Annotated in this window: 43 protein-coding genes, 1 tRNA gene and 1 other annotated feature (1 of these 45 cut by a window edge); of the genes, 32 read left to right on the forward strand and 12 right to left on the reverse strand. The window is 54.1% G+C overall.

What is annotated here, in order from left to right:
• The 4 genes from BN348_RS12815 to BN348_RS01410 all read left to right on the forward strand — a co-directional run.
• Positions 1–4,386 carry the 3' portion of a carbohydrate-binding protein gene (locus BN348_RS12815; protein ID WP_052446607.1) on the forward strand. 1,026 nt of this gene lie to the left of the window's left edge, so the window shows 4,386 of its 5,412 coding nt (coding positions 1,027–5,412); its start codon lies off the left edge, out of view; it ends in the stop codon at positions 4,384–4,386.
• A 106-nt stretch (positions 4,387–4,492) separates the two neighbouring features.
• Positions 4,493–4,711: a hypothetical protein gene (locus BN348_RS01400; protein ID WP_040195736.1), complete on the forward strand. Its 219-nt coding sequence runs from the start codon at positions 4,493–4,495 to the stop codon at positions 4,709–4,711.
• A 525-nt stretch (positions 4,712–5,236) separates the two neighbouring features.
• Positions 5,237–5,617 (forward strand): DUF11 domain-containing protein, encoded by a 381-nt coding sequence (locus BN348_RS01405; RefSeq protein ID WP_040195737.1) that lies wholly within the window; start codon positions 5,237–5,239, stop codon positions 5,615–5,617.
• Positions 5,607–5,804, forward strand: coding sequence for a hypothetical protein (locus BN348_RS01410; RefSeq protein WP_040195739.1), 198 nt, complete (start codon positions 5,607–5,609; stop codon positions 5,802–5,804). Before BN348_RS01405 ends, BN348_RS01410 begins: the two co-directional genes overlap by 11 nt.
• 148 nt (positions 5,805–5,952) lie before the next feature.
• Here BN348_RS01410 and BN348_RS01415 read toward each other — a convergent pair whose 3' ends face one another.
• The 6 genes from BN348_RS01415 to BN348_RS01440 all read right to left on the reverse strand — a co-directional run bounded on the left by BN348_RS01415 (position 5,953) and on the right by BN348_RS01440 (position 13,740).
• Positions 5,953–6,705, reverse strand: a complete 753-nt coding sequence (locus BN348_RS01415; RefSeq protein ID WP_040195740.1) for a glycoside hydrolase family 25 protein — start codon at positions 6,703–6,705, stop codon at positions 5,953–5,955.
• A 98-nt stretch (positions 6,706–6,803) separates the two neighbouring features.
• Positions 6,804–7,883 carry a tetratricopeptide repeat protein gene (locus BN348_RS01420; protein ID WP_040195741.1) on the reverse strand — a complete coding sequence of 360 codons (1,080 nt, stop codon included), beginning with the start codon at positions 7,881–7,883 and terminating at the stop codon, positions 6,804–6,806.
• A 109-nt stretch (positions 7,884–7,992) separates the two neighbouring features.
• A tRNA-Pro gene (locus BN348_RS01425) sits at positions 7,993–8,070 on the reverse strand.
• A gap of 112 nt (positions 8,071–8,182) precedes the next feature.
• On the reverse strand, positions 8,183–9,202 hold the full coding sequence (locus tag BN348_RS01430; protein WP_040195742.1) for a sugar-transfer associated ATP-grasp domain-containing protein: 1,020 nt from the start codon (positions 9,200–9,202) through the stop codon (positions 8,183–8,185).
• 349 nt (positions 9,203–9,551) lie between these two features.
• Entirely contained in the window at positions 9,552–11,942 is a 2,391-nt protein-coding gene (locus tag BN348_RS12820; protein WP_052446608.1) for an Ig-like domain-containing protein, read from the reverse strand.
• Between the two features lie 661 nt (positions 11,943–12,603).
• Positions 12,604–13,740 carry a peptidylprolyl isomerase gene (locus BN348_RS01440; protein ID WP_040195744.1) on the reverse strand — a complete coding sequence of 379 codons (1,137 nt, stop codon included), beginning with the start codon at positions 13,738–13,740 and terminating at the stop codon, positions 12,604–12,606.
• Positions 13,741–14,391: 651 nt separating this feature from the next.
• Here BN348_RS01440 and BN348_RS01445 point away from each other — a divergent pair.
• From BN348_RS01445 to BN348_RS01470, 6 genes are all read left to right on the forward strand, one after another.
• A complete protein-coding gene (locus BN348_RS01445; RefSeq protein ID WP_040195745.1) occupies positions 14,392–15,645 on the forward strand; it encodes a serine hydroxymethyltransferase in 1,254 nt (417 codons plus the stop codon).
• 308 nt (positions 15,646–15,953) lie between these two features.
• On the forward strand, positions 15,954–17,234 hold the full coding sequence (locus BN348_RS01450) for a replication-associated recombination protein A (protein WP_040195746.1): 1,281 nt from the start codon (positions 15,954–15,956) through the stop codon (positions 17,232–17,234).
• Between the two features lie 27 nt (positions 17,235–17,261).
• Entirely contained in the window at positions 17,262–17,603 is a 342-nt protein-coding gene (locus BN348_RS01455) for a hypothetical protein (RefSeq protein ID WP_040195747.1), read from the forward strand.
• Between the two features lie 142 nt (positions 17,604–17,745).
• Entirely contained in the window at positions 17,746–18,309 is a 564-nt protein-coding gene (locus tag BN348_RS01460) for an RNA polymerase sigma factor (protein ID WP_052446609.1), read from the forward strand.
• Between the two features lie 112 nt (positions 18,310–18,421).
• Entirely contained in the window at positions 18,422–19,654 is a 1,233-nt protein-coding gene (locus tag BN348_RS14020) for an anti-sigma-I factor RsgI family protein (protein WP_197068252.1), read from the forward strand.
• 61 nt (positions 19,655–19,715) lie between these two features.
• Positions 19,716–19,980 (forward strand) — a binding site (T-box leader).
• A 56-nt stretch (positions 19,981–20,036) separates the two neighbouring features.
• The gene (locus tag BN348_RS01470; RefSeq protein ID WP_040195750.1) at positions 20,037–21,713 is read left to right on the forward strand and encodes a 2-isopropylmalate synthase; all 1,677 of its coding nucleotides are present in this window, start codon (positions 20,037–20,039) and stop codon (positions 21,711–21,713) included.
• Positions 21,714–21,776: 63 nt separating this feature from the next.
• Here BN348_RS01470 and BN348_RS01475 read toward each other — a convergent pair whose 3' ends face one another.
• Both BN348_RS01475 and BN348_RS01480 read right to left on the reverse strand, forming a co-directional pair.
• Positions 21,777–22,136, reverse strand: a complete 360-nt coding sequence (locus BN348_RS01475) for a hypothetical protein (protein WP_040195752.1) — start codon at positions 22,134–22,136, stop codon at positions 21,777–21,779.
• 242 nt (positions 22,137–22,378) lie between these two features.
• On the reverse strand, positions 22,379–23,329 hold the full coding sequence (locus BN348_RS01480; protein ID WP_040195753.1) for a S1 RNA-binding domain-containing protein: 951 nt from the start codon (positions 23,327–23,329) through the stop codon (positions 22,379–22,381).
• Between the two features lie 455 nt (positions 23,330–23,784).
• Between BN348_RS01480 and BN348_RS01485 the strand changes: the two genes are divergently transcribed.
• The 16 genes from BN348_RS01485 to BN348_RS01560 all read left to right on the forward strand — a co-directional run bounded on the left by BN348_RS01485 (position 23,785) and on the right by BN348_RS01560 (position 43,403).
• Positions 23,785–23,979 (forward strand): DUF951 domain-containing protein, encoded by a 195-nt coding sequence (locus BN348_RS01485; protein ID WP_040195784.1) that lies wholly within the window; start codon positions 23,785–23,787, stop codon positions 23,977–23,979.
• Positions 23,980–23,985: 6 nt separating this feature from the next.
• Positions 23,986–25,065 carry a peptide chain release factor 1 gene (prfA, locus tag BN348_RS01490; protein WP_040195756.1) on the forward strand — a complete coding sequence of 360 codons (1,080 nt, stop codon included), beginning with the start codon at positions 23,986–23,988 and terminating at the stop codon, positions 25,063–25,065.
• A 241-nt stretch (positions 25,066–25,306) separates the two neighbouring features.
• Positions 25,307–26,323 carry an L-threonylcarbamoyladenylate synthase gene (locus BN348_RS01495; protein WP_040195758.1) on the forward strand — a complete coding sequence of 339 codons (1,017 nt, stop codon included), beginning with the start codon at positions 25,307–25,309 and terminating at the stop codon, positions 26,321–26,323.
• Positions 26,324–26,884: 561 nt separating this feature from the next.
• Positions 26,885–27,472 carry a dephospho-CoA kinase gene (coaE, locus tag BN348_RS01500; RefSeq protein WP_040195759.1) on the forward strand — a complete coding sequence of 196 codons (588 nt, stop codon included), beginning with the start codon at positions 26,885–26,887 and terminating at the stop codon, positions 27,470–27,472.
• A 54-nt stretch (positions 27,473–27,526) separates the two neighbouring features.
• Positions 27,527–28,114 carry a lytic transglycosylase domain-containing protein gene (locus BN348_RS01505; RefSeq protein WP_040195760.1) on the forward strand — a complete coding sequence of 196 codons (588 nt, stop codon included), beginning with the start codon at positions 27,527–27,529 and terminating at the stop codon, positions 28,112–28,114.
• A 65-nt stretch (positions 28,115–28,179) separates the two neighbouring features.
• Positions 28,180–29,586 carry an aminopeptidase gene (locus BN348_RS01510; protein WP_156136369.1) on the forward strand — a complete coding sequence of 469 codons (1,407 nt, stop codon included), beginning with the start codon at positions 28,180–28,182 and terminating at the stop codon, positions 29,584–29,586.
• Between the two features lie 804 nt (positions 29,587–30,390).
• Positions 30,391–30,675: a LysO family transporter gene (locus BN348_RS01515; RefSeq protein WP_052446612.1), complete on the forward strand. Its 285-nt coding sequence runs from the start codon at positions 30,391–30,393 to the stop codon at positions 30,673–30,675.
• Complete coding sequence (locus tag BN348_RS01520) at positions 30,675–31,280, forward strand: LysO family transporter (protein WP_040195763.1); 606 nt, start codon at positions 30,675–30,677, stop codon at positions 31,278–31,280. The genes BN348_RS01515 and BN348_RS01520 overlap by 1 nt, the downstream gene beginning before the upstream one ends.
• A 491-nt stretch (positions 31,281–31,771) precedes the next feature.
• Positions 31,772–33,334, forward strand: a complete 1,563-nt coding sequence (gene rny / locus BN348_RS01525) for a ribonuclease Y (protein WP_040195764.1) — start codon at positions 31,772–31,774, stop codon at positions 33,332–33,334.
• A gap of 472 nt (positions 33,335–33,806) precedes the next feature.
• Positions 33,807–36,461: a DNA polymerase I gene (polA, locus tag BN348_RS01530; RefSeq protein ID WP_040195765.1), complete on the forward strand. Its 2,655-nt coding sequence runs from the start codon at positions 33,807–33,809 to the stop codon at positions 36,459–36,461.
• A 521-nt stretch (positions 36,462–36,982) separates the two neighbouring features.
• Positions 36,983–37,222, forward strand: coding sequence for a hypothetical protein (locus BN348_RS01535; RefSeq protein ID WP_040195766.1), 240 nt, complete (start codon positions 36,983–36,985; stop codon positions 37,220–37,222).
• A gap of 279 nt (positions 37,223–37,501) precedes the next feature.
• On the forward strand, positions 37,502–37,951 hold the full coding sequence (gene rimI, locus BN348_RS01540) for a ribosomal protein S18-alanine N-acetyltransferase (RefSeq protein WP_040195767.1): 450 nt from the start codon (positions 37,502–37,504) through the stop codon (positions 37,949–37,951).
• Between the two features lie 55 nt (positions 37,952–38,006).
• Positions 38,007–39,035: a tRNA (adenosine(37)-N6)-threonylcarbamoyltransferase complex transferase subunit TsaD gene (tsaD, locus tag BN348_RS01545; protein WP_040195768.1), complete on the forward strand. Its 1,029-nt coding sequence runs from the start codon at positions 38,007–38,009 to the stop codon at positions 39,033–39,035.
• A 230-nt stretch (positions 39,036–39,265) separates the two neighbouring features.
• Positions 39,266–41,032 (forward strand): phosphoenolpyruvate carboxykinase (GTP), encoded by a 1,767-nt coding sequence (locus BN348_RS01550; RefSeq protein WP_040195786.1) that lies wholly within the window; start codon positions 39,266–39,268, stop codon positions 41,030–41,032.
• 485 nt (positions 41,033–41,517) lie between these two features.
• Positions 41,518–42,684, forward strand: a complete 1,167-nt coding sequence (locus BN348_RS01555) for a glycosyltransferase (protein WP_197068254.1) — start codon at positions 41,518–41,520, stop codon at positions 42,682–42,684.
• Positions 42,681–43,403, forward strand: a complete 723-nt coding sequence (locus BN348_RS01560) for a lysophospholipid acyltransferase family protein (RefSeq protein WP_040195769.1) — start codon at positions 42,681–42,683, stop codon at positions 43,401–43,403. The genes BN348_RS01555 and BN348_RS01560 overlap by 4 nt, the downstream gene beginning before the upstream one ends.
• A 147-nt stretch (positions 43,404–43,550) precedes the next feature.
• Here the strand turns inward: BN348_RS01560 and yfbR are convergent, their stop codons facing one another.
• From yfbR to BN348_RS01575, 3 genes are all read right to left on the reverse strand, one after another.
• A complete protein-coding gene (gene yfbR, locus BN348_RS01565) occupies positions 43,551–44,141 on the reverse strand; it encodes a 5'-deoxynucleotidase (RefSeq protein ID WP_040195770.1) in 591 nt (196 codons plus the stop codon).
• A gap of 436 nt (positions 44,142–44,577) precedes the next feature.
• On the reverse strand, positions 44,578–45,093 hold the full coding sequence (locus BN348_RS01570; protein ID WP_040195772.1) for a TIGR04002 family protein: 516 nt from the start codon (positions 45,091–45,093) through the stop codon (positions 44,578–44,580).
• Positions 45,094–45,106: 13 nt separating this feature from the next.
• Positions 45,107–45,934, reverse strand: a complete 828-nt coding sequence (locus BN348_RS01575; RefSeq protein ID WP_040195773.1) for a pyridoxamine kinase — start codon at positions 45,932–45,934, stop codon at positions 45,107–45,109.
• A gap of 399 nt (positions 45,935–46,333) precedes the next feature.
• Between BN348_RS01575 and BN348_RS01580 the strand changes: the two genes are divergently transcribed.
• From BN348_RS01580 to pstB, 4 genes are all read left to right on the forward strand, one after another.
• Positions 46,334–47,203, forward strand: coding sequence for a phosphate ABC transporter substrate-binding protein (locus BN348_RS01580; protein WP_040195774.1), 870 nt, complete (start codon positions 46,334–46,336; stop codon positions 47,201–47,203).
• A 1,419-nt stretch (positions 47,204–48,622) separates the two neighbouring features.
• Positions 48,623–49,519, forward strand: coding sequence for a phosphate ABC transporter permease subunit PstC (gene pstC / locus BN348_RS01585; protein ID WP_420885249.1), 897 nt, complete (start codon positions 48,623–48,625; stop codon positions 49,517–49,519).
• Complete coding sequence (gene pstA / locus BN348_RS01590; RefSeq protein ID WP_040195775.1) at positions 49,512–50,402, forward strand: phosphate ABC transporter permease PstA; 891 nt, start codon at positions 49,512–49,514, stop codon at positions 50,400–50,402. Before pstC ends, pstA begins: the two co-directional genes overlap by 8 nt.
• A gap of 89 nt (positions 50,403–50,491) precedes the next feature.
• Positions 50,492–51,358: a phosphate ABC transporter ATP-binding protein PstB gene (gene pstB, locus BN348_RS01595; RefSeq protein WP_082020729.1), complete on the forward strand. Its 867-nt coding sequence runs from the start codon at positions 50,492–50,494 to the stop codon at positions 51,356–51,358.
• Positions 51,359–51,366: 8 nt separating this feature from the next.
• Here the strand turns inward: pstB and BN348_RS14355 are convergent, their stop codons facing one another.
• On the reverse strand, positions 51,367–51,708 hold the full coding sequence (locus tag BN348_RS14355; protein ID WP_040195776.1) for a helix-turn-helix domain-containing protein: 342 nt from the start codon (positions 51,706–51,708) through the stop codon (positions 51,367–51,369).
• 423 nt (positions 51,709–52,131) lie between these two features.
• On the opposite strand from BN348_RS14355, the gene phoU reads away from it, so the two are divergent.
• Both phoU and BN348_RS01610 read left to right on the forward strand, forming a co-directional pair.
• Positions 52,132–52,794: a phosphate signaling complex protein PhoU gene (gene phoU, locus BN348_RS01605; RefSeq protein WP_040195777.1), complete on the forward strand. Its 663-nt coding sequence runs from the start codon at positions 52,132–52,134 to the stop codon at positions 52,792–52,794.
• A gap of 51 nt (positions 52,795–52,845) precedes the next feature.
• Positions 52,846–53,556: a response regulator transcription factor gene (locus BN348_RS01610; protein ID WP_040195778.1), complete on the forward strand. Its 711-nt coding sequence runs from the start codon at positions 52,846–52,848 to the stop codon at positions 53,554–53,556.
• Positions 53,557–53,874: the final 318 nt, after the last annotated feature.

The following is a 53,874-nucleotide window of genomic DNA, read 5'->3' on the forward strand; positions in this document are numbered from 1 at the left end:
CCGACCTTCCAGGACTATAAAAACAACGGCTATAAGCCGGGCGGTTTCACCTTCAGCCGCCGTCCGGACAGCGAGACGAACGCGCAGATTTCGCGCGAGGCGGCTTCGCAGGGCATGGTGCTTCTGAAGAATGACGCATCCGCGCTGCCGCTGAAGATGGAAGAAGGCAAGAACGTCGCGCTCTACGGACGCAACCAGACCAGTCCGGTCAAGGGCGGCACCGGAAGCGGAAACGTCAACGTCCGGCGCATCGTCAGCCTGCGCGAGGGCTTTGCCAACGCGGGCATCGCGCTGAACCAGGACGTCGTCAAGATGTACGACTCGAACAGCGGCGAATTCACGGTCAGCTATGAGGACGCGGCGAAGCAGGCCGCAGACCCGAAGACCGGGAACGCGGTCATCGCGATCGGCAGGAATTCCGGCGAGGGCGGCGACCGTCAGGTCGACGAGGGAGACTACTATCTGACCTCGGATGAGAAAAATGTCATCAAGAACGTCTCCAGGGCGTACCACGACGCAGGCAAGACCGTCACGGTGGTGCTGAACGTCGCGGGCGTCATCGAGATGCAGAGCTGGCAGGACGACGTCGACGCGATCCTGCTCGCGTGGCAGCCGGGACAGGAGGTCGGCGACGCGATTGTCGACGTGCTCTCCGGCAAGGTCAACCCGTCCGGCAAGCTCGCGCAGACCATTGCGAAGAGCTATGAGGACTACCCGTCCGCGGACGATTTCCCAGGCCTCAACCTCGAAGCTTACTACAACGAGGACATCTATGTCGGATACCGCTACTTCTCCACCTTTGACAAGGAAGTGGCCTATCCGTTCGGATACGGACTCTCCTATACCACCTTTGCATACAGCGACGTCAAAGCGGACAGGAACGTCTTTGACGGTTCGGTCACCATCACGGCAAAGGTCACCAACACCGGCGACGTGCCGGGACGCGAAGCGGTCCAGCTCTACCTGAGCGAACCGCAGGTCAAGCTGGAGAAGCCGGCCATCCAGCTCAGGAGCTTTGCGAAGACAAGCCTGCTGCGGCCGGGCGAATCCGAAGAGGTCTCGATGACCCTGACCGCCGAGGACTTCAAGAGCTACGATGAATCGGCCGCGCAGTGGATTGTTGAGCCGGGCAGCTACCGCGCCTATGTGGCGGCGTCCTCCGCGGATCTCAGGGGCAAAGCGGATTTCACGGTTCCTGAAGAGATCGTGGTCCAGCAGGTGGAGAACAAAATGCAGCCTGAAAAGGAGCTTGACAGGCTGACCTCCAGCCAGTCCGCCACCATCATCACCGAGGTGACCGCCGGCGGCCAGAAGGTCACGGCGCTTGCCATCCGTTACCCGGAGCAGGTGTTCCATCAGACCATCGGCAGTTCGACCTATCAGGTAAATGCGGCGGTCAACGGCGAAACCGCGCCGCGCACCGTCAAAAGGGTGTACACCAACAGCGAAGCGGGACTTTCCGACACGCCGAAGGCGGGACGGTATGTCATCATCGAGCTGGATGAGGCGGATAAGAACGCCGCGACCTGCTACTATGACGGCAGCCGCACGCAGGTGTCCAGCTACAGCTATGACGTCAAACAGAGCGGCGGCCTGCTCTCGATCACCGGCAAGAACATGGGCCTGCCGGATTTGAGCGGCGGATTTGTAACGAAGAACCTCGTCGCGGATGATTTCTCGGCGAAATCCATCCAGAACGGCGATTTCACGATGAATTACCGTTTCTACCGGCCGAAGAATATGATGAGCCGCAAAAAATATCCGCTGGTCATCGCGCTGCACGGCTCGGGTGAACGCGGGGACAACAACGTCACGCAGATTGCCGCGAACAAGCTGGCGGTGGCGTTCGCACAGCCATCCCAGCAGGAGAAGAACAAGGCGTATGTCGTCGCGCCGCAGGTGCCGGGCGATCTGCGCTGGAATTCCCCGGAGGTCGAACAGGCGCTCCTGAAGCTGATCGACGAGCTCATTGCGGGCTATAACATCGATGCGGACGCGGTCTACATCACCGGCCTGTCGATGGGCGGACAGGGCACCTGGAACATGATCACCAAGTATCCCGAGAGGTTCGCTGCGGCCATGCCGCTGTGCGGACGGCTCGACGACACAATCCGTGACAACCTGAAAAACGCGGTCAGTCTGCCAATCAGCATCTTCCATGTAAACGGCGACCCGTCGGTCCCGGTCGAAAACAGCCGGGAGGCCTACAGCACCCTGCTGGAACTCGGCAGCCAGAACGTCACCTACACCGAATATGAATCCGACCATCCGGGGCTCGTTTCGGGCAATGCGCATCACGCGTGGGAGATCGCCTATGACGATACCGACGTGCTGGACTGGATGTTCGGCTATTCCAACAAGTATCTCGACAGCTCCAACAAGGTCGTCAAGATCGAGGGCGAGGACTATCTTGCGATGTCCGGCATCCAGCTGCAGAAGTGCAGCGACGTCGGCGGCGGCATGAATGTCTGCTACATCGACGCGGGCGATTGGATGGACTATGAAATCAATGTCAGCGAAGCGGGCAGCTACAACTTCAAATTCCGCGTATCCAGCAGTGCCGGCAAGGCCTCGGCCATCAAGCTGATCATCGATGATCAGGAGATTGCGAATATGGATGTGCCGAATACCACCGATTACCAGAAGTACATCAATGTGCCGGTGAACGGCGTCCAGCTCAGCGAGGGCGTGCACCGTGTGCGCATCTATGCGAATACCAGCGGCTGGAACCTGAATTACTTCACGGTTGGTTCGGTCAACGCGGGCAACTATGTCCAGCTCAGCGAAACCGATCCGGTACAGTTCGAAGCGGAGAACTACGACGACATGTTCGGCCTTGGAACCGAAGCCTGCTCGGACGCGGGCGGCGGGCTTAACCTGAGCAGCTTCAATGCGAACGACTGGGTCGAGTATAAAATCGACGTCCCGGCGGACGGCATGTATAACCTGAAGCTGCGCTATGCGGCCAACGGCAACAAGAACCCGGCTCTCAGCGTTGAAACGGCGGCGAACTACCGGTTCACCACCAATCTGGCGACCACCGGCGGCTATCAGGTCTGGAAGGATTTCGAGATCACGAACATCCCGTTGAAGGCCGGCAAGCAGGTATTTCGGCTCAACGGCCTCAACTCCGGCTTCAACCTCAACTACATGTCCTTCACACCGGTTGAACGGGACAGCGAAGGCTATCATGAAATTAATCTTTCTGAGCCTGTCAAAATGGAGGCGGAGGAATTCTCCAGAATGTACGGCATCAACACCGAGGCGTGCAAGGATGAAGGCGGAACCCTCAACATCGGCGGCTTCCATGTCAACGACTTTGTCGAGTACAAGCTCGATGTGAAGGAAGCGGGCGACTATGACATCATCATCCGCTATGCGTCCAAGAACGGCTCCTCGACCGGCTTCACGCTGACCACCGAGGACGGCTACAGGACGTCGGTCTATCCGCCGGCGACAAACGACTATCAGGTCTATCAGGATATCCGCGTCAAGAGCGTGCCGCTCAAAGCGGGCAGACAGGTGCTGCAGCTTTACTCCTACGGCACCGGAACCAACATCAACTACTTCACGTTCCAGAAAGCAGTCAGCGTGGACTTCGAGCATCCGGTCGGTTCCGGCACAACGGTCATCGAGGCCGAGGACTGCAACGTGCTGCAGAACGCGATTCTTGCCACCGCCGATACGGCCAGCGGCTATTATCTGGCCTATACCAGCGAGGCGACCCGTCTGGACTACAAGCTGGATGTCGAGCGCGCAGGTGTCTATGACATCAACCTGAAAGCGGCCTGCGGCAACACCGCCGGCAAGATCGACGCCGTGGTGCTGCAGACAGCCGACGGTTCCCAGTACATGACCAGCATCCCGTACACCGGCGGCTGGTACGATTTTAAAGATGTCACGATCAAGAATGTGGCGCTTTCCGCCGGACCGCAGGCATTCAGGATCATCTTCAAGGTTGGAAGCTGGAACTTCGATGCGCTGTCATTTGACCTGAAGGTCTCCGACGTTGTGGACGGCGTGGCTGTCGTCGCTCCCCAAACCACAGTCGATACATACCTCGCGTCGCTGGAGCTTTCCAATGGCGACGTGGTTATGATCCAGAACAAGGATGGCGAACTGCTCACCGGCGGCGATTATCTTGGAACCGGCAGCATCGTCCGCTTTATGAACGGCGAGATTGCCGAATACAGCTATAGGATCGGCGTGAAGGGCGATGCGAACGGCGACGGCTTCATCAGCGTCATTGATCTGGTGCTTGCCAAGGCCATGATTCTGCGGGCCAGCCCGGACGACATCTATAAAGATATGGCGGACTTCAACAGCGACGGCGAGACCAACATCTTCGACCTGGTCCTGATGAAGCTCGCAATTCTGAAAGGATAACATCTCTCCTGACATACAAAGAGAATGGGGCCGCGGCGGTTATCGCCGCGGCCCCATTCTTTGCTGTGTACAGGTGAGAGCGCACCCTTCCAAAAGGGAGGATATCATGCAACTCTTTTTCATGGTTCGGCAGGCAGGGGACATACCGTTTCAGGGGATGCCCTCCTGCCTGCCGAAATGCACGGCTGTTCGTCTTTATCTTTATAATTTTCAGTTTAATATGTGTGCATCGCTGTTTCGCAGTGTTTTTCTTGTGTTTGCCAAGAACCACTTGACAAACAAAGCAAGACCGCTGCGCTGCGGTCCTTTAACAACAGCCGGTTGAAAAAGGTTGGATAAACAATAGTATACCATTATTACTTAACGCTTTTGATAGACTGAAGCCTGTGCACGAACGCACAGGCTTTTCACGTTTTTATAAGTTAAGAATTGTCCTCCGGATCAAGCCCCCGAAAGTTTACGCATATCCTGCTCTTACGCAGCGAAATTCCAACCTTGGAAAGGGACAGTGCCCGGCTGCCGCTTTTATATACTTTTCATGCGGCGTGACATAATGGCAACAGTCCCTATAGTATTTCTCTTGTTATATATGATTCATAAGGAACACCGCCACTGTAATTTTATCACGGTTAAGAGGATAATCCTATGTTCGATAAAACGACTATATAAGTCCTATGTAATAATACGATATAAAGGCAAAGGCCACCGTGGTCTTTGCCTTTATATCGTCATGGCGGCTGTCAAAACAGTCCGCTCCAAACCGGACGAACTGTAAACACTTTCATCCTTCAGGTCATATAATGATAGCGGCATCTATGCTGAAATTCTATACAGATAAGAAGGTAACTTCATGGCTATTATTAATAAACTGAGCAACCAGGCCAGCGTCACATACGGCGGAGCACCCATCAACAGCAATACCGTAGAAACCGTGCTGCTGCTTGCGCCTACTGTTGTAAAAGCTGTTGACAAACTGACAGCCAGCATCGACGATATCCTGACCTATACTGTTACGGTCACGAACCTCGGCTTAAACGAACTCACCAGTCTTCCATTCACCGATGTCATTCCAACTGGAGGCGAATATGTCGCCGATTCCTTTAAGGTAAACGGCACTGCGGCAACTCCGACCGTCACAACAAATACCCTGACCTATACGATTGCGAACATTGCCGCATTGGGCACCGCCAGCATCGAATTTCAGGTGAAGGTGGTCGGCGGTGATCAGTGATAATCCGGCGCCATTCAAGAAGCCTCTGCTGATTCCCTGCCGGTGCGTCTGCAGCTGTCCCTACTATATTGGCTTTGCATATGATCTGGTGTCCTATTCCTGCATCCAGTACGGCGGAAAATGCCATATCAGTGAACCAATCAAGACAACGGTATACTTCTGCTGCCCCCGTCAGCCCGGCGGGTGAGGAAGCGTTCAGAAATCATCTTTCAATCCTAAACATCGTTTGTTTAGGCCGAACACAAATCCATTCCTGCTTGATTCTGGCCGTAAACATGAAAAAGGCACTGCGCCAAGCAGTGCCTTTTTCATGTTCTAATACCTCATAAAACCGCTTACTTTATACTGCGATTTTCATACATAAACCGCTCAAAGCTATCCTGCGTACCATTCCAAACATTCATATCAATATAGGGTTCTGCTCCGTCATATCCCTCGAGACGCATTCGATTGGAATACTGCCAAAAGCTCCAATCACGGCTATCCGACAGTTTTGGAAAGCCGAATACATCCCGTATCCAGATCGGGTGATCAGGGAATCCACCGCTTATGTACAGATCATAGGATTTTTTTGTGGCATAGAGCATCGGTTTGACGCCATAATATGTTTCCAATTCATCTATCATTTCCTGAAGTGATGAAACCACGGCATTCTTTGACGGTGGGTTTCTTTCGTAATCCCCATAGAATTCCACATCGATGACAGGAGGCAATGCATGCTCCATCTTTGGCACTGCTGCAATAAAGTTTTCGGCCTGCTGTCTGCCGGGACTGTCATAGCTGAAAAAATGATAGGCTCCCACTGCAACATCTGCTGAGCGCGCCTGCTCCCAGTTGGAAACAAAGTATGGATCCTGATAGCCGCTTCCCTCAGTCGCCTTGATGAAGGCAAACCGGATATCCTGTGAGGCCAAAACCTCCCAATCAATCTCTCCCTGATAGGAGGATACATCCACTCCTTTGACCGGGTATTTCTCCGGGTCGGGATGGTTGAACTGCAGTATCCCGGTATAGAATAGATATCCGGTACATAAAGCACCCAGCAGAAGAATCCATAGACCAATTGTAATAAAACTTTTGGGTTTCATATCCTCATCCTTGTCTATACAGTAATCGGGGACAGAAAGCAGGCACACGCAGCGTGAACAAGCAAAAGTGGTTACTTACAACAATTTTGCTGTACACTTTAAAGGTCAATATGCCCTATCACATACTGATGCCTTGGACAGTCCAGCATATAACATTCATCTTTACAATACAGCGTAATGGTTTTAACCGGAACAAAATCTAATCTCAACAATTTTGTGTAGAACTCCTGGAGCGCTCGCGCTTCCTGTTGATATTTTGCCATGTAGTTATCCTTATCTTCTTGAGAAAAATCGGCGTCCAAAGACTCATCCTCAATGTACGCTCTGTCTTCTTCGATTTCCTGTAGGAATTCACAATATTTCTGTTTCAGTCTTTGCATCTCATCCTGCTGTTTCAAAGCATAGAGATAGGGATATACCCAACTGCATTCTCGCGCGGGAGGGAAATTTGCACCGTCTATCATGGCATTGTGTTCCCGGTACTTCCCACACAGAAAATATAAGTCTGCAAGCTCATACTTTGAAACACGACTGTTTTCTGTAGTGGTACCAGCTAAAACGTCCAGAATCGCTGCTGCCTGATCACCGTTTCCTGTAAAATGGCAGCACACCGCATATGCATATAATATTTCCTGATCGGTAGATGGCAGAAGAGATTCCAATAGATTCTTTGCCAGTTCAACTTCACAGCTTTGGTAAAGGGATACGGCATAGTTGTACTGATAAACTGCCCTCTTGCTCAGCTGCGCCGCTTTTTTAAACAATGGAACCGCTAGCTGATATTCCTTTTTTAATATATATACCCTGCCCAACGCATCATATGCATGGGGCACCGGCAGGTTCAGTTGAACCGCCTTCTGTAGATGTTTTACACATTTTTCTCCAGATTCATAAATACCGGCCAGATTGGTATGCAGTCGCAATTTATCGAATGGGATCAGACTGTCAGATTTCCGCACCAACGCCTTTTCCATCGGTTCTGCGCATTCTTTCTTCGAATACCGAAGCTCCTGTAATATGGCGCTGTACTGACAGACGGCTTCAATATCATTGGGCTCATGCAGCAATCGTTTCTCTAAGTACTGCCTGTATGCTTTTAGAGCGTGTACATATTCGTCGTATTTTTTCTTTTCCTTCATTTCTTTTCGTATATACAGAATATAGTCTTCACAATTCAAATTCATCTCCTCCTTCCTGTACATGGTATAAAAATTTCAGTATTATTATAGCATTGCAAAATAAAAAAGCACAGCATAAAAGTTAAAAAACTTATGCTGTGCTTTTTTCTGGTCGGAGTAGTGAGACTCGAACTCACGGCCTCTTGGTCCCGAACCAAGCGCTCATACCAAACTGAGCTATACCCCGGAACAACGATAATTATTATACCATAGAAAAGCGGGTTCGTCCAGTAGTAACCCGCTTTTATTTGTAAACTTTCTGTGTCGACTCATGGCCCCGGATGCAAACACCCGCGGGATTACCGGTGCGATGTGCCAAGAACCTCTTCGAATTTTGGCGCATAGCCCACCTTCCGGTCGTCCAGATGATAATAATTCTGACACATATCGTAAGACGGGATGGTATTTCCCTCCACCAGTACCGGGCCCTTTGCGGTGATTGCGACATCCCAGCCGACATAGCCGATTTCCGGCACCAGCAGCGCCGCTTCCTTGACCATATCGATGGCCTCGGCATAGAACGGAACCTCAAAGCCCACCAGCTGCGTGCCGGTATAGGTGTGGGTTTCATAGAGCTGGCCGGTCTTGTCGCAGAATGCCGGCTTGCAGATCCTGCCGGTGCTGTCCACCGGGCAGTACATGCCGCCGGAACAGATGTTGTCGACCTCTTTTGTGCCGTCTCCCATCCGCAGGAGGGTGTACATCAGGTTTGGAACGCCGTCCTTGACCACCGTGACCACCCGCATCGTGTTGACGCTCGACGGGCTCAGCAGGTTCATCTTTTCATGCTGGACGATGCATTCCTCGACATCATACTGATGGTTCTGCCGAAGCAGGTCATATAGCACCCGCAGGTCCGGGTACTGCTGGCGGTTGATGCGGTCGATTCCCTGTCCGCCGAATTCGTCGACAGCTTTGGCGAAAAAGATCGGGTTGCGCTCGACAAACGCCGCAAACTGCTCAAACTTGGCCTCACGGAGATCCAGGAACTCCCTGCCGATATAATCATGAAACTGCTTATTGAATTTAATCTTGTCGGTAAACAGGTCGTCAAAGGCCTTGTTGTTTATGGTCCGGATCAGCAGTGTATTGGCGTTCATGGTCATAAAGGTATGCCGCTTTTTGCCGCGCACATAGGCAAAACCGAACACCTGATAATCCAGATATCCGACACCGTAATACAGCGCGCACCACACCATATCCAAAAAGATGAAAACTTTCGGCAGCTTCGATTCCTCATGGATCTGGCCGATGATGCGGAACATCCGCTCAAAGCTCATACCTTTTATCCTTCTGAACAGTGTCTTAATTTTGTACATGCGGCACCTCTTTCATAAACAGTATTACCGTAAAACGCGCTCAGATGGTTGTCACGGCATCTTCACGCAGTCGTCACTTTTCAATTATAGTACATGATATGCAAAAGTCAAGGGATTTTGTCAGGAATTCTACGCTAAAAAAGCGGGATTTTCACAGGGGTTGTCCATTTAGGCGAAATAAGAGGATTTCATAAAATTTTTGGATGAAAACTATTCCGTAAAAATACAATTACGCACATAGCCTCTATAGAAGCGGCAGACCGTCGAATACAAGAAAAAATGCCCCGAAAGCTTTTAAACTTCCGGGGTACATCTTTATTCTATGTATGGGTCAAACCAATTATGACGTTTACAGCGTGGTATAGGCCGTCCGGCGGAAATACGGGTACTGCTTGAAGAATTCCGCCAGCGTGCTGTAATAGCCGAGCGGGTCGCGGATTAAGAACATCTCCGGAGACAGCGAGGTGGGGTTTCCATAGGAGTCGATCGGAACGTTCTGATAACCGTATACCGTGACCCAATGCATGCCCCAGGTTCCCTCCGCGCCGACCACAACCGGCTTCTTCTCATTGTAAAGCTGGTTGAAGGTCTTCTTCATATAGTCGCTGGAGGTGACAAGCTCATCCCGCACCAGATTGGCGCTGGCCCAATACAGCGAGCCGTCCGAGGTAAAGCTGTACTTTTTGCGCGCAATATCCGGCGTGACCGTTTTGCCGGTCATGTATGTTTCGATCATCGCGGCGTCGCACAATAGGCATCCGATTTTTCCAATGTTCGAATCGCCGAGCGAGATGGAGGACCAGCGGGAATCTGTCTGCTTATACAGCGGCACGTTCAGCGCATTCGACACCTTGCCCGGCGTCGTTTCGCCGGTGAAAGTGGTTTTAATGAGGTTGAACTGCTGCGTATTCGACGAGCCGCTCTGCGACAGAATCGCATAGCCGTTCGCATCGGTTCCGATGCAGCCGTTGGTGACCTTCGGTGAAAAGAACCCGATGGTCCCGTCCGCCCATTTATAGATCAGCCATTCCTGTGCTTCCGGGTCGTTCTGGTCCCAGATATCGATTGGAAGACCGATTTTCAGCGGGTTGTTATAGGAGTTTCCACGGTTGATATCCAGTACGCGGCCGGTACCGTTCTGGCTGTTCAGCGGATACAGCTTCACCTTGTTCCCGCCGATATTCTCCAGGCGGAACTTCTGTGAATTGCTGTCGTTTTTGGCCGCCGCCACAACCTTAGCGCCGTTGGCATTTGAGCCATTCTGCACGCCCAGGAACTTCCCGTTGAAATTCTGCTGGATCATATAATAGCCGTCGTCGATGTGGTAGCCGAGCTGATTGACCGAAACCTTACAGGTTGCGGTCTTTGCGCCGTCCGCCGTCGTGGCCGTAATGGTCACGGTGCCGGTGGATATCGCGCGTACAAGCCCCGTGTCCGACACGGTGGCGATGCCGGTGTTGCTGGATTTGTAGCTGACCGTTTTGTTGCTCGCATCCGACGGGGACACCGTCGCTTTGAGCTGGAAGGTGGTCGTGCTGGAGTTGCCGAGTACCAGCGTCTTGCTGGTGCTGTCGAGCGACACGCCGCTCACCGCCACAGTCTTGGGAAGCACTGTGACCGTTCTGCTCACCGATTTGCCCGAAGCTTTGTTGAGTGCGCGCAGCGTGGTTTTTCCCGCTTTGACGCCGGTCAGCTTTCCGGACTGGTCAACGGTCGCGATGGAGGTATCGCTCACCTCAAAGGTGATGGTTTTGTCCATCGTCGTGTTGGCCGGCAGCGCACGCGCCGTATACTGGATTGTTTTACCTGCCTGAACGCTGTCCGCGCCGCCGGTGAACTCGACGCCGGTCACCGGAATTTGTGGCTGTGTGACCTTGATGACACGCACCACGCTCTTTCCTGATCCGGCGTTCATGGCATAGACGGTGGTGCTGCCGGCCTTGACGCCGGTCACAACACCGTTTGCATCCACCTTCGCAATGGACGGGTCGCCGGTCTTCCAGGTGATGGTCTTGTCCATGGTGGTGTTGAACGGCACAGCCTCCGCCTTGAACTGTACGGACTTTCCGACATCGACGCTGTCCGCGCCGCCGGTCAGCTGGATGCCTGTGATCGGGATGTTCGGCTTTACCGATTCGCGTACCTCAATGATCTGCGACGCGCTTTTCCCTGACGCGCCGTTCATCGCATACAGATAGGTCTTTCCAACCTGCAGGCCGGTTACAATGCCCTGATCGTCCACCTTGGCGATAAACGGGTTGCCGGTTTTCCAGGTTACACTCTTGTCCGCCGTCGCTTCCTTTGGAAGGGCTTCAGCGGTAAACCGTGCGCTGGCGCCTACAAAAACGCTTGTCTCGTCGGATGTGAACTGAACCGATGTCACCGGGACATCCTTGCCCGGCACTATCTCTATAATCCGGGAATCACGCTTGCCGGACGCTTTGTTAAGCACATACAGCCAGGTCTTTCCGAGCGTTTTTCCAGTTACATTGCCATCCTGGTCAACCGATGCAATCAGCGGATTGCCGGTCTGCCAGCTGACAGTTTTGTCTTCTGTTGCATTGGATGGCTGCACTTCCACTGTAAACCTTGCGGTTTTCCCCAATTCAACCTGGGACAGGTCGCTCGCAAATGAGACCGATGTGATCGGCACCTGCGGCGTTGCAGCCAGAATGGTTTCCGCCGGCAAAATTCCCACACAGATCAGCGCTGCCGCCAGAAAACCAGCCAACTTTTTCATATTTCGACACACTCCCCTTTCATTGTTTACACACACTTTAAAATTTATCATATCAAAATTTATCTGTCAATAGAATTCACAGAATATTAGTAGTAATTTGGCGTGTCATCTTCCAAATTGCCTGCATCCGGCAAATCCTTCCGGACTGCGGGTAATCTGGCATCCTCGCCCTGTTCCGCACACAGTCTGATCCTGTCTGACGCAGAATGGCGGTTGTTCTGGGACAGCGACTGTTCTCGTCCCCTACACCATTCTGCCGAAGCACTGGCCGCAGGTCTTCAGGATGAAAGGATACGCTGCCAGTCAAAGTTTAAAAACGGGACAGCACGAGTTCGATAACACCGATTAAATCAAAACCACCAGTGGTGGTATGCACCAGCCCTGGAAGGGCATCCTACCGGCTGGCTTCTTAAAGAGGCACTGAGTAACTGTCATTTGCATCACGCGCACTGCAGCTGCTCAAGCAGTTATATCTCTGCAGCTTCTTACTTTGTACGAAATGAGCGTTGTCATTCGCTTTCCTCTATCCTGAAAGCTAGAGCTTTTTATTCTCATCGGCAGAGCCGGTAGTTTTGCAACGCTAAAGCTGCAAAAATGAAAAAGGCAGAGTTTCCTCTGCCTTTTTAAAAGGTAACCGAATAACAGCCGTTTTGGCTGAAATTTATTCAGATGCTGTTGTAGAACCGGTCTGGGAGGAGGTGCCCGAAGCTGCGGAAGATGCTGCCTCCGGCTCCTTGATATCGGTCGGCGGGTAGGCTGCAATCGCCTTTTCATCGACCTTCAGTTCAACCTCTTCGGACCACTTTTCGATTTTTGCGCGGTACTCGTCGCTCTTCATCTCCTGCAGCAGGGTGGAACGGTACTGGGTCAGGACCGAAGTGTCCTTGGTGACATCCAGCTTCTTCGCGACAAAGTAGTAGTTGTCGTCGTCGTTGGTCTGCAGGAATACTTCGTCAGCAGCCGCGGAGAACAGCTTTTCCTTGAACTTGGACGGAACCTGCGTGTTGTCCTTCTGGATCAGCATGACGTTCGGGTTTGCGATGGAATCCGAGGTGTCCTGCGACGCGTCGCTGCTGGAGGATGCGGAGGACTCGGAGCCTTCGTTTGCCACTTTATTGAATTCGGTGATGATCTCATCGATGGTTTTGCCTTCTTCGGTGACCTGCTTGTAGTAGGTCTCGGCAAGCGTTTTGTACTCCGCTTTCTTTTCATCGGAAAGCGCGTTGCCGGAGGAATCGGTCAGCGGGATGACCAGCGCCTTGGTTTCTGCGAGATTCTCGCTCATATGCTTGATGATGTCTTCATCCGGAACGGCCTCAAGGCCGCCTTCACCGTAATACTTGTTGAAGATCATCGATGCTTTGTAGTTGTTCTCCTCTACCAGGCGGAAGGATTCCTTGGCAATGTTGTTGGCTTCATAATAGCCGCCGTAAGACTGCCAGTCCTGGTCGGTCAGCTGGTCTATGTACTGGGTGTCGGCGTCTGCGAGGGTCAGGCCCAGCTCGTCGAACTGCTTGTCGATGGCCGCATATTCTTTCAGCGCGGCCAATGCCTGCTCCTTCATCCATTCTGCGGCGTCCTTGCCCTCAATCTGCTGTTCAAAGACATCCTTCGTGGTGTCCTCAACCTGCTGGGAGCCGGATGCATAGACATTGGTCAGAAAGGTCAGGTACACCCCTGCGGTCACTTCTTTTCCGTCGAAGGTCGCCACGACAGCCGGTTTCGAGCTGCAGGCGGTCAGTGATAATGCCATTGCGCCAGCCATGACGGCGGATGCAATCTTCATGTTGCGATTCATTTTGGAACGTCCTCCTTAAGGCTTATAATATATTGTGCATTTGTGGCGTTCTGGCGAACGGAGAAACACGCCGGTTTCCCCCTGATTCCACACAAGAATTGGGTGGTCCCGAAATGGCAGGCCCTGCGGCCTGTCCGTCGGCAAAAGCGGCCCTCCCACAAATTAAATTACTGGATGGAACAACAGTCACGCATAGATAGCTGTTTCATTGCACACCGGACCCGATACTTTTGAACAACATCATGCTGCCGCGGAAAAGCACATGGACATTGCTCCACACAGATACGGGCCGGCACACCACAAAAATAATGCCTGCTATAGATTATACACTGAATTGTGATGATTGTCTACAAAAAATTCCGAATTCACAGAAATTTTCTTGTTTCATCGGTATAAAATCCGTGATAATCTTCCATTAATATATGGTTTCTGTGATACTGCGCGCCCCTGTGCAGGCCCTTTGGGATAAATTCCGGCTGGAAACGGTTGAAAAGTTCATAGATGTATAGTATAATTCTGTATTAAGAATTCCCCGGCTTCGGAAGGTCTTTTCCGGCGCTTTATGCCGGTTTTTTCATTACATAGGTGTGTTTTCCCATCCGTTTCCGCGCCGGGTCACAGATTTTTTTAGAGAGTGAGTGGTTGAGCATTATGTTTTCTGATTTGATGGATACCATTGGTTATGTAGCGGCAGCCGATGAAGAGGTCGGCGCAGCCATGAAGAAGGAACTGGCCAGACAGCGCAGGAACCTCGAACTGATCGCCTCCGAGAACATCGTTTCCCCGGCGGTCATGGCGGCCATGGGCTCGGTTCTGACCAACAAATACGCGGAAGGCTATCCGGGCAAGCGCTATTACGGCGGCTGTGAGGACGTCGACATTGTCGAGGACATCGCGCGCGACCGAGCCAAGAAGCTGTTCGGCGCCGAGCACGCCAACGTTCAGCCGCATTCCGGCGCGCAGGCCAACCTTGCGGTCTACTTCGCGCTGGTGAAGCCGGGTGAAACCATCCTGGGTATGAACCTGGCGCACGGCGGACATCTGACCCACGGCTCCCCGGTCAACATGTCCGGAAAATATTACAATTTTGTGCCGTACGGTGTCGACGACGTCGAACACCGCATCGACTATGATAAGCTCGAAGAGCTGGCCATGGCGGAGAAGCCGAAGCTGATCGTCGCAGGTGCAAGCGCCTATCCGCGCATCATCGATTTCGAACGCATCGGACAGATCGCCAAGAAGTGCGGCGCCTACTTCATGGTGGACATGGCGCACATCGCGGGCCTGGTCGCCGCGGGCCTTCATCCGTCCCCAGTCCCGTACGCGGATGTCGTCACCACCACCACCCATAAGACCCTGCGCGGACCGCGCGGCGGTATGATTCTGTGCCGTGAGGAGCTGGCCAAACAGATCGACAAGGCCATCTTCCCTGGCACCCAGGGCGGACCGCTGATGCACATCATCGCCGCGAAGGCCGTATGCTTCGGCGAAGCGCTCTCCGATGAGTTCAAGGCCTATCAGCAGCAGGTCGTCAAGAACGCCGACGCGCTGGCAAAAGCGCTGGTTCAGAAGGGCTTCGATCTCGTATCGGGCGGAACCGACAACCATCTGATGCTGGTCGACCTGCGTAAGATGAACATCACCGGCAAGGAGCTGGAAAAGAAGCTGGATGAGGTGTACATCACGGTCAACAAGAACGCAATCCCGAACGATCCGCAGAGCCCGTTCGTGACCAGCGGCATCCGCATCGGAACGCCGGCCGTCACCAGCCGCGGACTCAAAGAAGAGGATATGGAGAAGATTGCCGAGTACATCTATCTGGCGGCAACCGACTTTGAGGGCAAGGCCGATTATATCCGCGAGGGCGTGGGCGCGCTCTGCGCAAAATATCCGCTGTACGAATAATGCTCTGATTCTGATATAGATTCTGCCGCCGCTGTCCGCATCCCCGGGTGACAGCGCGGCAGATTTCATATCCGCAGATGATTCGACGCCATCTTTTCAGATACGGCAGCAATTGGGATATGGCAATCGCCGTATAGGATGATGGCATTGTTAAGTTAACATGGAAAAACAGCGCGGCAGCCGGCCTTCCTCCCTACGAGACGGGGAAGAACGCCAGACAGACTGAAATCTTATGAAACAAGCGTTCTTCAGAGCATTTTCATATGTTTACTTAACAATGCTATGATAATAGAAGGGAGGTATTTCGGATGAAACCGCTTGCGGACCGCATCCGCCCGCAGACGCTTCATGACGTGGTCGGACAATCCCATATTTTAGGCGAGGGCCGGGTTCTGCGCAGCATCATCGAGAGCGGCGAAATCCCGAACCTGATCTTCTACGGCCCGTCCGGCGTCGGCAAGACCACCGTCGCGCGCATCATCGCCGAGCGCACCCATAAGCAGCTGCACAAGCTGAACGGCACCAACGCCTCGACCGCCGACATCAAGAACATCGTCGGCCAGCTCGGCACCTTCGGCACGCGGGAGGGCGTGCTGCTCTATCTGGATGAAATCCAGTACCTGAATAAAAAACAGCAGCAGTCGCTGCTGGAATACATCGAAAACGGCGAGATCACGCTGATTGCCTCCACTACCGAGAACCCGTATTTCTACATCTACAACGCGATTCTGAGCCGGAGCACGGTGTTCGAGTTCAAGCCCGTCAGCCCGCAGGAGGTCGAGCCGGCCGTGCAGCGCGCCTTCTCCATACTGAGCGAGGAGCATCATGTCGATGTGACGCTCGAAGACGGCGGCTGTGCGCTGATTGCGCGGGCCGGCGGCGGGGATGTCCGAAAGGCGATCAACACCGCGGAGCTCTGCTTTCTGGCCGCATCCCCCGGCGAAAACGGCAAACACATCACGCTCGACCAGATCCGGCAGGTCGCGCAGAAGAGCCAGATGCGCTATGACCGCGACGCGGATGAACACTACGACGTGCTGTCCGCCTTCCAGAAATCGATCCGGGGATCGGACCCGCACGCCGCGCTGCACTACCTTGCCAGGCTCGTCGAGGCCGGGGATCTGATCTCCCCCTGCCGCAGGCTGCTCGTCACGGCCTGCGAGGACATCTCGCTTGCCTATCCGAACGCGATCACCATCGTCAAAAGCTGCGTCGACGCGGCCATGCAGCTCGGCTACCCGGAGGCGCGCATCCCGCTTGCGCAGGCGGTCATCCTGCTGGCGACCGCGCCGAAATCCAACAGCGCGCTCATGGGCATCGAGGCCGCGCTCGCGGACATCCATGCCGGCAAGTCCGGCGACATCCCGGCGCACCTCAAGGACTGCCACTATGCCGGCTCAAAGGATCTGGGACACGGCATCGGCTACCAGTATGCCCATACCGGCGACAACCACTATGTCCAGCAGCAGTATCTGCCTGACACGCTGAAGGATCGGATATACTATGAATACGGCGACAACAAAACCGAACAGGCTGCCAAGCAGTACTGGGACCGGATCAAATCATCCGATGGCCGGACACCCAAATAAATCCTATTCAGGGAGGGAACACCTATTATGGCTAAAAGCAATTCGAAAACCAAACAGCAGAAGGCACGTCAGAACAAGATGATCGCGCTGGTCGTCCTGTGGTTTCTGTTCTGCCCGCTGCTTTATTTCGTCCTGATGGCACTGCATATCGACATCATTCTCGCAATTTACATCGTTGTGACCTTTATGAGCATCGCCGGCGCGCTGGTGCCGATTCTGATCAACGTCATCCTGAGGGGGCGTCCGGACACAAAGGCGGAAAGGGACCGGCGCAGACGGTATTTCGGTGTTTCCAAGGTCATGTTCCTGTTCATTCTGCCGCTGGCCATCACGCTGCTGGTCAGTCTTGCGCAGTTCCTGCTGATATAAAGAATATCAAGAGAAACGAATATCCGCCGGACAGGTTTTTTTATGAGAGTAAAACAGCTTGTCCGGCTTTTTTAAATTTTTTTATGCCCGATGCAATAAAACGACGCTTCTTTGCATTATGTGTGTAAGAGGGAGGAAAAAGATGCTGTTCACCATCGATACCGACAGGATCAAACCAAAACAGCCGACCGACGACTTGATGCGCAGGGTCGCCGGCGGCGATATGGACGCGTTCGCTGAGCTCTATGAGCTGACGAAGCACACCGTCTACTGTTTTCTCCTGTCGGTTGTGCGGAACCGCTCGATGGCAGAGGACCTGATGCAGGACACCTACCTGAGCGTACGCAAATCGATACAGCACTACATCCCCAAAAACAAGCCGATGGCCTGGATCTTCACGATCGCCCGCAACCTTGCCTATATGGAGCTTCGGCGGCGGGGCAGCCATCCCGAAACCAACCTGGACGACCTGGGTGAAACCATCCCCGCGAAGGAGGAGCTGTCCGGCCTAATTGACCGGCTGGTGCTGCAGAAAACGCTGCAGTCGCTCGGGGACAAGGAACGGCAGATTGTTCTGCTGCACGCGGTCAGCGGGCTTAAATTCCGCGAGGTCGCCGATGTGGTGGAGATGCCGCTGGGTTCGGTGCTGTCCGGCTACAGCCGGGCGATGAAGAAACTGAAAAAAATCCTGAATGAGGAGGGGTAATCTGATGCGCAGCAGAGAAATCAAAAGGACGCTTCGGAGGGCTGTCATGGCTGAAACCCCCGATATTCTGGATCGGGTCCTTTCGGCTGACATGCAAAAGGAGCTGTCAATTATGGAATATAGAGAAGAGAAACCGGTTAGAAGAAGAAAAACCCTTGTCACCGCAGCCTGTTCGCTGGCCGCACTGTTTGTCATCGGCTTTGTCAGTGTATGGTTTTTATCCCAGCCGAAGATCGATTCCCTGATCAGTCTGGATGTCAATCCGGGCATTGAGATCTCCACCGGAAAGGACGACCGCGTTCTGGAATGCCGGGCGCTGAACGACGACGCGAAGCAGGTGCTCAGCGATATGGATTTAAAGGGCGTGACGCTGAATGTTGCATCCAATGCCCTGATCGGCTCGATGGTCACACAGGGCTATCTGTCCGCGGACAACGCTTCGAACACGATTCTCGTTTCCGTCATGAATGACGACGCCCAGAAGGCCGCGCGGCTGCAGCAGGAATTTGCGCGGGACATCGACGCGGTCCTCAGGCAGCAGGGCGTACAGGCGAAGGTTCTGCAGCAGTCCGAAACCGGTTCGGATGATCTGGCATCCTTTGCAAAGCAGTACAGCATCTCGATCGGCAAGGCGGACTTCATCCGCAAGCTGATGGCCAAGGATTCCACGCTGGACGCCAAAGAGCTGGCCGGCATGTCCATCAAGGAGCTGGCGGCTCTGATCACCGAACGCGGCATCTCGATTACCGATATCGTGACCGAATACGACGACGATCTGGACGACATGATCGAGGACACGATCGACGATGTGAATGAGCAGAATGGCGTTGGGGACGACCTGTACTGCGAATACTGCGGCCAGCTTAAAACGGTCTGCAGGAACATCTGCGACAAATCCGGCGGCGAGCGGTACTGCGACGACTGCGGACGGCTCAACGCGGATTGCCGGGACCGCTGCAAATATCACGGCGGCAATGGTACTGGAGCTGGTAACGGTAACGGCGCTGGCAACGGTAATGGTGCTGGCAACGGCAATGGTGCTGGCAACGGCAATGGTGCTGGTAACAGCAACGGCGCTGGCAATGGTGCTGGCAACGGCAACGGAAATGGAACTGGCAACGGTGCGGGCAATGGAAACGGCAATCAGCATCGCCACGGCTGGGATGACGGCGACCATGACGGCAACGATCATGATGACGATGACTGGGACGACGACGAATACTGCGAATACTGCGGAAAGATTGAATCGGAATGCCGCGGAGGCTGCGGCCGTGCGAACGGCAAGCAGTACTGCGACGACTGCGGCAGACTGAACTCGGTCTGCAGGGACAGCTGTGACGACTGAAAATTCTCCGCAAAAAGGGGTTGACAAATCCAAACGCAGGGTATATAATAGCGTCAATATCTCAAATACGTTGCAGAGGAATAGTAGGGTTTCCCCGTTCTTACAGAGAGCTGTTGGCTGGTGTGAAACAGCAGAACCAAAAATCCGAACTCGCCTTGAAGTAGCCCGCTGAAATGAAAACAAGAGTAGGTGGGGCCGGAGCCTGACCGTTACAGCAGGATGATATAAGATTTCCCCGGAAATCCGTATCGAGAGAGTGCATATCCGCATTTGGGATATGAATGAGAGTGGTACCGCGTAAGGACTATGAGCCTTTCGTCTCTTTAAAGAGACGAAAGGCTTTTTTAGCGTCTATTTTGGTTTGGAAAGGATTTGATTCTTTATGAAAAACGTCAGCAAGTACACCCGCGGATATTTTATGCCGCCGGTCCCCTGCATGAAATGGACCCAGAAGGACCATATTGAAAAAGCGCCGATCTGGTGCAGCGTCGACCTGCGCGACGGCAATCAGTCTCTGATCGTCCCGATGAGCCTTGAGGAGAAGGTCGCCTTCTTCCAGTATCTCTGCAAGCTCGGCTTTAAGGAAATCGAGGTCGGCTTCCCGGCCGCCTCTGAAACCGAATACACCTTCCTGCGCACCCTGATCGAGCAGGATTTGATCCCCGACGATGTGACCGTCCAGGTTCTGACCCAGTCGCGGGAACACATCATCAAGAAAACCTTTGACGCGCTCAAGGGAGCCAAACAGGCGATCGTCCACCTGTACAACTCCACCTCGGTGGCACAGCGCGAGCAGGTTTTCCGCAAATCCAAGGAGGAGATCATCGACATCGCGGTTTCCGGCGCAAAGATGTTAAAGGAACAGGCCGCTGTGACGCCGGGCAATTTCCGGTTTGAATACTCCCCGGAAAGCTTCACCGGCACCGAGATGGAATTCGCACTGGACATCTGCAACCAGGTATTGGATGTCTGGCAGCCGGATGAGAACAGCAAGGTCATCATCAACCTGCCTGTCACGGTACAGGTTTCGATGCCGCATGTCTATGCCAGCCAGGTCGAATACATGAGCGAGAACCTCAACTACCGGGAAAACGTGATCCTGTCCCTGCATCCGCACAACGACCGCGGCTGCGGTGTGGCGGATTCCGAGATGGGACTGCTGGCCGGCGGCGACCGCATCGAGGGAACGCTGTTCGGCAACGGCGAACGCACCGGCAACGTCGACATCGTGACGCTGGCGCTGAACATGTATGCACAGGGCGTCGATCCGCAGCTCGACTTTGAAAACATGCCCGAGGTCGTTGAGATGTATGAGAAATACACCGGCATGCATGTCTACGAGCGCCAGCCGTACGGCGGCCAGCTGGTCTTTGCGGCCTTCTCCGGCTCGCATCAGGATGCGATTGCCAAGGGTATGAAGTGGCGTGACGAGAAGGCATGCGAGCACTGGACGGTTCCGTACCTGATGATCGACCCGAAGGATATTGGCCGCGAATACGACGGCGACGTCATCCGCATCAACAGCCAGTCCGGCAAGGGCGGCATCGGCTATCTGCTCGAACGGAAGTTCGGTCTCGACCTGCCTAAGAAGATGCGCGAGGACTTTGGTTATCTGGTCAAGGGCGTGTCCGACCATCAGCATAAGGAACTGATGCCTGAAGAGATTCACGAGATCTTCATGAAAAACTATGTCAACATCGAACAGCCTCTGAGCCTGATCAAGTATCACTTTGACCCGAACAACGAGCTGCACGCCAAGATCCAGATGAAATATCAGGATAAGGTTATGGAGCTTTCCGGGGACGGCAACGGCCAGTTCGACGCGGTCAACAACGCAATCCAGATGGGACTGAACCTCTCCTACAACAGCCTGGTCTATCAGGAACACGCGCTGGAGATCGGATCGAAATCCCGCGCCGCCGCCTATGTCGGATTCACCGACAACGAAAATGGAAAAACCTATTGGGGCGCCGGCATACACACCGACATCATGAAGGCGTCGATTAAAGCGCTGGTCAGCGCGGTCAACAAGATGATACTCGATAAAACGCATCGATAGGATTTTTCACTGCCGCACTTTGCTTTTGTGGAAAACAATCCGCCGACAGGGGCGCATACCATTTCAGGTATGCGCCTTTTTTATATATTTAAAAGGAAAAACAGGTTCTTTTTGTTTGTCAAGGCGGCCGCTTGTTCTATGGCGGTGTTGTGTCGCTGTGGTGCAGCGGCATCGTCTTATCCTCCCAAAATTCTGGCCAATTGTTGTTTTTTCGTTCAGTGCCGCAATGTCGATTTGTTTGCCATATGACACTTTGGCGTTGCGGATGTTGTACCGCTGCGCTGCAGCGGTCTCGCTGTGATTGCCAAGTGACACTTGGCGAAGCGGCCGCTGGATCGCTATCATACAGCGGCTGTATGGCATCTGCCAAGCCGCCTTGGCAAAGGGGCCGTTGTTTTTTTGCTGTGCGGAGGGAAAGTCCATCGGCGGCCAACTCTTTTTTTACAGCATCCCGAATGGTTTTGATGGACAGCGAAGTGGTCATATCGCTGCCAATCCGGCAGGCCAGAACCGTTTTGCCGCAAAGATCGATCACTGCGCATAGATACAATATTCCCTTGCCATGAAAATGACCTCCTGACGTAGTTCTATGCTACGACAGGAGGCCTCTTTATTCTCTGTTCGTTTTTCCGGATTTAGTCCAAAGCATGCACAGGCTTTTATTTCTATATCGAGTCATCCTCCAGACTGTCGCCGAAGATGGTTTCCACAATCCGCTCGCTGCTGGATGGAGAGTACCGCCACGAATCGATGTGGTTATCCTGAATAAAATACACCGGGTCTTCGGTCTTATAGGCCGCGTCGAAGGCGTCGACAATGATCAGCTTGACCTTCATCTTCTGCGGGATCAGGCTCTTTATGTAAACGCTGGTCTGCTGGCCCGCGTAGACATTCTCCTTCGGTTCCGCAAGCCCCGCCAGATTCGGCGTAAGCTCCACGAAAACGCCGTAATCCTCCACCGAACGGACGATACCCGCAACGGTTTCGCCGGCGGCAAACAGCGCGGCATTCTCCTCCCAGGTGCCGAGAAGCTCCTTGTGGGTCAGCACAATGCGCCCTTCGGGCAAAATCTCCTTGACAATGACCTTGATGTTCTGCCCGACCGTGAAACGGTCCCTTGGATGGGAGATCCGGGACACCGAAATCGAGTCAATCGGCACCAGCGACGGAATGCCGCATCCAATATCCACAAAGCAGCCGAACTGCTCAAGATGGGTCACCTTCGCCGGAATGATGTCTCCGGGCTGCAGGTGCTGGATGTAGTCCTTCATACACTGCTGCTGGACGGTGCGGCGGGAAAGCATGGCCTGGGCCGTGCCGTCCTTCATATGCTTAAACCCGGTGATGCGGAAACAGACCGGCTTGTTGACCCGTGAAATGATCGCAATATCCCTTGTGGTCCCGTCGTCGATGCCAACCGCCGTTTCATGACGCGGGATGACGCCCTTCATGCATCCAAGATCGACAATCAGATTGTGGTCCGCATCGCAGACGACCGCCCGGCCTTCCAGTATTTTTCCATGATCAAGTGCATCCTGTAAACCCTGTATGCTTTTCAGCGCCTGCCTGTTTTCAGCGCTTTCAAGAAGATATCCCTCCGGTTTATAGATTGACACGCATATAACCTCCTCTGAATTGATTGCCGGCATCCGCCCGGGAGCGGCTGCGCGGCGAAATTCACTAAATTTTCACGGCCATTCCTACCGGTTTGTCTCCAAGCCCTGTAAACCGGCCTTCCCTGCTCGTGCAGCTGGCGGCGGTTCGCTTTCCGCCGTCCTTATTCCCAGTCTATGCACGCGCAGCCCAAAAAAGAAGGCGCCGGTCAAAGCCCCCGGTTTCCAGGAAAGGGAGGGGCTTTGCCAAAGTTCTTCCGGCAAAAAAATCTAGCTATCTTTTATATATGCAACAGAATCAAATTATTTGCATAGAATCTTCATATTTTCATCCATCCTGTGAATTGCAAAGCATGATGAAAATCTGATATAATATCATTTATGGATAAAATAAGTGCAGCGGCAGGCTGCACAACGTGATGCCGTTCCGTCCGGACGCGGCAAAGGAGGAAATCTCAGTGGATATCCATGTCGGTGATGTTTTAACCATGAAGAAAAACCATCCCTGCGGCGCGAATTCCTTTCTGGTGCTGCGCGTCGGGATGGATTTTAAGATAAAATGTGAAAACTGCGGCAGAGAGGTCATGCTGCCGCGCGGCAAGGTGGAAAAGAATATCAAAAAAATTGTGCGCAATGAAACAATTGGAGGATAAGCATACATGTTTGAAAAACTGAAACAGGTCGAGGACAAATATGAAGACATCAATCAAAAGCTGATGGACCCCAATGTGGTGACCGACAACACCCAGTACACCGCGTTGATGAGGGAGTACAAGCAGCTCACGCCGGTCGTGGAGAAATACCGCGAATATGCGGCCGAGCAGGCATCCTTTGACGAGGCGAAGGAATTGCTGGATATGGGCGGCCTGGAGAGGGATTTCAAGGAAATCGTCGAGGAACAGTACGAGCAGAGCAAAGAGAACGTCGAGAGAATCGCGCAGGAGCTCAAAATCCTGCTGCTGCCAAGCGACCCGAACGATGAAAAGAACGTCATCATCGAGATCCGCGGCGGCGCGGGCGGCGAGGAAGCGGCGCTGTTTGCGAATTCCCTGTTCCGTATGTACAGCATGTATGCGGAAAGCAAGGGCTGGAAGAGCGAAATCTTAAACGAAAACGCGACCGAGCTTGGCGGCTTCAAGGAGGTCAGCTTCTCGATCAGCGGCGAGGGCGCGTATTCGAGACTCAAATTTGAGAGCGGCGTACACCGTGTACAGCGCGTGCCGGAAACCGAGGCGTCCGGACGCATCCACACCTCGACGGTCACCGTAGCGGTGCTGCCGGAGGTTGAGGACGTCGAGATCGAGATCAACCCGACCGACCTGCAGATCGATACCTTCCGTTCGAGCGGCGCGGGCGGCCAGCACATCAACAAGACCGAATCGGCGATCCGCATCACCCATCTGCCGACCGGCATGGTGGTGGAGTGCCAGGATGAGCGCAGCCAGTTTAAGAACAAGGACAAGGCCATGAAGATTCTGCGTTCCCGGCTGTATGAAAAGAAGCTGCAGGAACAGAACGACGCGATCGCGTCGCAGCGCAAGCTGCAGGTGGGAACCGGCGACCGCTCCGAGCGCATCCGCACCTACAACTATCCGCAGGGCCGTGTGACCGATCATCGGATCGGCCTGACCCTCTATAAGCTCGAGCAGGTCCTGAACGGCGCGTGCGATGAGATTTTCGACGCGCTGATCACCTTCGATCAGGCCGAGAAGCTGCAGGCGCAGACCGAGGAGCTTTAACCGTTTGGAATTTATGAAAGCTGTTTCAAAAAATGATGCTGTGAATTGGATGAGATAAACCGAAAGACGGGGCTGCGCATAGGCTCCGTCTGACGTTATTTATACGCCTGCGCCGGCGGATAGACCGATGGGCGTTTGTAAATCCATTTGGAAAGAAGCAGCATGGATGAGCAATAAATATAAGGGAGGGAGTCGGCAGTGTCCTCCATCCAGAACGGAACGCACACCGCCGGATGAATTGATGCATACAAAATTATTGACAACATCGGAACAGGACCTCAGGGAGGCCGGAGCCATTCTGCGCGGCGGGGGCCTTGTCGCCATCCCGACCGAAACGGTATACGGGCTGGCGGCCAACGCATTGGATGAGCGTGCGGTGCGCTCCATCTTTGAAGCGAAGGGACGGCCGCAGGACAATCCTCTGATCGTGCATGTCTGTGACACCGCCATGATCCCGGCGCTGGCCGCTGGGGTGCCGGATGCCGTCCGGTCACTGGCAGAACGGTTCTGGCCGGGGCCGTTGACCGTGATCATGCCGAAATCCGACAAGGTTCCTTCCGCGACGTCGGGCGGGCTTGATACGGTTGCGATCCGTTTCCCATCCGATGAAACGGCGCGCAAGATCATCGCATATGCCGGCGTGCCGCTCGCGGCCCCGAGTGCGAACCTGTCCGGAAGCCCCAGCCCGACGACGGCGCAGCACTGTATCGACGATATGACCGGCCGCATCGACGCGATTGTCTGCGGGGAGGATTGTAAGGTCGGCGTCGAATCCACCGTCATCACGCTGGCGGAAAATCCGCCGCGGCTGCTTCGTCCGGGCGCCGTGACGCTGGAAATGCTGCGGGAGGTCCTGCCGGACATCGTGCTCGACGCGGCCGTCAAGCACCGGCTGAAGCCCGGCGCGGTTGCCGCGTCTCCGGGCATGAAGTACAAGCACTATGCGCCCAAGGCCAAGGTGGTGATTCTGGACGGGTCGTTCGAACAGTTTGCGGCCTATGTCGGCGAGCACCGGCAGACGGATGCATACGGGCTGGTGTTCCGCGGGGAGGAGCAGTGTTTGGATCTGCCATGTGTATCCTACGGTAGTGAAACGGACAGCCTGTCACAGGCCAAGGGCTTGTTCGGCGCGCTGCGCAGGCTCGATGAGCTCGGCGCGAAGCAGGTGTTTGCACGGATGCCATCCAAGACCGGCGTGGGGCTTGCCGTCTACAACCGTCTGATCCGCGCCGCGGGATTTGATGTGATCAAGCTTTAGCATACAGAATGACGGATGGCAGCCTTACAAGGGGATTGACATCGGATGTCGTCCAAGACCGGCGTGGGGCTTGCCGTCTGCAGCTATCTGATCTGAGCCGCGGGATTTGATGCAATCAGGCTTTAGCATACAAAATGACGGATGGCGGTCTTATAAAGGGATTAACATCGGATGCCGTCCAGGACCGATGTGAAGTTTGCTGTCTGCAATGTCGATTTTATTGATTCATATTGCAGTCGGTGGGAACGGATGAAAGCAGTAACCATATGGATTTGTTCCAGTAAGATTTATGGCTTCTAATCAACAGGAATTTTTATAGATTGCTACGAGTTATGGGGTACATGGATGGACTTAAAAGGAATTTAGAACGGCCTGTTTCCTGCAGTGCAGCCGTACGGCTGCAGCAAAGACGGAAGCGGCAGGGACATCCTGCTTTGCCAGGGCTTGTATACCACATAACGGAAAGATTCTGTGATAAAACTTTAAAGTATGGCTATATCATGGAAACCTTTCTTCTATAAAATGGAGATCAGTGACAGCGTATCGGAAGGAGAATGCGGCGTGATTATTGGACTGACCGGTCCGACCGGTGCGGGCAAAACAACGGTTTCCGGCATGCTTGAAACGTATGGCGTCCAGTTGATCGACTGCGACAGGCTTGCCAGGGAGGTTGTCATGCCGGGAAGGCCCTGTTTAAGGGAAATCCGGGATGTCTTTGGCGCAGGCGTTCTGCACGCGGACGGCAGCCTCGATCGGAGCGCGCTTGCGGACATGGTGTTCACCGATTCGCAGCAGCTGCAAAAGCTCAACGATATCATGTTTTCAGCCATCATAAATGAAATAAAATTGCGTATCCGGCAATTAAACGAAACTGGCGCGCATATACTAATAGATGCACCGACCCTTTTTGAAAGCGGTGCGCACCGGCTCTGCGATATCATCCTGGTGGTACTCGGCAGTGAGGAAAACCGGATGAAACGGATTGTGGAGCGTGACCATCTCAGCGAACAGAACGCCGGAAACCGGATGCGTGCGCAGCATGCGGAGACGTTTTACCGGCAAAGGGCTGATTTTGTAATAGAAAACAACGGAAGCCTGTCCGATCTGAAGCGGCAGGCCGCGTGTTTTGCCAAACAGTATGATTTGTAGGGGAAGTTTTGGATAGGATAAGGGGTATTCAGACACCCTTTCAGGGAGTAAGTCATGTATCGAACCATTCGAGTAAAGAGAATTCTGCCCTGGACCATCGTCCTGGGCGTGATGATTTTGGTGTTGGCCGGATATTTTGTCGGCAGAGAGATCTACTACCGATACAGCTATCCGTTTAAATACAGCGAATACGTCGAGCAGTACAGCAGCAGGTATGGGCTGGATCAAACGCTGACCTATGCCGTGATCAAGAATGAAAGCGGCTTCAAGCCGGATGCCGTCTCTCGGATCGGCGCCAGAGGGCTTATGCAGATCACCTCCGACACCTTCGACTGGGCGAAATTCCGGATGGAGGAAAAGGATTCCGCAACCTATGAGGACCTGTTCGATCCGGAAATGAATATCAAATACGGCACTTTCATCCTGTCGCTGCTGCTGGATGAGTTTGAAACGCCTGAAGTCGCGCTGGCCGCCTACCATGCGGGGTGGGGCAACGTGAAGGAATGGCTCAGCGACAAAGCGCATTCATCGGACGGGTACAGCCTGGACAACATCCCGTTTGACACCACCGACTGGTATGTTAAAAAGATTATCAAGGATCAGGAGGTTTACCGCCAGAGACTGGCTGGAAAAGCATCCTGATTAATAAGAGCGGCAGGCTGCCGCATATACTGAACAAAAATTGCATGTATGAGGAGGAACAATCCATGTCAGAAACCAAGAAAAGCGCAGCGGAGCTTCTGCAGGAGGACCTGCTGACCAGCGGGAAAAACAAGGTGCTGAAATTGTCCGCAAAGGATCTGAGCGAGGCGGACAGCTTCTGCGAAGGATACAAAGCATTCCTGAATGAGGCGAAAACCGAACGGGAGGCCGTGACGTGCGCCATCCGGATGCTCAATGCCGGCGGGTTTGAGGAATTCGACCGCAATAAACGCTATGAAGCCGGCGACCGTGTCTATCTCAACAACCGCGGCAAGGCGCTGGTCATTGCGACGATCGGCAAAAGAAGCCTGAGCGAAGGCGTCCATCTGGTCGCCGCGCACATCGATTCGCCGCGCATCGATTTAAAACCGGTCCCGCTGTATGAGGACGGACAGCTTGCGCTGTTTAAAACGCACTATTACGGCGGAATCAAAAAATACCAGTGGACCGCAATGCCGCTGAGCCTGCACGGCATCATCGTCAAGAAGGACGGCACCCAGCTGACCGTGCACATCGGCGAGGAGGAAAACGACCCGGTCTTCTGTATCAGCGACCTGCTGCCGCATCTCGGCATGGAGCAGTCCAAACGGACGCTTGCGCACGGCATCAAGGGCGAGGAGCTCAATGTGCTGGTCGGTTCGAGACCGTATCCGGATGAGAAGATTAGCGACCCGATCAAATTGAACGTCATGAAGCTTCTGCACGACAAATACGGCATTGTGGAGTCGGACTTCATCTCGGCGGATCTCTGCCTGGTCCCGGCCTTCAAGGCGCGCGACGTCGGCTTTGACCGCAGCCTGATCGGCGCGTATGGACACGACGACCGCGTCTGCGCCTATACGGCATTGCAGGCGGCCATCGAATGCGCCAAGCCGGACTTCACCTCGGTCACGGTGCTGACCGACAAGGAAGAGGTCGGCTCGGACGGCAACACCGGTCTGCAGTCGAGATATCTGGAGTACTTCATCGCCGATCTCGCAAAACCGCACCAGATTGACGGACGGCTGGTGCTCTCCAACTCCAAATGCCTGTCGGCCGACGTCAACGCGGCGTTTGACCCGACCTTCCCGGGTGTCTATGAAAAGCAGAATTCAGCGTTTGTCAACCAGGGCATCGTCATCACAAAGTATACCGGCAGCGGCGGCAAGGGCGGCACGAGCGAAGCCGCGGCGGAGTTTGTCGCCTACATCCGCGATGTCTTGGACAAAAACGGCGTGCTCTGGCAGACCGGTGAGCTTGGCAAGGTCGACGAGGGCGGCGGCGGAACCGTGGCGAAATTCTTAGCCAATCTGGACATCGACGTCATCGACGCCGGCGTGGCCGTGATCTCGATGCACGCGCCCTATGAGATTGTGGCGAAGGTGGATGTCTACAACACCTATGCGGCCTTCAAGGCATTTTTGAACGCATAGGAATCATTCTTTTCGAGAACACTATCCGTAAATGATTGGTGGCCGCACAGAACCGGTTTTGGCGGTTGTGTGCGGCCATTATTTGTATAAAGCGTTTTTGAAGGCTTCAGATGCGGGTGTGAACGCATTCTTTAAAAAATTTGTCCAATTTAGAATTCAGTTTGGCATGTATCCTGTATCAATATGGTTATAGAGCTGTGTCTATCTATACATCTGGACAGCGGAAAAGAACAGTTCCCGCCATGGCGTAGATGGGATAATGAGGCTAGACGAAGCTGTGCTGCAAGAGGACGGCATTCTGTCCGCGACAGCACCTTGCTTGAATAAAGCGCTATGCAGCGTGGCGCCTCTGAGCCGAGCCATTGCGGGTACCCTGCCGTCATCTGGAAGCAGAAACTGCCCAATTCCGGCAAAGCTGCGTGATTGGGGGATTTTCAAGGGGGCGGCAGTCCCCTTGAACGGCCTTTCTTGGTACCTTCTTTGGCCGGCAAAGAAGGTACTGCCACACAGCTAAGATGTTTCTGGAAACATCCAGAAAGCCGCCAAACCCGGCGCTTCAGTTTCCAATATTTTGTAAGCAGCGCAGAATATTATCGGCACGTCGGAAACAACAAAAGCAGAAGACCCCCCGTATCCAACAAAAGAATAATCATCGTTACATATCTCATCGAAAAGATATCTGGGGGGAAGAAGGACAAGCCTGTACATGCGGATAAAAGAAGAAACAGGAAGTTCAGCAAATGCCGGAGCTTCCGGCGGACAAGCCCGCACATCTGCGGCATGGGGAAGGAGAAAGAACAGACTATGTGGTCCATGATCATCTGCGCCGGACTCGGCTTTATCATCGGCATCAAATTTTTTCCATCGAAGTGGAAGAAGGTCAACGGCATCATCCAGATTGCGGCGATCATGCTGACGCTGTTCGCGATGGGCGTCTCGCTGGGCGCCAGCCCCACCTTTTTTGAGGATATCAAAACGCTGGGACTGCGCAGCGTCGTCCTCACCATCGGCGCGGTGCTCGGCAGCATCCTGCTCGTGTACCTGTTCACCCAGAAACTGTTTGTCAAAAAAGGAGAGGATCGGCATTGATGCTGTTTTTGGCTTTGGGAAGCTTTCTGGCCGGCATCCTGGCCGGACAGTTCTTCGGCGGCGAAACGTTCGTCGGAGCGATGGATTTTCTGTCCACCTGGGGACTCAATCTGCTGGTGCTGTCGGTCGGCATCGATATTGGCCTCAATAAAGGCATCTTCAAAAGGATGCGGGTGTTCGGCCTCAAGATCCTGCTGATCCCCGCCAGCATCATCGCCGGCTCGGTCGCCGGCGGCATCCTGGGCGGCGTGCTGACCGGGCTGCCGGTGCGGGAAAGTGCGTCCATTGCGTCGGGACTCGGATGGTACAGCTTTTCATCGGTCTATCTCAACGACCTCGTCGGCCCGCAGGTGGGCACGATGGCGCTGCTGTCCAACCTGTGCCGCGAACTGCTGACCTTCCTGATCATCCCGCCCATTGCAAAAAAGATGAATATTTATACCACGATAGCGCCGGCCGCCGCGACCAGCGGAGATTCGACGCTGCTCTTCATCGAGAAGTATTCGAATGAAGAGGTCGCCGTCATGGCGGTGCTCAACGGCGTACTGCTGACCGCGCTGGTCCCGTTCCTCGTTCCGCTGGTCTTCAACCTGTTCTCAATCTAGGAAGCGCAGAGAATGTCTGGGCATGAACGGAAAAATATGGAAATAAAAGAGGGCCCAAAACCCTTAAATTAAAAAGAAATATTAAATTATTAACAATATGTTTCATATTTTCTTGACAACCACGGTCAAAAAGTTATAATATAAATATGTTGTGTTGTTATAACCTTGTAACAGCACAATGCATAAAATAAGACGCAAAAATGATGAGTTTCTGTATAAAATTTTATATGGAAACTGGCTATAGATCGGAACCGCCCATATTCTGCACACAGCCGGAACGGCGGCGTTTCCAAATGTCCAAAACGGGGGAGACCTGCCGCGGCGGGTGCGAATAACCATTCATATATGGGAAAATCTATCAAGCTTTTTGGGCCTTGAATGAGGGGACCGGTCTATCTGCATATGCCCAGCCAGGCATACTGGTTTGATGCGTTCTGAATCATTTACATCGAAATAAAAATTTCTAGGAGAAGGAGGTATCACAGCAGCTAATGGATCCATTACAACTTATATTGATCATTGTCGGAGTCGTTGTGTTCGGCATCATCTGCGGCGTAGTTGCGTTCTTTTTGGGCACCAACTACCGGCGCAAGGTTGCGGAGGCGGAATTCGGATCGGCTGAAGAGGAAGCCCGCCGCATCATGAACGAAGCCATCAAGACGGCTGAAGGCATCAAAAAAGAATCCCTTGTGGAAGCAAAGGATGAAATCTATAAGATGCGTTCCGAAGCGGAAAAGGAAGTAAAGGAGCGCAGAAGCGAAGTCCAGCGGCAGGAACGAAGGATCAACCAGAAGGAAGAATCCCTCGACCGCAAGATGGATAATCTGGAGAAGAAGGACGACCAGCTCCAGAGAAAGCTCAAAGACGCTGAGAAGAAGCTCAAGGAAGCACAGGACATCAAGGACGAACAGTTCACGATGCTTGAAAAAATCTCAGGATTTACCGCCGATCAGGCGAAGGAACATCTGCTTGACATTCTGGACGAGGAGCTGACCCATGAAAAGGCGGTCAAGATCCAGAACTATGACATGCAGCTCAAGGACGAAGCGGAACAGAAAGCCCGGGAGATGATCTCCCTTGCCATACAGCGCTGTGCTGCGGAGCATGTCTCCGAAGCAACCGTATCGGTGGTGCCGCTGCCGACCGACGAGATGAAGGGCCGCATCATCGGACGCGAGGGACGCAACATCCGCGCGCTCGAGACGCTGACCGGCGTCGATCTGATCATCGACGACACACCGGAGGCCATCACGCTGTCCAGCTTTGACCCGGTCCGCCGGGAAATTGCGCGGCTGGCACTGGAAAAACTCATCATTGACGGACGCATCCATCCGGCGCGCATCGAAGAGATGGTCGAGAAATCCCGCCGCGAGGTGGAGCTCAAGATCAAACAGGCCGGCGAACGGGCCGTCATCGAAGCGGGTATCCACGGTATGCATCACGAGCTGGTCAAGCTGCTCGGCCGCATGCGTTACCGTACCAGCTACGGACAGAACGTGCTGGATCATTCGCTGGAGGTATCCTTTATTGCGGGCATGCTTGCCGCGGAGATCGGCGCGGACGTCAATTTGGCGAAACGCGCGGGACTGCTGCATGACATCGGCAAGTCGCTGAACCACGAAATCGACGGTTCGCATGTCGAAATCGGTGTGGATGTCTGTAAAAAGTACAAGGAAAACCAGGAGGTCATCCATGCGGTGGCCGCACATCATGGCGACATCGAGGCAAAGACAGTGGTTGCCTGTCTGGTACAGGCCGCGGATGCCATTTCCGCTGCAAGGCCGGGCGCACGGCGTGAGAACCTGGAAAACTACATCAAACGTCTGGAGAAGCTCGAAGGCATCGCGAACGCGTTCAACGGCGTGGAGAAGTGCTTTGCAATCCAGGCGGGCAGAGAGATCCGCATCATGGTCAAGCCGGAAATCGTCAACGACGACCAGATGGTACTGACCGCACGCGAGATCGTCAAACGCATCGAAGAGGAACTGGAATATCCGGGACAGATCAAGGTACATGTCATCCGGGAAAACAGGGCGATCGAATACGCGAAATAACCGTCATTTGCGTAACGGCAAAGAAACGTTGGGCCTTTATACGGAAAGTAAAACCGCCTTTGGAACACAGAGGCGGTTTTTTTGACCCAACCGCGGAAGAATGCTTCGGCGGTTTATACATATACTATAGCTGAATATGGCATCCGGTCCGGCATGAAAGCGGCATTTATATGAATGCCAATAAAGCGCCGCTGAACAGATTCCTGCCGCGGGCGTGTATGGCGCCGCGACAACCGATATCGAGACATATGGACTGTGACGCGCCATATTGAAAGGAACGAAACCGACCTGTTCCAGCCGCTTATTCGGTTCGATGGCCTGATCCGTATATTCTGACAAAACTGCTGTGGGAATATACCGATCAGACAATGGAACCAGCCATAGCTTTGTTCCGTTCATATGAAAGATCAGTACCAAAGCGATTTTTCTCTCCGCCGTGAGCGGCGAGAAAAGCCACAAAGAGGAGGACACGATGAAACTGCTGGCGATTGACGGCAACAGCATCTTTAACCGTGCGTTCTACGGGATTCGGATGCTGTCCAATAAAAACGGCGTTTACACCAACGCGATCTATGGCTTTTTAAACATCCTGATGAAACTGTCAAACGAGGTGCAGCCCGATGCGGTCGCGGTGGCGTTCGACCTGAAAGCGCCGACCTTCCGGCATAAACAGTACGAGGGCTACAAGGCGACCCGCAAGGGGATGCCTGAAGAGCTTGCCATGCAGCTGCCCTACCTGAAGGAGCTGCTGGATGCGCTCGGCTATAAACGCGTCGAGGTCGAGGGATACGAAGCGGACGATATTCTGGGCACCTTTGCGAAGTCCTGCACGGACTGCGGCAGCGACTGCATCATTGCGACCGGCGACCGGGACAGCCTGCAGCTGGTCGGGGAGCATGTCACGGTCATGCTGGCGACCACCAAGATGGGGCAGGCCACGACGACGGTCATGGATACGCCGGCGGTACTCGAAAAATACGGCGTACAGCCCCGGCAGCTCATCGACGTCAAAGCGCTGATGGGGGACAGCTCGGACAACATCCCGGGCGTCGCGGGAATCGGCGAGAAGACCGCGCTGAGCCTGATCAGGGAGTACGGAAACATCCAATACATCTACGACCATTTTGATGAGATCGAGCTGAAGCCCGCGCAGCGCACCAAGCTGCAGAAGGACCGCGAGATGGCGTTCCTTTCCCGCGCGCTTGGGGAGATCTGCCAAAACGTGCCGATGGACGCCGACCCGGCGCACTATCAAAAGGATGCGCCGGACGTCCAGAAAGCCGCCGCGCTGTTCAGCGAGCTGGAGATGTTCACACTGATGGAGCGTTTCGGGATCGCTGTATCGGACAAGACGCCGGTCAAAGCCAACCGCGATGTGCGGGTGCTTCGGGACGACGGCATGTTAAAGGATGGGAAGCTGTACACGAAATCCGAAGATGGGTATCAAAGCATCCGAGATTTACAGAAAGTATATCTCCTGTGTACGCATGACGGAGATGATATATCCCAGTACGCCGTGTGCCTGGACGGCAGCTGGACGGCGGAACAGAAGGAAACTGCGGCATGCTGGCAGACGGTTGTCGTATCGGATGATACGGCGTATCTCGATCAAATCATCCGGAATGAAGCGGTTGAGAAGATCGTCTTCGACTGCAAAGCCCTGTACCGCTATGCGCTTCGGAGGGGGCTGGACGTCAAAAACGTTGCGTTCGACCTGCTTTTGGCCGCCTATCTGCTGAACCCGGATACCAGTGTATACGACCTGATCAAGCTGTCGCTCGAATACGACATCGACCGGCCGCAGTTTTCCGGGGACACGCAGGGCATGGATGAGGACTTCCTGACCAAAGCGGGCGTCTTCTGTACGCTGGCGGGCAGGATGCATCGGCGACTGGAACAGAGCGAGCAGATGGAGCTGCTGCAGAATATCGAAATACCGCTGAGCCTGTGCCTGGCGGACATGGAGCTGACCGGCTTCGAGCTGGACACGCAGGGCATCACGGATTACGGAAAAGATTTGGAAACGGAGATTGAAAAGCTCACCGCCAGCATCTATGAGCTGGCTGGATATGAGTTCAACATCAATTCACCGAAACAGCTGGCGGATGTGCTGTTTGTGAAGCTGGGGCTGCCGCCGAAGAAGAAGACCAAAAGCGGGTACTCGACCAATGCCGAGGTGCTGGAAAGCCTGAGCGAGCAGCATGAGATCATCCCGCAGATTCTGGAATACCGCAAGCTGGCGAAGCTCAAATCCACCTATGTGGACGGGCTGCTGGTGCAGGTGGCCGGAGACGGCCGGGTGCACACCAGCTTCAACCAGACCGAAACGAGGACCGGCCGCATCAGTTCGACCGAGCCGAACATGCAGAACATTCCGGTGCGCACCGAGCTTGGCAGCAGGCTGCGGATGTTCTTCCGCGCCAAAGAGGGCTGCAAGCTGATTGATGCCGACTATTCGCAGATCGAGCTGCGGGTGCTCGCGTCGATTGCGAAGGATCAGAATATGATCGAAGCGTTCCAGAACGACGAGGACATCCACACCAATACGGCCGCACAGGTATTCGACCTGCCGCCGCTGTTTGTCACGCCGCTGATGCGCAGCCGCGCGAAGGCGGTCAATTTCGGCATCGTCTACGGTATCGGCGCGTTTTCGCTGTCCAAGAACATCCATGTATCGGTGGCCGAGGCGGACAGCTATATCAAGAATTATCTGAAAACCTTTGGCGGCGTCAAGCAGTATATGGATGACATCATCGCGTTTGGCCGCGAAAACGGCTATGTTGAAACGCTGTATCACCGACGCCGCTATCTGGGCGATCTCAAGTCCTCGAACAGGATCAGGCGCGCGGCCGAGGAACGGATTGCGCTGAACACGCCGATTCAGGGCACCGCCGCGGACATCATCAAGATTGCGATGGTGCGGGTCTATCAGCGGCTGAAGAAGGAACAGCTGAAAACCAAGCTGATCCTGCAAATCCACGATGAGCTGATTCTGGAAAGCCCGGAGAAAGAAGTGGAGACCGCCAAGCGGCTTCTCAAAGAGGAGATGGAAAATGCCGCCCAGCTTGCGGTGCATCTCGACGTCGACGCCAATGTCGGCGAAAACTGGTACATCGCCAAAGGGTAGCGGGATCGTCGGTGGACGATGCCGCGTGCGAATTGATTTGAGGCTTTGCTGAGACACAGCGGAACAACATCCCGCTGTGTCTCAGCAGCATGACCATGTTTGCCAAGGAACACTTGGCAAAGTGGTTTTTATACCGCTGCAGCGCAGCGTCTTCACGCGGTTGCCAGAGTACACCTGGCAGTATGGGATTTATTCCGCTGTGGCACGGCGGCTGTGCTTAGTTTGCCAAGACACCTTGGCAAGGTGGCAGTTACTTCTTTGCGCGGCCAAAGAAGTAACCAAGAAAGGCCATTCAAGGGGGGCCATGCACAGTGGCGCTTAAAGCCAGATGGCCCCCCTTGAAAATCCCCCTCTGATATCCCGCTTTCCGCTTCGGCCGCCTGCGGGCGGCATCCGGTTTTGGGCTGAGTGGTTGGGCAGGGCTAGCAGCGGAAGCTTCTGTGGTTAAAGGCTGTATTCATAGTACCCCGAAACAAAAAGCTGAGAGATAACTTGATTTCCATATTGGGAAGCAAGTTCGTTTGAATGAGTACGATTCAGATTCCATGCAGATTTATCCTGAAAAGAACAATGCCCGCTATGGCGTGGTGGGGACAATGAGGCTAGACGAGAGTTTTGCTTCGTTGGAAGATAAAGCTGACAGCGACAGAACGGAGAAACGGGGGAGCGCCGCGCAACGTGGTGCCTCTGAACTGAGCCATTGCGGGTGGCCTGCCGTCATCTGGAAGCAGGAACTGCCCAATTTCGGAGAGGCTACGTGATTGGGGGATTTTTAAGGGGGCGGTAGTCCCCTTGAATGGCTTTTTCTGGTTACTCTTTTGGCCACGCAAAAGAGTAACTGCCACCTTGCCAAGGCAACTTGGCAGTATAAAAGATGTCCGCTGCACAGCGGTGCAGATAAGGTTCCGCTGTGCCAAAGTATGCCGGCAAACAAGAAGAAAGCCACTGCACGCAGGTGCAGAACATCCGCCGCCCAAGAAAATACTTGACGGCGATAAGCCGTAACATGCCGCACGGGCGGCAAAAGGAGGAACAAACCATTGCGTTTTACAATCGAACAACTTGACGGAAGATACATCCCGGACATGGTTGAAATAGAGAAGGAGTGCTTCTCCGCACCATGGAGCTATGAGAGCTTCGCGCAGGAGCTGGTAAACCGCATGGCGGTTTACTCTGTGGCGGTCAGCGATAAACGGTGCGTCGGCTATATGGGAATGCACCACATCATCGACGAAGGATATATCACGAACATCGCCGTGACAAACGGGGCGCGCCGCCACGGCGTGGCGACCGCGCTGATGGAACAGATGCTTACATATGCCCGGAAGAGCGGCCTTAGGATGATGAGCCTGGAGGTGCGCCAGAGCAATCAGGTTGCCATCGATTTTTATCGGAAGCATGGCTTTGAGATCGTTGGCTTCCGGAAGAACTATTACACGAATCCAACCGAGGACGGTCACATCATGACCAAAATCCTGTTAAACGGATAAAGAAAGCATAGAAGCGGGAGAAATCTCCCGTCAAAACAGAGATGGAGGGATTCTGTTGAGGATACTGGGAATAGAAAGCAGCTGTGATGAGACCGCCTGCGCCGTCGTCGAGGACGGCCGGAAGATCCTTTCCAATGTGGTCAACTCGCAGATCGAGGAACATAAAATCTACGGCGGCGTCGTGCCGGAAATCGCCTCGCGTATGCACACCGAAGCGATAGGCGCGGTCTGCCGCGAAGCGCTTGACAAAGCCGGACTGACGCTCGATGATATCGACGCGCTGGCCGTGACCTACGCCCCCGGGCTGATCGGCGCGCTGCTCGTCGGCGTCAACTTTGCAAAATCGCTGGGCTTTGCGGCAAATAAGCCGCTGATCCCGGTACACCATATCCGCGGGCACATTGCGGCGAACTATCTGAGTTTCCCTCAGCTTGCGCCGCCGTTCATCTGCCTGGTGGTTTCGGGCGGACACACCAACATCGTCGAGGTGCTGTCCTATACCGACTTCAAGATCCTTGCGAGAACCCGCGACGACGCGGCCGGCGAGGCGTTTGACAAGGTCGCGCGCAGCCTCGGATTTCCATATCCGGGCGGTATATATATCGATAAAGCGGCAAAACTAGGCAGGGAGGATGCGTTCAGATTGCCGCATCCAAAGGTCGAAGGCTCGCCGTATGATTTCAGCTTTTCAGGACTCAAAACCTTTGTTCTGAACACCGTGAACCACGCAAAGCAGAAAGGGCAGGAGCTGAATGCCAATGATCTCGCGGCATCGTTTCAGAAAACGGTCTGCGATATGCTGGTTTCCCGGCTGATGCAGCTGACGGCACAGAAGGGATACCGGGATGTGGTCGTGGCCGGCGGTGTGTCGGCAAACAGCGGGCTGCGAGAAAAATTGCAGTCTGAAACGAAGCGTCTGTCACTGAATTTATACATCCCGCCGCTCTCGCTGTGCGGGGACAATGCGGCGATGATCGCTTCACAGGGCTATTATGAGTATCTTGCAGGAAATCTTGCAGATTTATCGCTGAATGGTTGTTCAAGCTTACCAATTGAACAGAGTTATATTTGTGCGCAATGCTGATTTTTCGAAAATCAAGGCACATTGTGATATTTTTAACCATTTGCTGTTGACGGCTGATTCTTTTTATTGTATAATAACTTTAGCTTTATATCTGCCTAAATTTGCAATCTTCAGATTCAGAAATTGCAAAAAGGATAAAAAAGAATCATCCGCATCACGAATTTCTGTGCAATATTTTACAGGGATTCGAGTAAAAAATTTATAGAATTGAGAGGAGTCTTATCATTATGTTGACGAATAACAAAAACGTACTGAAATGGGTCGACGAAATGGTTGCACTGACCAAACCGGATCAGGTTGTCTGGATCGACGGCAGCGAAGAACAGCTGAACGACCTGCGCGCACAGGCGGAAGCTTCCGGCGAAATGCTGAAGCTAAACCAGGAAAAACTGCCGGGCTGCTATCTGCACCGCACCGCGGTCAACGACGTCGCACGTGTGGAAGGCCGTACCTTCATCTGCTCCAGAAAGGAAGAGGATGCAGGCCCGACCAACAACTGGATGGACCCGAAGGAAGCGTATGCGAAGCTCGGCGAAATCTTCGAAGGCAGCATGAAGGGCCGCACCATGTATGTCATCCCGTACTGCATGGGACCGATCGGTTCTCCATTCTCCAAAGTCGGCGTCGAGGTTACCGACTCCATCTATGTCGTTCTGAACATGGATATCATGACCAGAATGGGCAAAGCCGCTTTTGATCAGCTGGGCGACGAGAGCAACGACTTCGTAAGAGGCCTGCACTCCAAGGCAGAGCTTGACGATCAGAAACGCTACATCTGCCACTTCCCGGAAGACAACACCATCTGGTCGGTCAACTCCGGTTACGGCGGCAACGTGCTCCTCGGCAAAAAATGCTTTGCACTCAGAATCGCATCCTATCAGGGCAAACAGGAAGGCTGGATGGCGGAACATATGCTGATCCTCGGCCTCGAAAACCCGCAGGGCGATGTGAAATATATTGCGGCGGCGTTCCCGTCCGCATGCGGCAAGACCAACCTGGCTATGCTGATTCCGCCGGAATTCTACAGCAAGCAGGGCTACAAGGTCTGGACGGTCGGCGACGACATCGCCTGGATGAGAATCGGCGACGACGGACGCCTGTGGGCAATCAACCCGGAGAACGGATTCTTCGGCGTCGCACCGGGCACCAATGTCAAATCCAACCCGAACGCGCTGGAATCCACCAAGAAGGGCACCATCTTCACCAACGTTGTGCATGATCTGGACAACAACACGGTTTGGTGGGAAGGCCTTGACAAGAACCCGCCGAAGAACGCTCTGAACTGGAAGGGCGAGAAGTGGGACTGCGAAGCAGGCGAAAAGGGCGCGCATCCGAACAGCCGCTTCACCGCGCCGGCAGAAAACTGCCCGTGCATCAGCTCCGAATTCTCCAACCCGCAGGGCGTGCCGATCTCCGCGATCGTATTTGGCGGCAGACGCGCGAAGACCGCTCCGCTGGTTTACCAGTCCTATGACTGGGAGCATGGCGTATTCGTCGGCTCCATCATGGCTTCCGAGACGACCGCTGCAGCTGCCGGCGCAGTCGGCGTTGTCCGCCGCGACCCGATGGCGATGCTGCCGTTCTGCGGATACCACATGGGCGACTACTTCCAGCACTGGCTCGAGATGGGCAGGAAGCTCGGCGACAAAGCGCCGAAGATCTTCAACGTCAACTGGTTCCGCACCGACGATGAAGGCCACTTCATCTGGCCGGGATTCGGCGACAACATGCGTGTCCTGATGTGGATTCTCGACCGCTGCGAAGGCAAAGCGGACGCGGTTGAAACTCCGATCGGCTATGAGCCGAAGGCTGAGGACATCAACATCGAGGGTCTGGATATCGATCTCGGTACCGTCAAAGGCCTGCTCGAGGTTGACAAGGATCTCTGGAAAGAGGATGCGGCCGGCATCACCGAGTTCTATGCGAAGTTTGGCGACAAGCTGCCGAAGGAACTCAAGGATCAGCTTGCAGCGCTCAAAGAGAGACTGGACAAATAAGCTTCATAATTATAAAGCCCTGTCTGCCGTACGGCAGACAGGGCTTTTCAGTTGTAGTTTTAGCGCAACAAAACCACCGGCTCTGCCGGAGAGAATAAAAAGCTTTACTTTCAGGATAGAGGGAAGCGAATGACAACGATCATTTCGCCCAAAGTGAGAAAGCTATAGAGATATAACTGCTTGAGCGGCTGCGGTGCGTGTGATGCAGATGACGGTTATGGAGTGCCTCTTAAGAGACCGGCCGGTATGATGCCCCTCCAGGACCGGTGCATACCACCAGTTGAACGGGTGGTTTTAATTTGCCAAGAGACGGCATCCGCTCCGATGAAATTCTGCCGAGGTTGTCTTTTGAACGGTTTTGCGGTATAATATACGTATTGTCTGTTTGGAAAATATGTCAATGCGGAACCTTGCGGGCCGGGAATGTGGTCTTTTCCGCATGGATGAAAAAGAAAAGAGGTGTTTGTTTGAGGATCGTTTTGGTGATGGATTGCTTTGATCAGCTGAACAATGGAACCAGTATGACCGCCTATCGCTTTGCCGACACATTGCGGAAGAACGGTCATGAGGTGCGGGTCGTGACGGCCGGAACGCCTGGAAAGGACAAATACATCGCGAAGGAAAAGCATTGGCCGATCGCGTCCTGGTTCGCGCACCGGCAGGGCTTTGCATTTGCAAAATCCGACAAGGATCTGTTCCGGCGGGCGTTTGAAGGTGCGGATGTCGTACACTTTCTGCTGTCCCTGCCGTTTGAGTGCTGCGGTGCTAAGATTGCCCGGGAAATGGGCATCCCGGCTTCGGCCGCGTTTCATCTGCAGCCGCAGAATATTACCTATAACATCCACTGCAGCAGGATGGACTGGCTGTCCAGGAGCATCTACCGGCTGTTCAACCGCACGTTTTATAAAAATTTCGATCATATCCACTGCCCGTCACAGTTCATTGCCGATCAGCTGGTAAAGAACGGTTATCAGGCAAAGCTGCATGTGATTTCAAACGGCGTGGACGACGACTTTGTGCCGCTTGAGGATGTGAAGAAGCCGGACGACGGATTGTTCCACATCCTGATGGTGGGACGGCTTTCCCCGGAGAAGCGGCAGACCGTCCTGCTGAAAGCGGCCGCGCTTTCGAAATATGCCGACCGCATCCAGCTTCATCTGGCGGGCCGCGGCCCGATGAAGCATCGGCTGATGCGCATGGGGCACAAGCTCAAACATCCGCCGGTGATCGGGTTCTACTCCAAAGAGGATTTGATCCGGCTCGAGAACAGCTGTGATCTGTATGTGCACGCGTCGGTCATCGAGATCGAGGCGATCTCCTGCATGGAGGCATTTTCCTGCGGCCTGGTGCCGGTCATCTGCAACGCGCAGCAGTCGGCCACGCCGCAGTTTGCGCTTGACGGCCGCAGCCTGTTTATTCCCGACGACCCGGTGGACCTTGCAAGGAAGATCGATTACTGGATCGAGCATCCCGACGAGAAGGAGCAAATGTCGAAGGCCTATGCCGAAGAGGGAAACCTTTACCGCATTGAGCAGTCGATCAGGGCGGCTGAGCGGATGTTCGAGGAGACTGTTCGGGATTATCATGCCAAGCACAGAAATGCGGCGGAAGTTTCTATGGCTGAGAAGCATGAAAGGGACGGTGAAGCATGAAGCAGCAGTTCGATAAACCGCTGATCAGTTCGAATCCCATTTTCCGGATGCTGACAGGCCTGTTCTATCATGGGTTTGTCATCCCCATCCTGTTTTTGATAGACCATCTGTTCTTTGGAATGCGTGTGCGCGGGCGAAAGCAGCTCAAAAAGGTGAAGGGAAGCGGCGCGGTTGTGGTCTGCAACCACATCCATAATTTTGACTGCACCTTCCTGGGGATGCTGTGCTGGCCGCGCAAGCCGGTGTTCACCGGTATGGAGGAGCTGTTTGGCTGGCCGGTGGTCGGACGGCTGATCCATATTCTCGGCTGCGTGCCGGTCCCGCGTTCGGTGGCGCATACCCGTCAGTTTCTCGATGAGATGGCCGCGGCGGCGCGGGATGAGAATCGCATCATCTGTGTGTATCCCGAAGGGGAGCTGATCGCGTACTGCCCGGCGCTGCGCGGGTTTAAGGACGGCGCGTTCACGATAGCCGCGCGCGCAGGCGTGCCGGTTGTCCCGGCCATCATCACGCAGGAGAAGCCGCGCGGTATCCTGAAGCTCTACAAGCGCAAGCCCTGCCTGACGGTGCATGCCGGGGAACCGGTCTATCCGCAGGATACAGGCTCCACTCGCCAAACAGCCCGGCAGCTGCGCGACGAGGTGTATGCTCGGATGTCGTTTATGCAGCGCCATCCAATACGGCATCCGCAGCCGGAGGACCAGCGCGAATCCGCCTGACAGAAAAATTAAAAACGCTCTGGAGTTTCATCTCCAGAGCGTTTTTTGATGTTTGGGGATATCGCTTTGTGTGATTTTAGGTGCTGGTAAAAATACTTGCTCATCCGGCATGGACGGACGGCACAGCACGCGGATACGGGCGGACGGTCAAAGCGTGGTGTTTTCATCGACGGTCTGATAGTATCCCGGCAGAAATTCCTCTAGAAAGATGTCCACCTCCGGCGCGTGGAAGCCGGTGACCGCCTGATAGATCGACTCCTTGGCATTGGTAAATTCCCGGTTTCCTGCCTTCTCCTCCTCAATACACTTGATGTATGCGCTGAGCTTATCGGCATATTTGACCAGCTTCAGGCAGATTTCATCCGATTCATCCGGGAGCGCGACCGCGGTGAAGTCGGCGCGCAGGTCTTGGGGCAGCATGGAGAGCAGCTTTTCACCGGACAGCCGTTCCAGCTCCTTATAGGATCGGTTGATCGCAGGATTGTAGTACTTAACCGGCGTCGGCAGGTCACCGGTCAAAATTTCACTGATGTCGTGGTACATCGCAGTCACGGCGACACGGTTCACATCGATCTGTCCGCCGAGACGCCGGTTGTGAATGACCGCCAGCGCATGCGCAATCATGGCGGTTTCGAGGGAGTGCTCGGCAAGGTTTTCTTCCCGCGTATTGCGCATCAGCCCCCAGCGGGTGATGTATTTCATGCGGGAGAGCATCGCGAAAAAGTTGGAAGGTTTCATCGGCTGTGCTCCTTTCCTGTAGAAAATGTTCTTATATCATGATGATGAATTCAGCACCGCTGCGGCATGGTCATCATGGATGCAGTCCTCAGTTCCAGGCTTTACGCCGTTCAAACAAATCGGCAGGGACATATACAGAAATGGAATTCACCTCCTGACGCTCAGGAGGTGAATTTTTTTGTGTCGGAGCTTGGCGGCGAATCCGATGATGGTACTCTGTCAGCCTTAGCGGCGAGCATGGAGCGAATGACACATCCATGAAAACGATTGAAATTGAACTGCCTCAGCAGCTGCAGCGATATTCCTCAGGTTTTTCAGCCCTTTTAAGAGATGAAGGCAACGATGTGCTGATTCATATCATCGCCGGTTTAACAGGAGACTTGGACGATAGGATGCGCGCCGGACGCTGCCGAAGGGATGTTCCATCGATCCGGTTTTATATCTTTGCAAGGTTCATTTTGCTTTTGAAGCCGACCCGATCAAGCGCGAAACCAACGACATAGTAGAGCACCAGGCTGCCGACCGGCTGGGTAAGCCCGGTCAGAATGCCGGCGAGCGGGGCGATCCAGTTGCCGACCAGCACAACGTCGGCAAGATAGTAGCCGATGGTGCAGATCACGCCGCCGACCACCGCCATCAGCAGGTTTCGTTTTGAGAGGATTTTCGGTCCCTTGCAGGAGAAGGGCGCCGCCATCAGCGGCTTGATGATCATGGTCGGGATGATCCAGATATATGCGCCGGTCAGCGCGTCCGCAAGCCCCGCGCCCACCGCGGATGCGATACAGGCGAGCGGGGTTGGCAGGAAGCTGGCCGCCAGATAGATAAACGCGTCCCCTAAATGCACATATCCGCCGTTGAAGCCGGTCGGGATGTGGAACAGGTACGCGGTGGTGACAAAGATCAGCGCTGCGAAGACGGCGGAAAAGGTGAGTTGTTTGGTTGTGATTTTCACGTGGCAAAACTCCTTATAATTTTTTTAAGAACGGCTCGAAGAGGATGCCGTCCATAATCGGCGTGTTGTTTTGATAGGTGAAGGCAATCACTTCTGCGATGAAGTCGCAGGCTTTTTTCAGCGCGGCAGGCAGCTCGCCGCCCTTGGCAAGCTCCCCGCAGACGATGGTCGCAAAGACGTCGCCGGTGCCGGGATAGCTCGTGTGGATGTGTTCGGTGTCATAGGAGCTGAATTCACCCAGAGCCCGGTCGTATGCAAGGTTTGAAATGATGTGCCTGGACTTCATGATGCCGGTGATGATGACCTTACCTGGCCCTTTGGCCGAAAGCTTTTTGGCAAGCTCCTTGGCAAGGTCCATGTCAATGTCCTCGCCGGTATACGGCGTGTCGGTCAGGATGCAGCTCTCGGTCACATTCGGCGTGATGATGTCGGCGAGTGTAATCAGCTGTTTCATGCTGTCGCACATCTGCTTCGAGTAGGTCGAATAGATGTGCCCGTTGTCGGCCATGACCGGGTCGACCAGCACAAGGCTGCCCTCACGGAAGGATTCGATGAAGCGGCGCACCAGCCCAATCTGCGCATCCGAGCCTAAAAAGCCGGTGAAGATCATATCGAACGAGAGGCCGAGCTTCTTCCATTCCCTTGCATAAGGCGCCATGCGGTCGGTGAAGTCGTCGAAAAAATAGCTCTCATAGCCGGTATGGTTTGAAAGGATCGCGGTTGGAAGCGGGCAGCACTGCACGCCCATCACCGACAAAATCGGGATGGCCACCGTCAGGGAGCATCTTCCGAAGCCGGACAGGTCGTTGATTGCCGCCACTTTGGGACAGATCGGGTTCATGGGCACATCATCCTCCAAAACCATGTTTTTATAGAAAGCACAGGCGATAGAATCCGCTGTGCCGTGTCATGATACGCATCACAACATGGATAACACGCATTATTATAAAACATTTGCAGGAAAATTGCAAAAGAATTGCCGGTTTGGGTGTGCGCTTTGTGATAACCGCCGCGAAAAGACGGCATTGTCCGCATAATTATTGGTGACATTACCAACACTATTTCTGAGAAAAACGACTTTACATGTTCTTTACAAAGGCCTTACTGCGCTTTGCTTTTTGAAAATCTCAAAACGCAGTATCATAAAGACACACCGAAAGAACAGCGGTTGATACCCGGGTCCCTTTTCGGTTCAACAAGACGATTCGAAGAAATTCAGAGAACAAGGAGATAGAACGATATGAAGAAATTACTTTCCATTCTGATGTGCGCATGCATGCTGCCCCTGGCCCTGACAGGCTGCTCCAATGACGGTGCGGGCACCGGTTCAGGATTGTCGTCGCAGGCCTCTTCTGCGGCATCCTCCCAGGGAAACGAGGCGCTTTCCGGCACCATCAAGCTTTCCGGCTCCACTTCAATGGAAAAGCTGGCCAAAGCGCTTGGCGAGGACTTCACGGCGAAAAACGGCGGCGTGACGGTGGATGTGCAGCTCGGCGGCTCCTCGGCGGCGATCACGAATGTCGGCGACGGCGTGTCCGATATCGGCAACCTGAGCCGCGACCTCAAAGAAAAAGAGAAAGCCATGGGCTTCAACGAATATAAAGTTGCGCTCGACGGCATCGGTGTCATTGTCAATCCGAACAACAAGGTCGAGGACCTGACGCTGGATCAGATTGCGAAGGTATTCACCGGAGAAATCACCAACTGGAGCGAGGTAGGCGGGGATGACGCTGAGATCGTCGTTGTCGGAAGGGAAGCCGGTTCCGGTACCCGCGACGGCTTTGAAAGCATTGTCGGCGTAGGCGAGAAATGCAAATACCGCCAGGAACTCAATGAAACCGGCCAGGTCCAGAATGCGGTTGCCAGCACACCCGGCGCAATCGGCTATGTTTCGACCGACTACATCAACGAAACCGTCAAAGCCCTGAAGGTTGAGGGCGTCTCGCCGTCCGGCGACACCATCAAGGATGGCAGCTACAAGCTTCAGAGGAACTTCATCATGATCACCAAGGGTGAGGAGAAGGCCCAGGTCAAGGCGTTCTTAGACTATATCCTGAGCGATGAAGGCCAGGCGGTTGTCGAGCAGGTCGGCTGCTTCTCGGTCAAATAAGCATCCGGACAGCAAGGTAAGCGGAAATTTCATCGAACCGCCGGGCTCGCAGTCATCGGGCGGAACAGCCTGAAGGCTTCATGAAAATCCGCAGACCGCACCGAACGCACAGCCCGGCCAAACAAAGCTTCATACCGGAGTAAAGATGAAGCGGATAATCCGCAAAGATTTTGACACGGCCTGAAGAATACGGGCAGGATGAGCCGAAGTGGAATGCGGAAAAAATGAAACTTGCTTACAATGAATCGATTACAAGACATCTTACACCATACATGGGGCGGGCATGATCCCGCCCCATTGTGCAGTGGCTATTTCAAGGTCTGCTAGCAAATCTTGAAAAAATGATGGTTCTTTGCACTGCTGTGCAGTGATCGTCTTTTATATTGCCAAGATGCCTTGGCAAGGTGGCAGTTACTCTTTTGCGTGGCCAAAAGAGTAACCAGAAAAGGCCATTCAAGGGGACTGCCGCCCCCTTAAAAATCCCCCAATCACGCAGCTTTTCCGGAATTGGGCAGTTCCTGCGTCGAGATGACGGCAGGCTGCCCGCAATGGCGCGGCTCAGAGGCACCATGTTGCGCAGCGCTTCCCCGTTTCTCTGTTCTGTCGCTGTCAGCTTTGTCTTCCATTCATGCACAGTTCTCGTCTAGCCTCATTGTCCCCACCACGCCATAGCGGGCATTGTTCTTCTCAGGATAAAATAGCATTAAACTTGCTTTCTAATATGGAATTCAGTTACCTCTCAGCTATTAGTTTCGGGGTACCGAAAGATTAAATTTAAACCACAGAATCTTCCGCTGCTAGCTCTGCCCAACCACCCAACTCAAAGCAAAACGCCGCCCGCAGGCGGTCGAAGCAGATAATGGGATATCAGAGGGGGATTTTCAAGGGGGGCCATCTGGCCCTAAGCGGCACACTGTATGGCCCCCCTTGAACGGCCTTTCTTGGTTACTTCTTTGGCCGCGCAAAGAAGTAACTGCCACTTGCCAAGCGATTCTTGGCAAACTAAGCAAGACCGCTGCGCCACAGCGGAAGTAACCACCACATTGCCAAGTGTCACTTGGTAACAACGTAAGGCCGCTGTGCTTCAGCGATAAAAAACCACTTTCTTAAGAAACCTTGACAAACAAAGTTCAGTCGGCCGCGCCTCAGCGGTACAACACACACTTCACAAACATCCTGGAGAATAAAGACAACGCTGACAGACAAACCGCGCCCGGCAAAGACGTTCAGATATCACAGAAACAATTCCCACATCAGATAATCCCCCCACAAAGATGGCACAATTCCAGAGACTGTTTGCGCAGGAGCCGCTTCCGAAGCGGAGCCTGCGGCAAATACCGTTTCTGGAATGATGCCATATCAGGGGCACACTACATATTCCGGGAAATGGCGCCCGGATGATACGGAGGTTCGATTATTTTGGCTGATTCTCTCATCAGGGCAAGAAGAACAAAAAACCGCATGGAACGGGTGTTCGAATGGATCTTTCTGATCTGTGCGTGCGCGGCGATCCTTTCGGTCGTTGTCATCACCGCCTATATGCTGATCTCCGGCGGACCTGCCGTTTTCAAGGTCGGCATCGGGGATTTCCTGTTCGGCACCGAGTGGGCGCCGACCGCATCGGATCCGAAATTCGGCATCCTGCCGATGATCCTCGCGTCGTTGTGCGCCACCTTCGGCGCGATCCTGATCGGCGTGCCGATCGGCATCTTTACGAGCATCTTCCTGAGCAAGATGGCGCCGAAGCGCGCCGCGAAATTCTTAAAATCCGCTGTGGAGCTGCTGGCGGGTATCCCGTCGGTGGTTTATGGATTGATCGGCATGATCATCGTCGTGCCCGCCGTCGCGGCGATCTTCAACCTGCCGACCGGCGCATGCCTGTTTTCGGCCATCATCGTGCTGGCCATTATGATCCTGCCGACCGTCATCTCGATCAGCGAGACCAGCATCCGCGCGGTGCCGGGCTATCTTGAGGAAGCCTCTCTGGGGCTTGGCGCGACGAAGATACAGACCATCTTCAAGGTTGTCATCCCAGCCGCCCGCTCCGGCATCATCACGAGTATCGTGCTCGGCGTGGGCCGCGCGATCGGCGAAACAATGGCGGTCATCATGGTGGCGGGCAACGTTGTGAACCTGCCCGAGCTGTTCGGCAGCGTCCGTTTGATGACCACCGGCATCGTCATGGAGATGTCCTACGCCGACGAGTTCCACAAATCCGTGCTGTTCGCCATCGGCCTGGTGCTATTTGTGTTCATCATGGTCATCAACATCTCGGTGAACACGGTGCTGAAGAAAGCGAGTAAGAAGTATGAGTAATGCAGAGATTTCGGCCGGCAGCCTGACCAAGAAGCGGCTGCGGCTGTCCGATAACGTCCTGAAAGGGCTGATCTGGGCAAGCACCATCCTGACGCTGGCCATCCTGGCGGGCATCGTCATCTATGTGTTTGTACAGGGCCTGCCGTCACTGAGCTGGGATTTCCTTTCGACCGCGCCAAGCGAGCTGAAGGGAACCATCGGCGTGCTGCCGATGATCATCAACACGCTGTACATCGTGGTCATCACGCTGCTGATCTCCACGCCGGTCGGCATCGGCGCGGCCATCTATCTGAGTGAATACGCGAAGAAGGGCAAGCTTGTCAAGCTCATCGAGTTCACCACTGAAATCCTTGCCGGAATCCCGTCGATCATTTACGGCCTGTTCGGCTTCGTCTTCTTCTGCACCTTCATGCAGCTGCAGTATTCGATCATCGCCGGTGCGCTGACCTTGTCGATCATGGTGCTGCCAACCATCATCCGCACGACGCAGGAGTCCTTAAAGTCGGTGCCGTTCTCCTATCGGGAGGGGGCGCTCGGCATGGGCTCAACCAGGTTGCACACCATCCGCACCATCCTGCTGCCCTGTGCGCTGCCCGGCATCCTGTCGGCGGTCATTCTGAGCATCGGCAGGATCGTGGGCGAATCCGCGGCGCTGATCTTTACGGCCGGCATCGGCTACAGCATGCCGCAGAACCTGCTGGGGCATGTGTCCAGCTCTGGCGCGACGCTGACCGTACAGCTGTACCAGTACGCGATGCGCGGCGAAAAGCTCGGTGTGAGCTTCGGCATCGCGGCGGTGCTGATCATCATCGTCATTGTCATCAACTTCGCGGCCAGGATGCTGTCAAAACGGCTTGCCAAGAAGACCGAGGGCGTATCCTGACGCCGGTTCAGAAAAACCTCCGCGGGAACGCGGAGATACAGGAATCCGATTATCATGAGTATGGTGTGAAATGAGGAGGCTATTATAATATGGTACGATTATTCTCGCAGACCAGGACCATTTCCCGGACGGCGGAGATAGAGGTTCCCACAAGCCGCCAAACGGAGCCATCACGGCAGGACGACGAGCTGTCTGCTAAGAAGAAGATCAAAATTTCGGCAAGGGGGCTGAATCTGTACTACGGAGACAACCACGCGCTCAAGGGCATCGATCTGGACATCTTTGAAAACAGGGTGACCGCGCTGATCGGCCCGTCCGGCTGCGGCAAGTCCACCTTTCTGAAGACGCTGAACCGCATGAACGACATCATTGAAGGGGTGCGCATCGAGGGCGATGTGCGGCTGGACGGCGAGGATATCTACGCGCCGAAGGTGGATGTGACGCTGCTGCGCAAACGGGTCGGCATGGTATTCCAGAAGCCGAACCCGTTCCCGATGAGCATCTATGACAACGTGGCGTTCGGCCCGCGCATCCACGGTGTCAAGTCGAAGTCCAAGCTTGATGAGCTGGTGGAACGCTCCATCCGCGGCGCGGCGCTCTGGGATGAGGTCAAGGACCGGCTCAAAAGCTCGGCGATGGGTTTGTCGGGCGGCCAGCAGCAGCGGCTGTGCATTGCGCGCGCGCTGGCGGTCGACCCGCAGGTCATCCTGATGGATGAGCCGACCTCCGCGCTCGACCCGATCTCCACCATGAAGATCGAAGAGCTGATGAGCGAGCTCAAGAAGAAGTACACCGTCGCGATTGTCACGCACAACATGCAGCAGGCGGCGCGCATCTCCGATTACACGGCCTTCTTCCTGGTCGGCGAGATGGTCGAATACACCAATACCGAAAAATTATTCTCGATGCCGGACGACAAGCGCACCGAGGATTATATCACTGGCCGTTTTGGATAAGGGTATGGCTATGTTTTTTTCAGATAATCCAAATACGCCAACAGCAGTTTCCTTTTTTCGGTGTTGAGTAGCAAAAGGCCGGATAACAACGCGTCTGTCGTCATCGAGCCGCAAAATGGTTTCATCAGCCTGTCAAGCGAATATTGGTATGCAGTCAAACCCAAAAGATAATCTGTACTGCAGTCATAAAACTCTGCAAGAACCGGCAGATACCGCAAAGGAAGCTGTCGGATGCCCATTTCATAACTGGAATAAGTTTGCTGATAGATGCCCAAGGTCTCCGCAACCTGTTTCTGCGTACAATCATGGTCTTCCCGCAAATCTCGCATTCTTTTGAATAGTTGTTCCATGCTGCATTTCCCTTTCCTTGAACCTGATACTGGGTAGTAGTTTTCCTTCATTGTAGCAGAACAAAAGTTTAAAATAGATACCAAGTGGTATCTACTGCGGTAAAAATATCAAAAAGAGCAGCCGCAAGAATGTTCATCGAAAATGCGGGCAAAGAATCGGGACAGAACAACTCTGTAGGAAGATAAAGGGCAGAATCAGGGAGGAAATGCGGTCGAAAGAAATAAGAGGGAACGGGCGTTAGAAGGGCGGATATCCCCCATGAATCATTTCTGCAACAAAAACAGGCCGAGACAAAAAGCAGCCATTCTTTAAACCCGGCCGGCGGATAAGCCGAGAACCGTGCTTGCCGTACGGTTTGGACCGATCTTTCCACAGGATGCCATGCATGCTGTGGAAAACACTACAAAGGAGGACCTGGAACGATGCCTACACGTTCACATTTTGACCACGAGCTGGAGCTTATGAACATCGACCTGATCAAGATGGGGTCGATGATCGAAGAGGCCATCGCAAAATCCATCAAGGCGCTCGAGGCCGGCAGCAAAAACCTGGCGCTCGAGGTCATTGAGGATGACAGCAAGGTGGATGACCTTGAAAAGGCGATTGAAAGAAGATGCATGCGCCTGCTGCTGCGCCAGCAGCCGGTGGCGAAGGACCTGCGCGCGATATCGACGGCGCTGAAGATGATCACCGACATCGAACGCATCGGGGACCAGGCGGCGGACATTGCGGATTTGTCGCTGCGCTTCCAGAACGGGCTGGATGTCCGCGTGGCAGAGCACATCCCGCAGATGGCCCGCATCGCGGTTGAGATGGTGCGTGACAGCATCGAATCGTTCGTCAAGAACGACCTCGACCTTGCCAGGGCGACCATGAAACGGGACGACGACGCGGACGATCTGTTCAACATCGTCAAGAATGAGCTGATTGAGAGCATCATCACCTCCAAGGAGAATGCCGATGAGATCATCGACTGCATGATGATCGCGAAGTATCTCGAGCGCATCGGCGACCATGCGGTCAACATCTGCGAATGGGTGGTGTTTTATTCCACCGGCCTACACAAAAAAACGCAGATTCTGTAACATCGCTTTGCTATACTATCATCAGACAACCGTCGGAAAGGTGTGAAGGCAGTGGAGGAAAAGGAACTCATCTATGTGTGCGAGGACGAGGAGAACATCCGGGAGCTGATCCGGTGTACCCTGCAGGCGTTCCAGTATGAAAGCGAAACCTTCGAGTCCGCCGAAGCGCTTTTGAAGGCCTGTGCCGAAAAGCCGCCCAGGCTGGTCCTGCTGGACATCATGCTGCCGGGCATCGACGGCGTCGAGGCGCTGCGCCGGCTCAAGCTGAGCGCGCAGACCAAAGAAACCCCGGTCATCATGCTGACCGCGAAGGGCAGCGAGGTGGATAAGGTGACCGCGCTCGACGCGGGCGCGGACGACTACATCATGAAGCCGTTCGGCATCCTCGAGCTGACAGCGCGCATCCGCACGGTGCTCAGAAGGGTGTACGCCGCGCGCAGCGAGCTGCCGGGCAGAAAGCGGATATCGGACATCGAGCTGGACATTTTCAAGCACGAGGTCACGGTAAGCGGGAGGAAGGTTGAACTGACCCTGAAGGAATACGAGCTGCTCAAGACGCTGATGATGAACGCGCCGCGGGTGCTGGGCCGCGACATGCTGCTCAACGAGGTGTGGGGCTACGACTTTGCCGGGGAGACAAGGACGCTCGACATGCATATCCGCACGCTGCGCGCCAAGATCGGCGACGAGGCCGAGCATCCCCGCTACATAAAGACGGTGCGCGGCGTCGGCTATCAATTTCTGGATGAAACCGCCGGATAAACCGGAACATAACGCGAATCGGCCGAAAGAGCGCCATTCTTTCTGAAAAGGGTGGACGAAAGCGGCCGGATCGGGTACAATAGATAGAAAAGAACAGCCACCATCTGGAAAGAAGACGGTGGTTTTTTTATGAACCGGGCCAAATCTGTTCAGATAAACTGGGACTTTGTTACGTTAACATAAAAAGCAGTCCCGCAGCGGCTTTCCTTTCCGCCATAGGCGGGGAAGAAAGCCGAAAAGACGGAAATTTTATGAGAGAGGTGCCCCTTTGAAACCGGAGTCATATGTTAACTTGGCGGTGTCTATTTGGATCAGGGA

This window comes from Candidatus Soleaferrea massiliensis AP7, assembly GCF_000820765.1.
GTDB lineage: Bacteria > Bacillota > Clostridia > Oscillospirales > Ruminococcaceae > Soleaferrea > Soleaferrea massiliensis.

Coding starts and splice junctions, on each gene's coding strand:
- BN348_RS01400 (WP_040195736.1), top strand. CDS start 4,493: ATGCAACTCTTTTTCATGGTTCGGCAGGCAGGGGACATACCGTTTCAG.
- BN348_RS01405 (WP_040195737.1), top strand. CDS start 5,237: ATGGCTATTATTAATAAACTGAGCAACCAGGCCAGCGTCACATACGGC.
- BN348_RS01415 (WP_040195740.1), bottom strand. CDS start 6,705: ATGAAACCCAAAAGTTTTATTACAATTGGTCTATGGATTCTTCTGCTG.
- BN348_RS01430 (WP_040195742.1), bottom strand. CDS start 9,202: ATGTACAAAATTAAGACACTGTTCAGAAGGATAAAAGGTATGAGCTTT.
- BN348_RS12820 (WP_052446608.1), bottom strand. CDS start 11,942: ATGAAAAAGTTGGCTGGTTTTCTGGCGGCAGCGCTGATCTGTGTGGGA.
- BN348_RS01440 (WP_040195744.1), bottom strand. CDS start 13,740: ATGAATCGCAACATGAAGATTGCATCCGCCGTCATGGCTGGCGCAATG.
- BN348_RS01445 (WP_040195745.1), top strand. CDS start 14,392: ATGTTTTCTGATTTGATGGATACCATTGGTTATGTAGCGGCAGCCGAT.
- BN348_RS01450 (WP_040195746.1), top strand. CDS start 15,954: ATGAAACCGCTTGCGGACCGCATCCGCCCGCAGACGCTTCATGACGTG.
- BN348_RS01455 (WP_040195747.1), top strand. CDS start 17,262: ATGGCTAAAAGCAATTCGAAAACCAAACAGCAGAAGGCACGTCAGAAC.
- BN348_RS01460 (WP_052446609.1), top strand. CDS start 17,746: ATGCTGTTCACCATCGATACCGACAGGATCAAACCAAAACAGCCGACC.
- BN348_RS14020 (WP_197068252.1), top strand. CDS start 18,422: ATGGAATATAGAGAAGAGAAACCGGTTAGAAGAAGAAAAACCCTTGTC.
- BN348_RS01470 (WP_040195750.1), top strand. CDS start 20,037: ATGAAAAACGTCAGCAAGTACACCCGCGGATATTTTATGCCGCCGGTC.
- BN348_RS01475 (WP_040195752.1), bottom strand. CDS start 22,136: ATGGACTTTCCCTCCGCACAGCAAAAAAACAACGGCCCCTTTGCCAAG.
- prfA (WP_040195756.1), top strand. CDS start 23,986: ATGTTTGAAAAACTGAAACAGGTCGAGGACAAATATGAAGACATCAAT.
- BN348_RS01495 (WP_040195758.1), top strand. CDS start 25,307: ATGCATACAAAATTATTGACAACATCGGAACAGGACCTCAGGGAGGCC.
- BN348_RS01505 (WP_040195760.1), top strand. CDS start 27,527: ATGTATCGAACCATTCGAGTAAAGAGAATTCTGCCCTGGACCATCGTC.
- BN348_RS01510 (WP_156136369.1), top strand. CDS start 28,180: ATGTCAGAAACCAAGAAAAGCGCAGCGGAGCTTCTGCAGGAGGACCTG.
- BN348_RS01515 (WP_052446612.1), top strand. CDS start 30,391: ATGTGGTCCATGATCATCTGCGCCGGACTCGGCTTTATCATCGGCATC.
- BN348_RS01520 (WP_040195763.1), top strand. CDS start 30,675: ATGCTGTTTTTGGCTTTGGGAAGCTTTCTGGCCGGCATCCTGGCCGGA.
- rny (WP_040195764.1), top strand. CDS start 31,772: ATGGATCCATTACAACTTATATTGATCATTGTCGGAGTCGTTGTGTTC.
- polA (WP_040195765.1), top strand. CDS start 33,807: ATGAAACTGCTGGCGATTGACGGCAACAGCATCTTTAACCGTGCGTTC.
- BN348_RS01555 (WP_197068254.1), top strand. CDS start 41,518: ATGGATTGCTTTGATCAGCTGAACAATGGAACCAGTATGACCGCCTAT.
- BN348_RS01560 (WP_040195769.1), top strand. CDS start 42,681: ATGAAGCAGCAGTTCGATAAACCGCTGATCAGTTCGAATCCCATTTTC.
- yfbR (WP_040195770.1), bottom strand. CDS start 44,141: ATGAAACCTTCCAACTTTTTCGCGATGCTCTCCCGCATGAAATACATC.
- BN348_RS01575 (WP_040195773.1), bottom strand. CDS start 45,934: ATGAACCCGATCTGTCCCAAAGTGGCGGCAATCAACGACCTGTCCGGC.
- BN348_RS01580 (WP_040195774.1), top strand. CDS start 46,334: ATGAAGAAATTACTTTCCATTCTGATGTGCGCATGCATGCTGCCCCTG.
- pstA (WP_040195775.1), top strand. CDS start 49,512: ATGAGTAATGCAGAGATTTCGGCCGGCAGCCTGACCAAGAAGCGGCTG.
- pstB (WP_082020729.1), top strand. CDS start 50,492: ATGGTACGATTATTCTCGCAGACCAGGACCATTTCCCGGACGGCGGAG.
- BN348_RS14355 (WP_040195776.1), bottom strand. CDS start 51,708: ATGGAACAACTATTCAAAAGAATGCGAGATTTGCGGGAAGACCATGAT.
- phoU (WP_040195777.1), top strand. CDS start 52,132: ATGCCTACACGTTCACATTTTGACCACGAGCTGGAGCTTATGAACATC.